Annotated in this window: 34 protein-coding genes; 14 read left to right on the plus strand and 20 right to left on the minus strand. The window is 73.4% G+C overall.

The window, feature by feature from the left end:
- Positions 1 to 85: 85 nt before the first annotated feature.
- The 5 genes from K7787_RS24580 to K7787_RS24600 are packed head-to-tail and all read right to left on the minus strand — an operon-like array spanning position 86 to position 5,795.
- On the minus strand, positions 86 to 1,396 hold the full coding sequence (locus K7787_RS24580; protein WP_223002977.1) for a DUF58 domain-containing protein: 1,311 nt from the start codon (positions 1,394 to 1,396) through the stop codon (positions 86 to 88).
- Positions 1,396 to 2,385, minus strand: coding sequence for an AAA family ATPase (locus K7787_RS24585; protein ID WP_223002978.1), 990 nt, complete (start codon positions 2,383 to 2,385; stop codon positions 1,396 to 1,398). The genes K7787_RS24580 and K7787_RS24585 overlap by 1 nt, the downstream gene beginning before the upstream one ends.
- Positions 2,385 to 3,596, minus strand: a complete 1,212-nt coding sequence (locus tag K7787_RS24590; RefSeq protein ID WP_223002979.1) for a DUF4350 domain-containing protein — start codon at positions 3,594 to 3,596, stop codon at positions 2,385 to 2,387. The genes K7787_RS24585 and K7787_RS24590 overlap by 1 nt, the downstream gene beginning before the upstream one ends.
- Positions 3,593 to 4,375 (minus strand): DUF4129 domain-containing protein, encoded by a 783-nt coding sequence (locus K7787_RS24595; RefSeq protein ID WP_223002980.1) that lies wholly within the window; start codon positions 4,373 to 4,375, stop codon positions 3,593 to 3,595. Before K7787_RS24595 ends, K7787_RS24590 begins: the two co-directional genes overlap by 4 nt.
- Positions 4,376 to 4,379: 4 nt before the next feature.
- Positions 4,380 to 5,795: a glycerophosphoryl diester phosphodiesterase membrane domain-containing protein gene (locus tag K7787_RS24600; RefSeq protein ID WP_223002981.1), complete on the minus strand. Its 1,416-nt coding sequence runs from the start codon at positions 5,793 to 5,795 to the stop codon at positions 4,380 to 4,382.
- A gap of 140 nt (positions 5,796 to 5,935) precedes the next feature.
- Here K7787_RS24600 and mtnA point away from each other — a divergent pair, with 140 nt between their 5' ends.
- The 7 genes from mtnA to K7787_RS24635 all read left to right on the plus strand — a co-directional run bounded on the left by mtnA (position 5,936) and on the right by K7787_RS24635 (position 15,035).
- Positions 5,936 to 7,078: an S-methyl-5-thioribose-1-phosphate isomerase gene (gene mtnA, locus K7787_RS24605; RefSeq protein ID WP_223002982.1), complete on the plus strand. Its 1,143-nt coding sequence runs from the start codon at positions 5,936 to 5,938 to the stop codon at positions 7,076 to 7,078.
- Between the two features lie 149 nt (positions 7,079 to 7,227).
- The gene (gene mtrA / locus K7787_RS24610; protein WP_009188938.1) at positions 7,228 to 7,917 is read left to right on the plus strand and encodes a two-component system response regulator MtrA; all 690 of its coding nucleotides are present in this window, start codon (positions 7,228 to 7,230) and stop codon (positions 7,915 to 7,917) included.
- Between the two features lies 1 nt (position 7,918).
- Positions 7,919 to 10,072: an MtrAB system histidine kinase MtrB gene (gene mtrB, locus K7787_RS24615; RefSeq protein ID WP_223002983.1), complete on the plus strand. Its 2,154-nt coding sequence runs from the start codon at positions 7,919 to 7,921 to the stop codon at positions 10,070 to 10,072.
- Positions 10,062 to 11,912, plus strand: coding sequence for an LpqB family beta-propeller domain-containing protein (locus tag K7787_RS24620; RefSeq protein ID WP_223002984.1), 1,851 nt, complete (start codon positions 10,062 to 10,064; stop codon positions 11,910 to 11,912). Before mtrB ends, K7787_RS24620 begins: the two co-directional genes overlap by 11 nt.
- Positions 11,913 to 12,199: 287 nt before the next feature.
- Positions 12,200 to 13,024 (plus strand): ComF family protein, encoded by an 825-nt coding sequence (locus K7787_RS24625; RefSeq protein WP_223002985.1) that lies wholly within the window; start codon positions 12,200 to 12,202, stop codon positions 13,022 to 13,024.
- Between the two features lie 325 nt (positions 13,025 to 13,349).
- Complete coding sequence (gene hpf / locus K7787_RS24630; protein WP_043260901.1) at positions 13,350 to 14,042, plus strand: ribosome hibernation-promoting factor, HPF/YfiA family; 693 nt, start codon at positions 13,350 to 13,352, stop codon at positions 14,040 to 14,042.
- A gap of 249 nt (positions 14,043 to 14,291) precedes the next feature.
- Complete coding sequence (locus K7787_RS24635) at positions 14,292 to 15,035, plus strand: response regulator (protein WP_019984333.1); 744 nt, start codon at positions 14,292 to 14,294, stop codon at positions 15,033 to 15,035.
- Between the two features lie 43 nt (positions 15,036 to 15,078).
- Here K7787_RS24635 and K7787_RS24640 read toward each other — a convergent pair whose 3' ends face one another.
- Both K7787_RS24640 and K7787_RS24645 read right to left on the minus strand, forming a co-directional pair.
- On the minus strand, positions 15,079 to 16,254 hold the full coding sequence (locus tag K7787_RS24640) for a winged helix-turn-helix domain-containing protein (RefSeq protein WP_164388104.1): 1,176 nt from the start codon (positions 16,252 to 16,254) through the stop codon (positions 15,079 to 15,081).
- A gap of 105 nt (positions 16,255 to 16,359) precedes the next feature.
- Positions 16,360 to 16,989, minus strand: coding sequence for a GNAT family N-acetyltransferase (locus K7787_RS24645; RefSeq protein WP_223002986.1), 630 nt, complete (start codon positions 16,987 to 16,989; stop codon positions 16,360 to 16,362).
- A gap of 321 nt (positions 16,990 to 17,310) precedes the next feature.
- Here K7787_RS24645 and secA point away from each other — a divergent pair, with 321 nt between their 5' ends.
- A complete protein-coding gene (secA, locus tag K7787_RS24650) occupies positions 17,311 to 20,127 on the plus strand; it encodes a preprotein translocase subunit SecA (RefSeq protein ID WP_009188930.1) in 2,817 nt (938 codons plus the stop codon).
- A gap of 578 nt (positions 20,128 to 20,705) precedes the next feature.
- Here the strand turns inward: secA and K7787_RS24655 are convergent.
- Positions 20,706 to 21,329, minus strand: a complete 624-nt coding sequence (locus tag K7787_RS24655) for an Rv3235 family protein (protein ID WP_223002987.1) — start codon at positions 21,327 to 21,329, stop codon at positions 20,706 to 20,708.
- A 422-nt stretch (positions 21,330 to 21,751) separates the two neighbouring features.
- On the opposite strand from K7787_RS24655, the gene K7787_RS24660 reads away from it, so the two are divergent.
- The 4 genes from K7787_RS24660 (at position 21,752) to K7787_RS24675 (ending at position 30,410) form a co-directional block, all read left to right on the plus strand.
- Positions 21,752 to 22,264, plus strand: a complete 513-nt coding sequence (locus K7787_RS24660) for a DUF6912 family protein (protein ID WP_009188928.1) — start codon at positions 21,752 to 21,754, stop codon at positions 22,262 to 22,264.
- Between the two features lie 36 nt (positions 22,265 to 22,300).
- A complete protein-coding gene (locus tag K7787_RS24665) occupies positions 22,301 to 22,987 on the plus strand; it encodes an HAD family hydrolase (RefSeq protein WP_009188927.1) in 687 nt (228 codons plus the stop codon).
- 583 nt (positions 22,988 to 23,570) lie between these two features.
- Complete coding sequence (locus K7787_RS24670; protein ID WP_223002988.1) at positions 23,571 to 28,505, plus strand: NAD-glutamate dehydrogenase; 4,935 nt, start codon at positions 23,571 to 23,573, stop codon at positions 28,503 to 28,505.
- Between the two features lie 387 nt (positions 28,506 to 28,892).
- Entirely contained in the window at positions 28,893 to 30,410 is a 1,518-nt protein-coding gene (locus tag K7787_RS24675; RefSeq protein WP_247721257.1) for a hypothetical protein, read from the plus strand.
- A 93-nt stretch (positions 30,411 to 30,503) separates the two neighbouring features.
- Here the strand turns inward: K7787_RS24675 and K7787_RS24680 are convergent, their stop codons facing one another.
- The gene (locus tag K7787_RS24680) at positions 30,504 to 31,289 is read right to left on the minus strand and encodes an ABC transporter ATP-binding protein (RefSeq protein ID WP_223002989.1); all 786 of its coding nucleotides are present in this window, start codon (positions 31,287 to 31,289) and stop codon (positions 30,504 to 30,506) included.
- Entirely contained in the window at positions 31,282 to 32,196 is a 915-nt protein-coding gene (locus K7787_RS24685; protein WP_009188922.1) for an ABC transporter permease, read from the minus strand. The genes K7787_RS24680 and K7787_RS24685 overlap by 8 nt, the downstream gene beginning before the upstream one ends.
- A 170-nt stretch (positions 32,197 to 32,366) precedes the next feature.
- Here K7787_RS24685 and K7787_RS24690 point away from each other — a divergent pair, with 170 nt between their 5' ends.
- Positions 32,367 to 33,002: a TetR/AcrR family transcriptional regulator gene (locus K7787_RS24690; RefSeq protein WP_009188921.1), complete on the plus strand. Its 636-nt coding sequence runs from the start codon at positions 32,367 to 32,369 to the stop codon at positions 33,000 to 33,002.
- Positions 33,003 to 33,274: 272 nt separating this feature from the next.
- Here K7787_RS24690 and K7787_RS24695 read toward each other — a convergent pair whose 3' ends face one another.
- The 3 genes from K7787_RS24695 to K7787_RS24705 form a co-directional block, all read right to left on the minus strand.
- A complete protein-coding gene (locus K7787_RS24695) occupies positions 33,275 to 34,876 on the minus strand; it encodes a glycosyltransferase family 2 protein (protein WP_223002996.1) in 1,602 nt (533 codons plus the stop codon).
- Positions 34,877 to 34,921: 45 nt separating this feature from the next.
- Complete coding sequence (locus tag K7787_RS24700) at positions 34,922 to 36,199, minus strand: glycosyltransferase 87 family protein (RefSeq protein ID WP_223002997.1); 1,278 nt, start codon at positions 36,197 to 36,199, stop codon at positions 34,922 to 34,924.
- A 264-nt stretch (positions 36,200 to 36,463) separates the two neighbouring features.
- Positions 36,464 to 36,958, minus strand: coding sequence for a MarR family winged helix-turn-helix transcriptional regulator (locus K7787_RS24705; protein WP_223002990.1), 495 nt, complete (start codon positions 36,956 to 36,958; stop codon positions 36,464 to 36,466).
- Between the two features lie 136 nt (positions 36,959 to 37,094).
- Between K7787_RS24705 and K7787_RS24710 the strand changes: the two genes are divergently transcribed.
- On the plus strand, positions 37,095 to 37,508 hold the full coding sequence (locus K7787_RS24710) for an organic hydroperoxide resistance protein (protein WP_009188917.1): 414 nt from the start codon (positions 37,095 to 37,097) through the stop codon (positions 37,506 to 37,508).
- A gap of 21 nt (positions 37,509 to 37,529) precedes the next feature.
- On the opposite strand, the gene K7787_RS24715 is transcribed toward K7787_RS24710, so the two are convergent.
- The 7 genes from K7787_RS24715 to K7787_RS24745 form a co-directional block, all read right to left on the minus strand.
- Positions 37,530 to 38,855, minus strand: coding sequence for a hypothetical protein (locus tag K7787_RS24715; RefSeq protein ID WP_223002998.1), 1,326 nt, complete (start codon positions 38,853 to 38,855; stop codon positions 37,530 to 37,532).
- A 134-nt stretch (positions 38,856 to 38,989) separates the two neighbouring features.
- The gene (locus tag K7787_RS24720; protein ID WP_223002991.1) at positions 38,990 to 41,254 is read right to left on the minus strand and encodes a bifunctional glycosyltransferase/CDP-glycerol:glycerophosphate glycerophosphotransferase; all 2,265 of its coding nucleotides are present in this window, start codon (positions 41,252 to 41,254) and stop codon (positions 38,990 to 38,992) included.
- Positions 41,255 to 41,262: 8 nt separating this feature from the next.
- On the minus strand, positions 41,263 to 43,614 hold the full coding sequence (locus K7787_RS24725) for a bifunctional glycosyltransferase/CDP-glycerol:glycerophosphate glycerophosphotransferase (protein WP_223002992.1): 2,352 nt from the start codon (positions 43,612 to 43,614) through the stop codon (positions 41,263 to 41,265).
- A gap of 224 nt (positions 43,615 to 43,838) precedes the next feature.
- Positions 43,839 to 46,133, minus strand: a complete 2,295-nt coding sequence (locus K7787_RS24730; protein ID WP_223002993.1) for a bifunctional glycosyltransferase/CDP-glycerol:glycerophosphate glycerophosphotransferase — start codon at positions 46,131 to 46,133, stop codon at positions 43,839 to 43,841.
- A 177-nt stretch (positions 46,134 to 46,310) separates the two neighbouring features.
- A complete protein-coding gene (locus K7787_RS24735) occupies positions 46,311 to 47,216 on the minus strand; it encodes a carbohydrate ABC transporter permease (RefSeq protein ID WP_009188912.1) in 906 nt (301 codons plus the stop codon).
- Positions 47,213 to 48,571 carry a carbohydrate ABC transporter permease gene (locus tag K7787_RS24740; protein ID WP_247721258.1) on the minus strand — a complete coding sequence of 453 codons (1,359 nt, stop codon included), beginning with the start codon at positions 48,569 to 48,571 and terminating at the stop codon, positions 47,213 to 47,215. Before K7787_RS24740 ends, K7787_RS24735 begins: the two co-directional genes overlap by 4 nt.
- Before the next feature lie 69 nt (positions 48,572 to 48,640).
- Positions 48,641 to 50,044 (minus strand): ABC transporter substrate-binding protein, encoded by a 1,404-nt coding sequence (locus K7787_RS24745; RefSeq protein WP_223002994.1) that lies wholly within the window; start codon positions 50,042 to 50,044, stop codon positions 48,641 to 48,643.
- Between the last annotated feature and the right edge of the window lie 238 nt (positions 50,045 to 50,282).

Genomic DNA, 50,282 nt, shown 5'->3' on the forward strand with positions numbered 1-50,282 from the left:
GGGAAAACCCCGCACCGTATGGTGCGGGGTTTTCTGCGTTTCAGGGGTCGAAGACCCCTTCTCAGAGGTGCACAGGCTCACGGATTCAGAGCCGGCCGGCTGCCTTGAGAGCGAGATAGGCGTCCGCCAGGGCGGGTGCCAGGTCGTCCGGCGTCGCGTCCACGACCGTCACCCCGTGCCGGCGAAGCTGCTCGGCGGTGCGCCGGCGTTCCGTCTGGGAGCGGGCCGCTGCCGCCGCTTCGTAGACCGCGTCCACGTCGCCCCGGGCCTTGGCCATCTCCGCGACGTGCGGGTCGGCTACCGAGGCGACCAGCACCGTATGGCGTTTGGTCAGTTGAGGGAGTACGGGCAGCAGGCCTTCTTCGACGGGCGCCGGGTCCAGGCTGGTGAGGAGGACGATCAGCGAGCGGCGTGGCGCCGTGCGCAGTGCGGTGGCCGTCAGGCCCCGGGCGTCCGTCTCGACGAGTTCCGGCTCCAGCGTCGCCAGTGTGTCGACCAGGGACGGCAGAAGGTTGTTCGCGGTGCGGCCCTGGACCAGGGCGCGTACCCGGCGGTCGTAGGCGAGCAGGTCGACGCGGTCGCCGGCGCGTGCGGCGAGGGCCGCGAGGAGCAGCGCGGCGTCCATGGCCGCGTCCAGGCGGGGCGCGTCGCCCACGCGGCCGGCGGAGGTGCGGCCGGTGTCGAGGACCAGCAGGATGTGCCGGTCGCGTTCGGGACGCCAGGTGCGCACGGCGACCGTGGTCTGGCGGGCGGTGGCGCGCCAGTCGATGGAACGGGTGTCGTCGCCGGGAACGTACTCGCGCAGGCTGTCGAACTCGGTGCCCTCGCCGCGGGTGAGGACGCTGGTGCGGCCGTCGAGTTCGCGCAGCCGGGCGAGTTTGGACGGCAGATGCTTGCGGCTGGTGAACGGCGGCAGGACCCGTACCGTCCAGGGGACTTCGTGGGCGCCCTGGCGGGAGACGAGGCCGAGGGGGCCGTAGGAGCGGATGGTGACGCGGTCGGCCTGGCGGTCGCCGCGGCGGGTGGGGCGCAGCCGGGTGGTGAGGCGGCGGCGTTCGCCCTGCGGCACCGTCAGGCGGTGGCGGGAGGCCGTCGTCTCGGTGCCGGGCTGCCAGCTGCTCGGCGGCCAGGCGTCGCGCAGTTCCGCCCGCAGCGGGCGGCGGGTGGTGTTGGTGACCGTGAGGGTGACGTCGGCGGTCTCGCCCAGACGGGCCGAGGTGTCGCCGGAGCGGGTCAGGCCGAGGCGGCGTACGGGGGCCGCGAGGGCGTAGTCGCAGGCGCAGGCGAGGGCCAGAGGTGCGTTGACGGCGAGGACGCCGGTCCAGCCGGCGTCCCAGATGCCGACGGGGAGGGCGCCGAGGGCCGCGAGGAGCGCGGTGCGTCCGGTGAGGGCCATCAGCGGGGGACCGGGACGTGGGCGAGGATCGCGTTGATCACCGAGTCGGCGGTCACGCCCTCCATCTCCGCCTCGGGGCGCAGCTGCACGCGGTGGCGCAGGGTGGGCAGGGCGAGGGCCTTGACGTCGTCGGGGATGACGTAGTCGCGGCCGGTCAGCCAGGCCCAGGCGCGGGAGGTGGACAGCAGGGCGGTGGCGCCGCGCGGGGAGACGCCGAGGGTGAGGGACGGCGATTCGCGGGTGGCGCGGCAGAGGTCGACGACGTAGGCGGCGATCTCGGGGGAGACGGTGGTCTTGGCGATCGCCGCGCGGGCCGCGTCGAGGTCGGCGGGTCCGGCCGCGGGGTGTACGCCGGCGGCGTGCAGGTCGCGCGGGTCGAAGCCGGCGGCGTGGCGGGTGAGGACGTCGATCTCGTCCTGCCGGGAGGGCAGGGGGATGGTCAGTTTGAGCAGGAAGCGGTCCAGCTGGGCTTCGGGCAGGGGGTAGGTGCCCTCGTACTCGACGGGGTTCTGGGTGGCGATGACGAGGAAGGGGTCGGGGAGGGCGCGCGGGGTGCCGTCGACGGTGACCTGGCGTTCCTCCATGGCCTCCAGCAGCGAGGACTGGGTCTTGGGCGGGGTGCGGTTGATCTCGTCGGCGAGCAGGAGGTTGGTGAAGACCGGGCCGGGCTGGAAGGAGAAGGCGGCGGTGCGGGCGTCGTAGACGAGGGAGCCGGTGACGTCGCTGGGCATCAGGTCGGGGGTGAACTGGACGCGCTTGGTGTCGAGTTCGAGGGCGGCGGCGAGGGTGCGGACGAGGAGCGTCTTGGCGACTCCGGGGACGCCTTCGAGCAGGACGTGGCCGCGGCACAGCAGGGCGACGACGAGGCCGGTCACGGCGGGGTCCTGGCCGACCACGGCCTTGGCGATCTCGGCGCGCAGGCCTTCGAGCGCGGACCGGGCGGCGGCCGCGTCCCCGGGGTGCCCGGCGTTGTCAGTGGTCGGGTCCATCATGGACGGCGTACCTCTCTTTCGAGGGCGTCGAGTCGGTCGGCGAGGGAGACGAGGGCCGCGTCGTCGCCGGGCGGCGGGCCGAAGAGGAGGTCGTGCAGGGGCTGTGCGTCGCCGTCGAGGTGGGCGGACAGCGCGGGCAGCAGGGTCTCGGGCGAGTGCGCCTGGGGGGCGGGGACGCCGACGAGGGGGGCGAGGCGGGTGCGGGTGGTGGTGCGCAGCGCGGTGGCGGCGCGGTCGCGGGCGTTCACCTTGCGGTAGAGGCGGGCGCGGCCTTCGACGGTCTCGGAGGCGCGGATCGCGACGGGGAGTTTTTCCAGGACGAGGGGGCCGAACCGGCGGGAGCGCCACAGGGCGGCCAGGGCGGCGGCGATGAACAGCTGGAGGGTGCCCCACAGCCAGCCGGAGGGGAGCAGGTCGAAGAAGCCGCGTTGGCCGGTGTCGGGGGCGGCCGAGTCGTCGGTGAGGGAGGGGAGGTACCAGACGAGATGGGGGCGCGAGCCGAGGAGCTGCAGGGCGAGCGAGGCGTTGCCCTGCTGGTCGAGGCGGTCGTTGTAGAGGATGTCGGGCGCGCCGAGGACGACGGTGTCGCCGCCCCGGGCCTGCGGGAGGCGCAGCAGGGTGGGCAGGTCGTCGTAGGGGTAGCAGGCGTCGGCGTCGGGCGCGGTGGTGGAGTAGCGGATGCCGCCGGTCTCCGCCCGGCCCGCGCGTCGGGCGGCGGGCAGAGCGCAGTCGGGGGCGAGCGCGGTGTCGAAGCTCGGTGCGGGGTCGGCGGTGACGCCGGGGGCGAGACGGCCGACGGAGGGGGTGTCGGGTGCGACGAGGACGGTGCGTCCGCCGGCGGGGGCGGTCGCCGTGTGCAGCCGGGTCTGCTGGGTGCGGGTGAGCAGGTCGGGGGCGGCGATCAGGAGGGTGGTGTCCGGGCCGGCGGCGGCGCGGGCCTCGTCGAGGGTGGTGACCACGCGGGTGCCCACGCCGTGGTCGGCGAGGACGGCGGCGACGGCGCGGCTGCCGTAGGGGTCGGCGGAGCGCGGGTCGAGGCGGCCGTGCTGGTCGTTCGAGCGCAGTACGGCCACGGCGAGGGCGCCCGCGACCAGCAGGACGAGGGCGAGGACGATGCCGCGCGCGCGGGTCCAGGTCTGGCGGGCGGTGGGGGCGACGGAGGTGGTCGCGGGGGTGGCGGGCGCCTCGGTGGTGGTGGGGGCGGTCATCCGGCGGCTCCCTGGTGGGCGTGGGGGGCCGGGGCGCGGTCGTCGCCGTCGAGCTGGGGGCGGGTGCGTTCGAGTTCCTGGTCGAGTGCGGCGATGCGCCGGTACGACTCCTCTGTGGCGGTGCGGCCGCCATATGTGACGTCGTCGAAGTCGCGGGCGGCGGCGTGCAGGCGGTCGGTGTGGCCGGGCAGGGTGCGGCCGGCTTCCGCGGCGGCCTCGTCGGCGGTGCGGCCGGGGCGGGTGTCGAGGAGGGCGCGTTCCTCCAGGGAGCGGACGACGGCGCGCATGCGTTCCTGGAGGGCCTGGCTCCAGTGGCCCTGGGCGGCGTGCGCCTCGGCGGCGGCGCGATGGTCGGCGGCGCTGCGGGGGCGGTCGTCGAACAGGGCGGCGGCGGAGACGGGCCCGCGGCGCGGGCTGCCGAGCCGCCACCACAGGGCGCCGAGCACGGCGAGGACGGCCACGATGACGACGACGAGGCCGGTGGCGCCGCCGGGTGTCGCGGCCGACGCCGAGCCGAACAGTTCGCCGATCCAGTCCCAGAGGTGGTCGAGGGCGCGTTGCAGCAGGCCGGGGTCGTTCTCGTGGTACATCCGCTTGGACAGCTCGCGCCGGGCCGCCTCCCGCGCGGGGTCGCGCGGGAGGGTGACGGGGGGTTCCCCGTCGGCGCGCGCCCGGCCGAGCAGGGTGTCGGCGCGGGCGGACAGCAGTGGTCGTACGGCTTGGCGTGCCGCGTGCCCGAGGGTGGGCAGCGCGGTGAGAACTCCCCCCGGCGAGTTCACGGCATCAGCTCCCCGAGGCGGGTGCGCCGGGGTTCTGGACGCCCGCCGCGCGGGCCAGTTCGAGGTCGAGGGCCTCGCGGCGGATGCGCTGGTCGATGTAGAGGAGCACGGTGACGCCGGCGCTGATCGGGAACTTGATCATGGAGCCGATCACCGCGCCGACCCCGCTGACCAGGAGGTAGGTCCAGCTGATGTTGCCGGTGCCGTTCAGGACGCCGGAGACGCCCTCGTCGGTCATCGCCGCGCCGACGAGGCCGAACGGGATGGCGATCACCGCGGAGACGATGCCGGCGATGAGGGCGGCCAGCAGCTGGATGCCGAAGACCCGCCACCAGGCGCCCTTGACCAGCTTGGCCGAGCGGCTCATCGCCTTCTTGACGCCCTGCTTCTCCAGCATCAGCGCGGGCGAGGCCAGGGAGAAGCGGACCGCCAGCCAGATCGCGACCACGCCGGAGCCCAGGACGCCCAGGACGGCGATGCCGGTGCCCGCGACGGGCGATCCGGACACGCTCACGAGGACGCCGGGCACCAGGCCGACGGCGAAGACGCCGACGGCGATGAGCAGCAGGAGGAGGATCAGCCCGAACAGCTTGAGGATCCGCGGGCGCGAGTCGCGCCAGGCCTCGGCGACGGTGATCTGCTTGCCGAGGACGGCGCGGCTGGTGACCGTGGTGAGCAGCGCGGTGGCCAGGACGGTGCCGACCAGGGTGACCAGGAAGACGACGCCGGAGCCGAGCGCCGCGCTGCGCATGGCGCGCAGCAGTTCGCCGGTGGAGGCGTTCGGGTCGTCGAGTGCGTCCGTGCCGGCGCTGCCGAGGACCAGGCGCTGTACCAGGATGAGGACGATCTGGGTGACGACCGCGACGGCGAGGGAGATGCCGAGGACGGTGCGCCAGTAGGTGCGCATGGTGGAGACGGCGCCGTCGAGTATCTCGCCCACGCCGAGCGGACGCAGCGGGATCACGCCGGGCTTGGCCGCGGGCGGCGGGCCGCCCCAGCCGCCTCCCCAGGCGCCGTAGCCGCCGTAGCCGGGGCCGCCCCAGCCTCCGGGGCCGCCGCCGTAGCCGCCCGGTGCGCCATAGCCGCCGTAGCCTCCGGGGCCGGGCGGGGGGCCGTAGCCTCCGGGGCCGCCCGCGGGGGGCGTGCCCCAGCCGGGGGGCGGGGGCGGCGGAGGCGGCGGGGTCTGGCCGGTGGCGCCGGGGGAGCGGTCGGCCGGGGCGCCGGTGGGCGCGGACCACTGGCCCGCGGGCGGCTGTTCCTTGGACCACTTCACGCCGGGGCCCGCCGGGGGCGTGCCCGGCCGGTCCGCGGGCTGCGCGGGAGCGGGGCGGTCGGCGGCGTCGCCAGGTCCGGGCGTGCCGGGACGCTGGTCGTCGGACGGGGCCGATCCGGGCGAGGACCAGCCCGGAGTGTCGTTCATCGTCGCTCCTTCACGGTGCCCGTCCGCGGTCGCGGCGGCAGGTTGGCTGCCATCGTGCCATGGGGTGGTCTTCGGGTGACCGGCAGCGGTAGGGGCTGTGGCGCTTCTATTGTCCGGGGGATACGGGGAAGACTGACGGCATGGCTGATCAGTACGCGCAGACTCGTGAGGACAATCGGCCGGCGGGTTCCCCGGCCATCCGCTGGGAGGAGCCGCCCGAGGGTCCGGTCGTGGTGCTCCTCGACCAGACCAGGCTGCCCGCCGAAGAGGTCGAGCTGGTGTGCACGGACGCGCCCGCGCTGGTCGAGGCGATCCGGACCCTGGCCGTGCGCGGGGCGCCGCTGCTCGGCATCGCCGGGGCCTACGGGGTCGCGCTCGCCGCCGCCCGGGGCTTCGACGTGGACGACGCCGCCGCCGCGCTGGCCGGGGCCCGGCCCACGGCGGTGAACCTGTCGGTCGGGGTGCGCCGGGCGCGGTCCGCCTACCGGGCCGCGCTCGAACGGACCGGCGATCCGCGGCAGGCCGCCCCGGCGGCGCTGGCCGCGGCACGGCAGCTGCACCAGGAGGACGCCCGGGCCAGCGCCCGGATGGCCGAGCACGGGCTGGCGCTGCTGGACGAGCTGCTGCCCGGCGGCGGGCACCGCGTCCTCACCCACTGCAACACCGGGTCGCTGGTGTCGGGCGGTGAGGGCACGGCGTTCGCGGTGGCGCTCGCCGCGCACCGCACCGGGCGGCTGCGCCGGCTGTGGGTGGACGAGACCCGGCCGCTGTTCCAGGGCGCCCGGCTGACCGCGTACGAGGCGGCCCGCAACGACCTGGCGTACACGCTGCTCACCGACAACGCGGCCGGGTCGCTGTTCGCGGCCGGCGAGGTGGACGCGGTGCTGGTGGGCGCGGACCGGATCGCGGCGGACGGCTCGGTGGCCAACAAGGTGGGCACGTACCCGCTGGCGGTGCTCGCCCGCTACCACCACGTGCCGTTCGTCGTGGTGGCCCCGGTGACGACGGTGGACCTGGACACCCCGGACGCGGGGTCCATCGAGGTGGAGCAGCGGCCCGGGTACGAGGTGACCGAGCTGATCGCGCCCCAGATGCCGGCGACGGGGGCGGGCAGCGGCATCCCGGTGGCGCCGCTGGGCACGCAGGCGTACAACCCGGCGTTCGACGTCACCCCGCCCGAACTGGTGACCGCGATCGTCACCGAGGAGGGCGCGCTGTCGCCGGTGACCGGAAAGGGACTCGCCGAACTGTGCGCACGGTCGCGGCAGGCGGGGGCCGAGTGAGGGGGCGGTGGCCGGTTCCGTGACGGTCCGCGGGGGCGGTCCGCGGGGGTGTTCTCCGGTCGAGGGCAGACAGTGACGGCTCCGTACGACTATCGTCACAGGCCAGTGAGCTGCCTCACCTGGATCTTCGCAGCCGTTATGAGAATGGGATGATGTCGTTCATGAAGGGACGAGTCCTTGTCGTCGACGACGACACCGCACTGGCCGAGATGCTCGGGATCGTGCTGCGTGGTGAAGGTTTCGAGCCGTCTTTCGTAGCCGACGGCGACAAGGCGCTGGCCGCTTTCCGGGAGGCGAAGCCCGATCTGGTGCTGCTGGACCTGATGCTGCCCGGCCGGGACGGCATCGAGGTGTGCCGCCTGATCCGGGCCGAGTCCGGCGTGCCGATCGTGATGCTGACGGCCAAGAGCGACACCGTCGACGTCGTCGTGGGCCTGGAGTCCGGCGCCGACGACTACATCGTGAAGCCGTTCAAGCCCAAGGAGCTGGTCGCCCGTATCCGGGCGCGGCTGCGCAGGTCCGAGGAGCCGGCACCGGAGCAGCTGGCCATCGGCGACCTCGTCATCGACGTGGCCGGGCACTCCGTGAAGCGGGACGGGCAGTCCATCGCGCTGACCCCGCTGGAGTTCGACCTGCTGGTGGCCCTCGCCCGCAAGCCGTGGCAGGTGTTCACCCGCGAGGTGCTCCTGGAGCAGGTGTGGGGCTACCGCCACGCGGCGGACACCCGCCTGGTCAACGTGCACGTCCAGCGGCTGCGCTCCAAGGTCGAGAAGGACCCGGAGAAGCCCGAGATCGTGGTGACCGTCCGTGGTGTCGGCTACAAGGCCGGGCCGAGCTGACATGCCCGGGGACAGTGCCGCTTCGGCGTCCGGACGGTCCGGAACCCGCACGGGGCGGCCTGTCGGCCGTACGGGTGCGGGCTCCCGCTGGGGACGCCTCCTGGAGGGCGGGCTGCTGCACGGAGGCGTGCAGGGCAGCCCGGTGCTGCGCCTGCTCATACGCTGGGTGCGCCGGCCGCTGCTGCCGGTCATGCGGCTGTGGCGGCGCAACATCCAGCTCAAGGTCGTCGCCACCACGCTGCTGATGTCGCTCGGCGTGGTCCTGCTGCTCGGCTTCGTCGTGATCGGCCAGGTGCGCAACGGACTGCTGGACGCCAAGGTGAAGGCGTCGCAGAGCCAGGCCACCGGAGGCTTCGCGGTCGCCAAGCAGAAGGCCGACGAGGCCGCGTCCGGCACCGCCGGCGACGACGCCCCGGGCGACGGCCGCGCCTCCCAGAACCTCATCTCCTGGATGAGCGAGCTGGTCTCCTCGCTCTCCAGCGGCGGCCAGGGCGCCTTCGACGTCGTCACGCTCCCCACCGACGACGGCACCGGCGGGCGCGGCCCGCGCGCCTCCGGCCGGGTGGACCCCACCGCGAGCGTCCCCGAGGACCTGCGGGCGCGGATCAACGGCAGCATGACCGCCGCGCAGAGCTACACCCGCATCGTCTACAAGGACACCGACAAGAAGCCGCAGCCCGCGCTGGTCATCGGCAAGCAGGTCAACGACCCCAACGGCGACCCGTACCAGCTGTACTACCTCTTCCCGCTCAGCCAGGAGGAGAAGTCGCTCAGCCTGGTCAAGGGCACCTTGGCGACGGCGGGCCTGTTCGTCGTCGTCCTGCTCGGCGCCATCGCCTGGCTCGTGGTGCGCCAGGTCGTCACCCCCGTGCGGATGGCCGCCGGGATCGCCGAGCGGCTGTCGGCCGGGCGGCTCCAGGAGCGGATGAAGGTCACCGGCGAGGACGACATCGCCCGGCTCGGCGAGGCCTTCAACAAGATGGCGCAGAACCTCCAGCTGAAGATCAACCAGCTGGAGGACCTGTCGCGGATGCAGCGCCGCTTCGTCTCCGACGTCTCGCACGAGCTGCGGACGCCGCTGACGACCGTGCGGATGGCCGCCGACGTCATCCACGAGGCGCGCGAGGACTTCGACCCGGTCACCGCCCGTTCGGCGGAACTCCTCCTCGACCAGGTGGACCGGTTCGAGTCGCTGCTCGCCGACCTGCTGGAGATCAGCCGCTTCGACGCGGGCGCGGCGGCGCTGGACGCCGAGCCGATCGATCTGCGCGAGGTCGTACGGCGGGTGGTCAGCGGCGCCGAACCGCTCGCCGAACGCAAGGGCACCGTGATCCGCGTCGTCGGCGACCAGCAGCCCGTGGTCGCCGAGGCCGACGCACGCCGCGTGGAGCGCGTCCTGCGCAACCTCGTCGTCAACGCCGTCGAGCACGGCGAGGGCCGGGACGTCGTCGTCAAGCTCGCCGCGGCGGGCGGCGCGGTCGCCGTCGCGGTTCGCGACTACGGCGTCGGACTCAAGCCGGGCGAGGCGACCCGCGTCTTCAGCCGCTTCTGGCGCGCCGACCCGGCACGCGCGCGTACCACCGGCGGTACGGGCCTCGGCCTGTCCATCGCCCTGGAGGACGCCCGGCTGCACGGCGGCTGGCTGCAGGCGTGGGGCGAGCCGGGCGGCGGCTCGCAGTTCCGGCTGACGCTGCCGAGGACGGCGGACGAACCGCTGCGCGGCTCGCCGATCCCGCTCGAACCCAAGGACTCGCGCCGCAACCGGGGCGTCGGCGACGGCGCCTCGCAGGGCGGCGGCAAGCCGGCCACCGTACCGGTGCAGCAGACCGGCGAGCGGACGGCGGCGGGCCGGGGCCCGATAGCGGCCCGCCCGGCCGGACCGGCGCCCACCGCCGACCCGACGGCGCTGCCCGGCAACGGCGCGCGCGTGGTGCCCCGGCCCGCCTCCGGCGGCCGGCGGCCCGAGACGGCGGCCGGCCCGGACAGGGCGGCAGGCGTGGACACGGCGACCGGCGTGGACACGGTGACCGGCGGCGTGGACACGGTGACCGGCCCGGGCACGGCGAAGGAGCACGGCGCGGGCGGCCCCGCGGACCCGGAGGGAGCCGGGGCGCGGGACGCGAGACAGCAAGGGGAGGCATTTCGTGGGCGCTGAGCGCGAGGGGGGCGCGCGGCGTCGGCCGATGCGCGCGGTGGCGTACGCCGCCTGTGGGACGGTCCTGCTGGCCGGGTGCGCCTCGATGCCCGACAGCGGGGACCTGCGCAATGTGGAGTCCACCCAGCGGCAGGACGCCGAGGTGCGCGTGTTCGCCATGCCGCCGCGCGAGGACGCCCCGCCCGCGGAGATCGTGCAGGGCTTTCTGGAGGCGCTGACCAGCGACGATCCCACCTACGCGACGGCGCGCCAGTATCTGACCACGGCCGCCTCGCGGCAGTGGGACCCGGAGGAGTCCACGACCGTGCTCGCCAACGGGCCGGACATCCGCACCGAACGCTCCACCGGGCGCGAGGACGCCGGCGACTACGCGGTCACGCTGACCGGCAGCAAGGTGGCCCGGGTGGACCGCCAGCAGTCGTACGCGCCGCTGGACGGGCACTACGCGCAGGCGGTGCACCTGACCCGGGACAAGAAGACCGACCAGTGGCGCATCGACGCGCCGCCGCAGGGCGTCGTCATGGGCCAGTCGGACTTCCAGCGCAACTACATGTCCGTCAACAAGTACTACTTCGCCTCCAACACCGCCTCCGGCGCCGAGGCCGCGGCGGGGACGCCGGTGGCGGCCGTCGCCGACCCCGTCTTCGTGCGCCGCCGGGTGGACGCGATGACGCAGACGGTGCGTTCGGTCCTGACCGGGCCCACGCACTGGCTGCGGCCGGTGGTCCGCTCGAGCTTCCCGTCCGGTACGGCGCTGCGCAAGGGCGTGACCGCCCTGTCGCCCGACGACCAGAACCGGCTGACAGTGCCGCTGAACGTGACGGCGGCCAAGGTCGGCGACGCGCGGTGCTCGGAGATGGCGACGCAGCTGCTGTTCACGCTGCAGAGCCTGACCCCGACCGTGGACGCGGTGACGCTGCAGGGCGCGGACGGGCAGACGCTGTGCGCGCTCGGCGAGGACCAGGCGCGGGCGGTCGCCGCGCGCGGCGCCGAGAAGCGGCCCGAGTACCTGTACTTCCTCGACGAGAAGCGCCGGCTGGTACGGATGCCGGGCGCCGGCTCCGGCACGGGCGCCGAGCCGGTGCCGGGCGCGCTGGGCGAGGGCGTGCAGAAGCTCAGCTCGGCGGCCGTGTCGTGGGACGAGCGCACCGCCGCCGGGGTCGGCTTCGACAGCAGGTCGCTGTTCGTCGGCTCGCTGGTGTCGGGCGGCCCGCTCGGCGACCCCGTGCTGCGGAGCCAGGGGAAGACCGAGGACGACCGGCTGACCGCACCGAGCTGGGACGCGCGCGGTGATCTGTGGATCGCCGACCGCGATCCGGCCCGGCCGCGCCTGCTGGTGCTGGAGCAGGGCGCGGGGTCTCCGCTGGAGGTGAAGGCGCCCGGCCTGGACGGGCGCATCGACGCCGTGCGGGTGGCCGCCGACGGGGTGCGCATAGCGCTGGTCGTCCAGCACGAGGACGGCAACAGTTCCCTGGTCGTCGGCCGGATCGAGCGCGACGAGAGCGGGGGCCGGCCGGTGGTGTCGGTGCTGGAGCTGCGGCCCGCCGCGCCCGAGCTGGAGGACGTGACCGCCATGTCGTGGGCGGGCGACAGCCGGCTCGTGGTGGCCGGACAGGAGCAGGGCGGCGTGCAGACGATGCGGTACGTCCAGGTCGACGGCTCGACGCCGGAGGGGCCGACGCCGGCCGCGCTCACGGGTGTGCAGAAGCTCGCCGCGTCCGAGGACGAGCGGCTGCCGCTGGTGGCGTACTCGTCGGCGGACGGCATCGTCCGGCTGCCGGCCGGGGCGCAGTGGCAGAAGGTGCTCAAGGAGGGGGCGGCGCCCGTCTATCCGGGGTGAGGGCTTGTATCCGGGGTCAGGGCTTGCGTGTCCGGGGTGAGGGCTTGCGTGTCCGGGGGCGTTTGCCGGGCGCCGGTTCTTGTGCCCGGGAGGCGTGCTCCCCGGGTTTTGTGCCTGGGGGCGTCTCGCGCCCGGGGTGACTTTTCTGCGCCGGTGAGGTCCTCCGCGGGGGCGCTTCACTCGTGTGAGTGAGGCACCGGTCGGCGTGGACGGAGTTTTCCACAGGTGCTCGGGGCGGGTTTTCCACAGGGGTGGCCGGGGCGGTGCGGCGTCGGCACAGTGGATCCGTGCGCGGGTGGTGGCAGGACTTCACCGACCTGGTGCTGCCGGCCGAGTGCGCGGGGTGCGGCAGGCCGCGCACGGTGCTGTGTCCCCGGTGCCGTGCCGTCCTCGGCGGGTCCGCGCCGCGTCGGGTGCGGCCGGCGCCGGAGCCGGCCGGGCTGCCCGTTGTGCACGCGGCCGCTCCGTACGCGGACGAGGTGCGCGCCGTGCTCCTCGCCCACAAGGAGCGCGGCGCGCTGGCCCTCGCGGCCCCGCTGGGCGCGGCCCTGGCGGGCGCGGTGCGAACAGGGCTGCGGCGGGCCGGGCTCGAACGGGGCGGGCGGCCCGTGCTGCTGGTGCCCGTGCCGTCGGCGCGGCGCGCCGTGCGGGCGCGGGGGCACGATCCGGCGCGGCGGATCGCGCTCGCCGCGGCGGCCGGGCTGCGCCGGACGGGGACGCCGGCCAGGGTCCCGGCGGTGCTGCGGCAGCGGCGTGCCGTGGCCGACCAGTCGGGACTGGACTCCCGGCAGCGGCTGGCCAACCTCGCCGGCGCGCTGGAGGTGGCCCCGGGCGGTGTCCGGCTGCTGCGGGCGGGACCGGTCGTCCTGGTGGACGACCTGATGACGACGGGCGCCTCGCTGACGGAGGCGGCGCGGGCGGTGAGGTCGGCCGTGTACTTGGCGCGAGCCCGGGAAGGGATGGGGCTACGGAACTCGGGAACACGGCGAGAGGAGGAGGGCAACAGGATGTATGACGCATCGGAAATGACGGGTACGAACGGCGCAGATGAAGTGATCTGCGCGGCCGTCGTCGCGTCCTCGCCGGATTCCTTCGAAATAGGCCGGAACTAACTGCGATCTTGCGTCGTTGCAGGTAATGACAGGGGTAATTCACCTGAACGGAGGTACGCCGCAGTAGAGGGTGACGCCATCCGTCCGAGCGAGATATGTTCGGTTGTGAGGGAATGGCGCAGGCCGCTCCCGTCATATCGGAATGCCGTGGTGCGTGTTCGCGGGTTCGTTTTCCGCAATCGCCCGCCGGCAGGGTGGAGATCTCGCCCGCGGGGGAGGAGGAGGTGGACGTCACCGAGTCCGAGGTTCCGGGCCTGACCGGAACCGGGTGCGAAAGGGAGATGCTCCGCCGTCGAAGCGGAGCGATCCGGGAACGGAGTTCTGCGTGGACATCGTCGTCAAGGGCCGCAAGACCGAGGTGCCCGAGCGGTTCCGCAAGCACGTGGCCGAGAAGCTGAACCTGGAGAAGATCCAGAAGCTCGATGGCAAGGTGATCAGCCTCGACGTCGAGGTGTCCAAGGAGCCCAACCCCCGACAGGCCGACCGGTCCGACCGAGTGGAGATCACGCTCCGCTCCCGCGGTCCGGTGATCCGGGCGGAGGCAGCGGCCAGTGATCCGTACGCGGCGCTCGACATGGCCGCGGAGAAGCTGGGCGCCCGGCTGCGCAAGCAGCACGACAAGCGGTTCTCGCGCCGCGGCGCGCGCCGGATCCCGGCGGCCGAGGTGGCCGACCACGTCCCGGGCGCGGCGACGCTGACCGGCGACGGTCTGGTCGTCGGCCCGGACGAGACGGGCCAGGTGCCCACCAAGAAGGTCGGCTCGCTGGAGGTGCAGGGGGACGGCCCCCTCGTCGTCCGCGAGAAGACCCACGTCGCTTCTCCGATGACCCTCGACCAGGCTCTCTACGAGATGGAGCTGGTCGGGCACGACTTCTATCTGTTCGTCGACTCCGAGACCAAGGAACCCAGCGTCGTCTACCGGCGGCACGCCTACGACTACGGCGTGATCCACCTCAGGACGGACACGATGGTCGCCGAGGAGCCCTCGCCCGAGGCGGGCGGGACGCTGGGCGGCTGACCCCGGCCGATCGCGGCTGATCCCGGCCGGACCCACCCGGCCGACAGCCGAGCGGTGCCCCTGGAGCGCGCGTGCGCCCCCAGGGGCACCGGTGTGCGACCCCTACGCGCCCCGTTCGCGCCCCGGCTTGGTCACCGCCGCGCCGACCGGACATGGAATCATGGCCGCAACGGCCCAACCGCTGGGCCGTTGCCTTGGGTTGGCCACGGCACCGCACACCCGGCCACTGCCTCAGGGGGAGGAACAACGATGACGGACAGCTTCGGACCGCCGGCGGACGAGGACGCCGACGGCGTCGCCGGAACGGGCCCGGACCCGGACGCGTCCCGCGCCGAACCGATCAGGGTCCTCGTCGTGGACGACCACGCCCTCTTCCGCCGCGGCCTGGAGATCGTGCTCGCCGCCGAGGAGGACATCCAGGTCGTCGGCGAGGCGGGCGACGGCGCCGAGGCCGTCGACAAGGCCGCCGACCTGCTGCCCGACATCGTGCTGATGGACGTGCGGATGCCCAAGCGCGGCGGGATCGAGGCGTGCACCTCGATCAAGGAGGTCGCCCCCAGCGCGAAGATCATCATGCTGACGATCAGCGACGAGGAGGCCGACCTCTACGACGCCATCAAGGCGGGCGCCACCGGCTATCTCCTCAAGGAGATCTCCACCGACGAGGTGGCCACCGCCATCCGCGCGGTGGCCGACGGCCAGTCGCAGATCAGCCCCTCCATGGCGTCCAAGCTGCTCACCGAGTTCAAGTCGATGATCCAGCGCACCGACGAGCGCCGTCTGGTGCCCGCGCCGCGGCTGACCGACCGCGAGCTGGAGGTCCTCAAGCTCGTCGCCACCGGGATGAACAACCGGGACATCGCCAAGGAGCTGTTCATCTCGGAGAACACCGTGAAGAACCACGTCCGCAACATCCTGGAGAAGCTGCAACTGCACTCCAGGATGGAAGCGGTCGTCTACGCGATGCGCGAGAAGATCCTCGAGATCCGCTGACCCGGGGAAACCCCCGGCCCCGTCCCTCTCGGGCTCGGGCCGCTCAGGCCAGGGCGCGGGTGAGTTCCCGCACGAGGGGCTCGCGCAGTTCGGGGGCGTCCACGCGTTCGACGCGTACGTCCGTGCAGTCCACCCAGCTCGCCGCCTCGATCAGCGCCTGCGCGACGGACGGCACGGCGCGGGCGCCGTCCAGGGTGACCTGGCGGGCCACCAGCGTGCGGCCCTCGCGGGCGGGGTCCACCCGGCCGACGAGCCGGCCACCGGCCAGCACCGGCATCGCGAAGTAGCCGTAGACCCGCTTCGGCTTGGGGACGTAGGCCTCCAGGCGGTGGGTGAAGCCGAAGATCCGCTCGGTGCGCGCCCGCTCCCACACCAGGGAGTCGAACGGTGACAGCAGCGTGGTGCGGTGCCGGCCGCGCGGAGGCGTCGCCAGGGCCGCCGGGTCCGCCCAGGCCGGCTTGGACCACCCCTCGACCGTCACCGGGACCAGGCCCGAGTCCGCGATCACCGCGTCGACCTGCTCGCCCTTGAGACGGTGGTAGTCGGCGATGTCCGCGCGCGTGCCCACGCCGAGGGACTGGCCGGCCAGCCGCACCAGCCGGCGCAGGCACTCGGCGTCGTCCAGCTCGTCGTGCAGCAGCTCGGCCGGGACGGCGCGCTCGGCGAGGTCGTAGACCCGCTTCCAGCCGCGCCGCTCGACGCAGACCACCTCGCCGTACATCAGGGCGCGCTCGACGGCGACCTTGGCGCCGGACCAGTCCCACCAGTCGCTGGTCTTCTTGGCCCCGCCCAGCTCGGTGGCGGTCAGCGGGCCCTCGGCGCGCAGCTGCTTGATCACCTGGTCGTAGGCGCCCTCGGGCAGTTCGTGGTTCCAGTGCGGGCGGCTGCGGTAGGCGCGGCGGCGGAAGGCGAAGTGCGGCCACTCCTCGATGGGCAGGATGCACGCGGCGTGCGACCAGTACTCGAACGCGTGGGTGTCGGTCCAGTAGGCGCGGTCGACGGCCTTGCGGCCCACCGCGCCGAGCCGGGCGTAGGGGATCAGCTCGTGGGAGCGGGCGAGGACCGAGATGGTGTCGAGCTGGACCGCGCCGAGGTGGCGCAGCACGCCCCGGACACCCGAGCGCCGGTCGGGAGCGCCGAGGAAACCCTGGGCGCGCAGAGCGATCCGGCGGGCTTCGTCCGCCGAGAGGTCGGTGGTGGGGCGCGGGAGCGAGGTCATGCCTCCGCACGATAGGCGTCGGCACTGACAGCGGGGGCCTACCTGCGGAAACCGCCGCCCCGGCCGCGCATGCGCACGCGCGCGGGAGACCGCCGCCCCGTCCGCTCACCCGCGCGCGGGGAGGTACGGCGCCGTCGAGGCGAGGCTCAGGTCGGAGGGGAGCAGGGAGCCCACCCAGCAGTCCCGCAGCACCCCCTTGTTGTTGAGCGCGGCGCGCAGCGTGCCCTCCACGGTGAAGCCGGCCCGTTCGGCCACCGCGCGCGAGGCCCGGTTGCCGACCTCGGCGCGCCACTCCAGGCGGTCGACGCCGAGGCGGGTGAAGGTCCAGCGGGCGACGGCGCCGGCGGCCTCGGCGACGTAGCCGTTGCCCCGGTGCTCCTTGACCGCCCAGAAGCCGATCTCGGCCGTCCCCAGGGAGCGCATCGTGACGCCGAGCATGCCGGTCAGCTCCCCGTGCGGCAGGTCCTCGTGCGGCGGCTCCCCGTGCGGCAGTTCCCCGTGGCGCAGTTCCCCGTGGCGCAGGAACAGGCCGAAGGTGCACATCGAGCCGTCGGCCCAGCCGTCGGGGACCTGCCGCTCGACGAATCCGCGCGCGTGCTCGTACAGATAAGGGGAGGGGACGGTGGTCCAGCGCTGGATGTCCGGGTCCTGCGCGGCGGCGTACACGGCGTCGGTGTCGGCGGGGCCGACGGTGCGCAGCAGGAGGCGGTCGGTGGTGAGCACGACGGGTTCCATCGGCCGATTGTGCGCGGGCGGCGCGCGCCGGCGCTATTCCTTTGGTGGGACTCGCGGGACTCGCGGGACTCACGGGGCGTGCGCGGGTTCTTTCACGGAGCGTGCGCGGACGGTCACCGATCGCGCGATTCGTGGCGGCGGGGCGGCACCATCGGCGGCCCTGGTCCGTTGTCCTCTGTGAAGGCGATGCACAGCAGTGGACGCGTGCCGTCGCGGCAGGCCCTCCCGGCGTGGCGGGGTCCTCGCATACCATGGCCGTTGCTCAGTCAGTCAAATGGAAACCGACCGTCCCAGGCCCGACCGGCAAGGAGACCAACCCCCGTGTCCGTCCTCTCGAAGATCATGCGTGCAGGCGAAGGCAAGATCCTGCGCAAGCTGCACCGCATCGCGGGCCAGGTGAACTCCATCGAAGAGGACTTCGTCGGCCTCTCCGACGCCGAGCTGCGCGCCCTCACCGACGAGTACAAGCAGCGCTACGCCGACGGAGAGAGCCTGGACGACCTGCTGCCCGAGGCGTTCGCCACCGTCCGCGAGGCCGCAAAGCGCGTCCTCGGCCAGCGCCACTACGACGTGCAGCTGATGGGCGGCGCCGCCCTGCACCTCGGCTATGTCGCCGAGATGAAGACCGGTGAGGGCAAGACGCTCGTCGGCACGCTGCCCGCGTACCTCAACGCGCTCTCCGGCGACGGCGTCCACATCGTCACGGTCAACGACTACCTGGCCGAGCGCGACTCCGAGATGATGGGCCGCGTCCACCGGTTCCTGGGCCTGAGCGTCGGCTGCATCCTCGCCAACATGACCCCGGCCCAGCGCCGCGAGCAGTACGCCTGCGACATCACCTACGGCACGAACAACGAGTTCGGCTTCGACTACCTGCGCGACAACATGGCCTGGTCGAAGGACGAGCTGGTGCAGCGCGGGCACAACTTCGCCATCGTGGACGAGGTCGACTCCATCCTGGTCGACGAGGCCCGTACGCCGCTGATCATCTCCGGCCCGGCCGACCAGGCCACCAAGTGGTACGGCGACTTCGCCAAGCTGGTCACCCGGCTGAAGAAGGGCGAGGCGGGCAACCCGCTCAAGGGCGTCGAGGAGACCGGCGACTACGACGTCGACGAGAAGAAGCGCACCGTCGCCATCCACGAGTCCGGCGTCGCCAAGGTCGAGGACTGGCTGGGCATCGACAACCTCTACGAGTCGGTGAACACCCCGCTCGTGGGCTACCTGAACAACGCCATCAAGGCCAAGGAACTGTTCAAGAAGGACAAGGACTACGTCGTCATCGACGGCGAGGTCATGATCGTCGACGAGCACACCGGCCGTATCCTCGCCGGCCGCCGCTACAACGAGGGCATGCACCAGGCGATCGAGGCGAAGGAAGGGGTGGACATCAAGGACGAGAACCAGACGCTCGCGACGATCACCCTGCAGAACTTCTTCCGCCTGTACAACAAGCTCTCCGGCATGACCGGTACGGCGATGACCGAGGCCGCCGAGTTCCACCAGATCTACAAGCTCGGCGTGGTCCCGATCCCGACGAACAAGCCGATGATCCGCAAGGACCAGTCGGACCTGATCTACCGCACCGAGATCGCCAAGTTCGAGGCGGTCGTGGACGACATCGCCGAGAAGCACGAGAAGGGGCAGCCGATCCTGGTCGGCACCACCTCGGTCGAGAAGTCCGAGTACCTCTCGCAGCAGCTCAGCAAGCGCGGCATCCAGCACGAGGTGCTCAACGCCAAGCACCACGAGCGCGAGGCGCAGATCGTCGCGCAGGCCGGCCGCAAGGGCGCCGTGACGGTCGCGACCAACATGGCCGGCCGCGGCACCGACATCAAGCTCGGCGGCAACCCCGAGGACCTCGCCGAGGCGGAGCTGCGCCAGCGCGGCCTCGACCCCGAGGAGCACATCGAGGAGTGGGCCGCGGCCCTGCCCGCCGCGCTGGAGAAGGCCGAGGCGGCCGTCAAGGCGGAGAAGGAGGAGGTCGAGAAGCTCGGCGGCCTCTACGTCCTGGGCACCGAGCGGCACGAGTCGCGCCGGATCGACAACCAGCTGCGCGGCCGCTCCGGCCGTCAGGGCGACCCGGGCGAGTCCCGCTTCTACCTCTCCCTCGGCGACGACCTCATGCGGCTGTTCAAGGCGCAGATGGTCGAGCGCGTGATGTCGATGGCGAACGTCCCTGACGACGTGCCGATCGAGAACAAGATGGTCACGCGCGCGATCGCCTCCGCGCAGTCGCAGGTCGAGACGCAGAACTTCGAGACCCGTAAGAACGTCCTGAAGTACGACGAGGTCCTCAACCGCCAGCGCGAGGTCATCTACGGCGAGCGGCGCCGCGTCCTGGAGGGCGAGGACCTGCACGAGCAGGTGCAGCACTTCATGGACGACACCATCGACGCCTACGTCGCCGCCGAGACCGCCGAGGGCTTCCCGGAGGACTGGGACCTGGACCGGCTGTGGGGCGCCTTCAAGCAGCTGTACCCGGTGAAGGTCACCGTGGAGGAGCTGGAGGAGGCGGCCGGCGACCGCGCGGGCCTGACGGCCGAGTTCATCGCCGAGTCCATCAAGGACGACATCCGCGAGCAGTACGAGGCGCGTGAGGCGCAGCTCGGCTCGGAGATCATGCGGGAGCTGGAGCGGCGGGTCGTGCTGTCGGTCCTGGACCGCAAGTGGCGCGAGCACCTCTACGAGATGGACTACCTCCAGGAGGGCATCGGGCTGCGCGCGATGGCCCAGAAGGACCCGCTGGTCGAGTACCAGCGCGAGGGCTTCGACATGTTCTCCGCGATGATGGACGGCATCAAGGAGGAGTCCGTCGGCTACCTGTTCAACCTGGAGGTCCAGGTCGAGCAGCAGGTCGAGGAGGTGCCGGTGGAGGACGCCGCGCCGTCCCTGGACAAGGCGCCGCAGGACGCGGTGCCGGCGCAGGCCGGTGCGCGGCCGGAGATCCGGGCGAAGGGGCTGGATGCTCCGCAGCGGCGGGAGCTGCACTTCTCCGCTCCCACGGTGGACGGTGAGGGCGGTGTCGTCGAGGGCGAGTTCGCCAGTGACGACGAGCCTGTGCGGTCGGAGTCGGACGGGCTGACTCGGGCCGAGCGGCGCAAGCAGGCGAAGGCCGGGCGGCGTCGGAAGAAGTGAGGGCGCGCTCCGCTGGGGGCGCGGCCTGAATGGGCCGGGTGTCTTGTGGACGCCCGGCCCTTTCGTTGTGCGTGCGTGGTGCCGGCGGCGGCTTCCTGGGGGTGCGGAGGTCGCTTCCGGCGCCGGCGGTGGTCACTTCCGGTGCCCGTCGGTGGTCCGGCGGCCGGAGGTGGTCCGGTGGCCGGAGGCGGGTGCGGCGGGGTGGGGGCGCTGGCCCCGCGCGGGGGTGCCGCTGCGCCCACCCGTGCCGCCCTAGCGGCACGACTGCCCGCAGCTACGGAGAGCGGGCTGCTGTGCCCGCCCGTGCTGCCTCAGCGGCACGACTGCCCGCGGCTACGGAGAGCGGGCTGCTGCGCCCGCCTGTGCCGCCCCAGGGGCACGACTGCCCGCAGCTACGGGGAGCGGGCCGCTGTGCCCGCCTGTGCCGCCCCAGGGGCACGACTGCCCGCGGCTACGGAGAGCGGGCTGCTGTGCCCGCCCGTGCCGCCTCAGCGGCACGTATGCCCGCAGCTACGAGGGGATGGGGCCGCTGCGTCCGTCCGTGGCGTTTCTGGGGGTGCGGGCGGACGTGGGCAGGGTCAGGGGCGGGGGGTGCCCAGTTCGATCGCTGTGCAGCGCCAGCGGTGGTCCTTGCCCTGTTCCAGGCGGAAGGCCAGGGCGCGGAGCTGGTCGCCCGCGCCGATGCGGGCGAAGACCTCCAGGGCGTCCGGGCGGGCCTCGTAGTAGCCGATGTCGCGGACCACGGGGCGGGCGCCCCGGGTGCGCAGGAGGCCGTGTTCGGCGAGCCGGGCGAGTTCGTCGTAGGCGCGGCCCGCGGTGTGCCGGAGCATCCAGTGGACCGGTCGCTGGCCGCTCAGCACGGCCAGCAGGCGGTCCGCGAAGAGGTCGCTGGTGACCGGGTGCGGGGCCGATCGCACCCCGGTGGTGGGCCGGGCCGGACCCGGCTGTCGGCTGTCGGCCGGCGTGCGCGGCGGACCCGGCGGACGGCTGCTGCCTGATGCGTGGGCCGGACCCGGCGGGCGGCTGCTGCCCGATGCGCTCGGCGGGCCCGGCGGGCGGCTGCCGAGCGATGCGCGCGGCGGGCCCGGGGGGCGGGTGGTGCCCGGGGTGCGGGGTGGGGCGCCGCCGGGGCGGCGGGCGTCGTGGCGGCCCGGCGGGCGGGCGCCCGGCCGGCGCTGGGCTCTGGTCATGACCTTGTGCACGAGTGGGGGTCCCCGTTCTGCGACGGCGGGGCTGCGACGCCCTGCCGTACCGGTCGGTAACTTCCTGCAGGGGATCTTGTACGGGACCCGGTTCCGGCCCGGCAAGGAAGCGGAGGCCCTCCCCGGGCGCCCGGCGACTTCACTCATCCGAGTGATCGCGTGCGGAACGGCCCCCGTGCCGAAAGGGCGGGAAGGGTGTGTAACGGGTGAATCGGGAGGTGTCGGGTGGACGTCTCGCGGAGCGCGGCCGGGGACACGAACGGGGACGCCCGCACGTATCCTGAAGGCCGTCCGGGTGGCCCCCGCGCGCCGCGGCCCGTCGAGGCCGCCGTACGCGGGCTTCGGGCCCGCCCGCGCAGCCCCCGGGCACCGCAAGAGCCCCCGGGCGCCCCGGAGCCCTCCGACCACGAAAGCGGCCCGTCATGCGCGTCTACGTCCCCCTGACCCTCCCCGGTCTCGCCGAGGCGCACCGGACCGGGCGGCTGGGCGCGGAGCCGTTCGCCGCCTACGCCGTCACCCCCGCGCTGCGCGCCTGGTACGGCTCCGACGACACCGAGGAACTGGAGTACGCCGCCCTCACCCAGGCCGCCCTGGCCTCGCTGCGGCAGCTCGCGGCGGCGCCCGACGCGCCGCGCCGCCGGGTCGTGGTGGCCGTCGACGTCGCGGACGGCGCGGTGAGCGCCGCTCAGGGCGCGGACGCCGAGCCCGGCGAGGTGCGGCTGGCCGGGAGCGTGCCGCTGGCCAAGGCGGCCGCCGTGCACGTCGACTCCGGCGACGCCGGGACCGAGGTGGCCGCCGCCGCGGCGGCCCTCGCGGCGGCGGACGGCGGGGACGAGAAGGCGCAGGCCGCCGTGGACGCGGCCGAGGAGCACGACCTGCTCTGGTTCGCCACCCAGGAGATCGCCGGCCTCGTCGCCGCGCGCGAGGACTCCTGACTGTCAGTGGCTGCGAGTACGTTGGACGGCATGGGGATGCACTCGGTTTCGGGAACGGGGACGCCGTCGGGGGCGCACATCGTCTGGGACTGGAACGGCACGCTGTTCCACGACAACGACGCGGTGATCGGCGCGACGAACGCCGCCTTCGCCGAGATCGGCCTCGCGCCGATCACGCTGGAGCGGTACCGCACGCTGTACTGCGTGCCGATCCCGAAGTTCTACGAGCGGCTGATGGGCAGACTGCCCACCGACGCCGAGTGGGAACTGATGGACGAGGCCTTCCACCGGCACTACACCGAGCACCGCACCCGCTGCACGCTCGCCGAGGGCGCGGTGGACCTGCTCACGGGCTGGACGTCGGCCGGCCACAGCCAGTCGATCCTGAGCATGTACGGCCATGAGGACCTGGTCCCGCTGGTGCGGGGCTTCGGCATCGAGACGCACTTCATACGCGTGGACGGGCGCACCGGACCGTCCGGCGGCAGCAAGGCCGAGCACATGGTGCGCCACCTCGGCGCCCTGGCCGAGCGGGTGAGCCCGGCGCGCACGGTGGTGATCGGCGACGCCGCCGACGACGCCGTGGCCGCCCGGCACGCGGGGGCGCTGGCGGTGCTGTACACCGGCGGCTCGCACAGCCGGGCCAGCCTGGAGCGGGCCGGCGTGCCGGTGGTGGACACCCTCCGGGAAGCGGTCGCCGAGGCGCAGCGCCTGGCCGCCTGAGCCCGCCCGCGCGACGGACCCGCCCGCGGGCACCCGTACACGGCCGCACACCCGCGGGCACCCGTACACGGACCCGCCCGTGGGTACCCGTACACGGGCGCACCCCGTGGGCACCCGCACCACCCGTACCCCTAGGACACCCCGCGCCCCGTGCTCCCTGTGCAGAACGTCAAAGTTTCACCCCCGGTTTTGTACACATACGGCTCATGACGGGTCACCCCGCAGGAGCGATAGCCTTGTGGCGTGATCAGCGCGATAGTTCGCGGGGGCGCCGTCGCCTCCGCTCTGCGCCCGGTGTGCACGGACGACATCCGTGACCGGGCGGCGGTCGCTGGTCCTCGCGGGCGGTACGGGGCCGATGTGGCCCCCGGGACGCCGCGTCACCCCCGGGAAGCGGCGCCGCAGAGAGCAGCGTCACACCCTTCGGGCGTGTCGAAGATGGCCGATATCCCCCCGCTCATCTCACCCGGCGGCATAGCGTCGGCAGGGGCCGGAAACCCCGGACCCGGACGTTACGCCGAAGGGGAAGAGACCGTACTTCCTTCAACGTCACGCAACGGCGCGCGACAGGAGCCAGAGGACAATGCAGACCAAGCTGGACGAAGCCAAGGCCGATCTGCTCGAAAGGGCCGTTCGGGTAGCTGAGAACAGTCCGGCCGGGGGGCACCTCCCGACCGGGACGACAGTCGAGGGCGCCCCGGACCGGGACTCCGTGCTCTCGTTCCTCCAGCGTTACTACCTGCACACCGCCCCCGAGGACCTCGCCGACCGCGACCCGGTCGACGTCTTCGGAGCCGCCATCTCGCACTACCGGCTGGCCGCCACCCGCCCGCAGGGCACGGCCAACGTGCGCGTGCACACCCCGACCGTCGAGGAGAACGGCTGGACCTGCAGCCACTCCGTGGTCGAGGTCGTCACCGACGACATGCCCTTCCTCGTCGACTCGGTCACCAACGAGCTGACCCGCCAGGGCCGCGGCATCCACGTCGTGATCCACCCGCAGTTCGTGGTCCGCCGCGATCTGACCGGCAAGCTCCTGGAGGTGCTGCCCGCCGCGCAGCCCGGCGAGCAGCTGCCGCACGACGCGCACATCGAGTCCTGGATCCACGTCGAGATCGACCGCGAGACCGACCGCGCCGACCTCAAGCAGATCACCGCCGAGCTGCTGCGCGTGCTCTCCGACGTCCGCGAGGCCGTCGAGGACTGGGAGAAGATGCGCGACGCGGCCGTCCGCATCGCCGACGGCCTGCCCGACGAGCCGGTCCCCGCCGACCTGCCCGGACCGCAGGTGGAGGAGGCCCGCGAGCTGCTGCGCTGGCTGGCCGCCGACCACTTCACCTTCCTCGGCTTCCGCGAGTACCAGCTGCGCGACGACGACTCGCTGGCCGCCGTCCCCGGCACCGGGCTCGGCATACTGCGCTCGGACCCCCAGCACGGCGGCGAGGACAGCCACCCGGTCAGCCCGTCCTTCGAGCGGCTGCCCGCCGACGCCCGCGCCAAGGCCCGCGAGCACAAGCTGCTCGTGCTGACCAAGGCCAACAGCCGCGCCACCGTGCACCGGCCGTCGTACCTGGACTACATCGGCGTCAAGAAGTTCAACGACAAGGGCGAGGTCGTCGGCGAGCGCCGCTTCCTCGGCCTGTTCTCCTCGGCCGCCTACACCGAGTCGGTGCGCCGGGTCCCGGTGATCCGCCGCAAGGTCGAGGAGGTCCTGGACCGCGCCGGGTTCTCGCCCAACAGCCACGACGGCCGCGACCTGCTCCAGATCATGGAGACCTACCCGCGCGACGAGCTGTTCCAGACCCCGGCCGCCGAGCTCCAGTCGATCGTCACCTCCGTCCTGTACCTCCAGGAGCGCCGCCGGCTGCGGCTCTACCTGCGCCAGGACGAGTACGGCCGCTACTACTCGGCCCTCGTCTACCTGCCGCGCGACCGCTACACCACCGGCGTGCGCCTGCGGATCATCGACATCCTCAAGGAGGAGCTGGGCGGCACCAGCGTCGACTTCACCGCCTGGAACACCGAGTCGATCCTGTCCCGGCTGCACTTCGTCGTCCGCGTCCCGCAGGGCACCGAGCTGCCCGAGCTGTCCGACGCCGACAAGGAGCGCATCGAGGGCCGTCTGGTGGAGGCCGCCCGTTCCTGGGCGGACGCCTTCTCCGAGGCGCTGACGGCCGAACTGGGCGAGGAGCGCGCCGCGGAGCTGCTGCGCCGCTACTCCGCCGCCTTCCCCGAGGGCTACAAGGCCGACCACACCCCGCGCGCCGCCGTCGCCGACCTGGTCAACCTGGAGCAGCTGGACGAGACGAAGACGTTCGCGCTCAGCCTGTACGAGCCGGTGGGCGCCGCCCCCGAGGAGCGCCGCTTCAAGATCTACCAGAAGGGCGGCACGGTTTCCCTCTCGCACGTGCTGCCGGTGCTCAGCCGCCTCGGCGTCGAGGTCACCGACGAGCGGCCGTACGAGCTGCGCTGCGCGGACCGCACCACGGCGTGGATCTACGACTTCGGCCTCCGGATGCCCAAGGACGCCGCCGGCATCGGCGACCACCTCGGCGACGACGCCCGCGAGCGGTTCCAGGACGCGTTCGCCGCCGCCTGGACCGGCAAGGCGGAGAACGACGGGTTCAACGCGCTGGTGCTGAGCGCCGGGCTGAGCTGGCGCGAGGCGATGGTGCTGCGCGCCTACGCCAAGTACCTGCGCCAGGCGGGCTCCACGTTCAGCCAGGACTACATGGAGGACACCCTCCGCAACAACGTCCACACCACCCGGCTGCTCGTCTCCCTGTTCGAGGCGCGGATGGCGCCGGAGCGCCAGCGCGCCGGGCACGAGCTGGTGGACGCCCTGCTCGAAGAGGTCGACGCGGCACTCGACCAGGTGGCCTCGCTGGACGAGGACCGCATCCTGCGCTCCTTCCTGACGGTGGTCAAGGCGACCCTGCGCACCAACTTCTTCCAGACCGACACGGCCGGCCGGCCGCACGAGTACATCTCGATGAAGTTCGACCCGCAGGCCATCCCGGACCTGCCGGCGCCGCGCCCGGCGTACGAGATCTGGGTGTACTCGCCGCGGGTGGAGGGCGTGCACCTGCGCTTCGGCAAGGTCGCCCGCGGCGGTCTGCGCTGGTCCGACCGGCGCGAGGACTTCCGCACCGAGATCCTCGGCCTGGTCAAGGCGCAGATGGTGAAGAACACCGTCATCGTGCCGGTGGGCGCCAAGGGCGGCTTCGTCGCCAAGCAGCTGCCCGACCCGGCCGTGGACCGCGACGCCTGGCTGGCGGAGGGCATCGCCAGCTACAAGACGTTCATCTCGGCGCTGCTGGACATCACCGACAACATGGTGGCCGGCGAGGTCGTGCCGCCGCGTGACGTGGTCCGCCACGACGGCGACGACACCTACCTGGTGGTCGCCGCCGACAAGGGCACGGCGACGTTCTCCGACATCGCCAACGAGGTCGCCGAGTCCTACGACTTCTGGCTCGGCGACGCCTTCGCCTCCGGCGGCTCGGCCGGCTACGACCACAAGGGCATGGGCATCACCGCCCGCGGCGCCTGGGAGTCGGTCAAGCGGCACTTCCGCGAGCTGGGCGTGGACACCCAGTCCGAGGACTTCACGGTGGTCGGCATCGGCGACATGTCCGGCGACGTGTTCGGCAACGGCATGCTGCTGTCCGAGCACATCCGCCTGGTCGCCGCCTTCGACCACCGGCACATCTTCATCGACCCGAACCCGGACGCGGCCACCGGTTACGCCGAGCGCCGCCGCCTGTTCGAGCTGCCGCGCTCCAGCTGGGCCGACTACGACACCTCCCTGCTGTCGGCGGGCGGCGGGATCTTCCCGCGCAGCGCCAAGTCCATCCCGGTCAACGCGCACATCCGCGAGGCCCTCGGCATCGACTCGAAGGTCACCAAGACGACCCCGGCCGATCTGATGCGCGCGATCCTCACGGCCCCGGTGGACCTGCTGTGGAACGGCGGCATCGGCACCTACGTCAAGGCGTCCACCGAGTCCAACGCCGACGTCGGCGACAAGGCCAACGACGCCATCCGCGTCGACGGCCGGGACCTGAGGGTCAAGGTGGTCGGCGAGGGCGGCAACCTCGGCTGCACCCAGCTCGGCCGGATCGAGTTCGCGCAGATCGGCGGCAAGGTCAACACCGACGCCATCGACAACAGCGCGGGCGTGGACACCTCCGACCACGAGGTGAACATCAAGATCCTGCTCAACGGCCTGGTCACCGACGGCGACATGACCGTCAAGCAGCGAAACAAGCTGCTGGCCGAGATGACCGACGAGGTCGGCGCGCTGGTGCTGCGCAACAACTACGCGCAGAACACGGCGATCGCCAACGCGCTCGCCCAGTCCAAGGACATGCTCCACGCGCAGCAGCGCTTCATGAAGCACCTGGTGCGCGAGGGCCATCTCGACCGGGCGCTGGAGTTCCTGCCCACCGACCGGCAGATCCGCGAGCGGCTGGCCGCCGGGCACGGTCTGACCGGTCCCGAGACGGCGGTCCTGCTGGCGTACACGAAGATCACGGTCGCCGAGGAGCTGCTGCACACCTCGCTGCCGGACGACCCGTATCTGCGCACGCTGCTGCACGCCTACTTCCCGACCCAGCTGCGCGAGCGGTTCGGCGAGCAGATCGACGGCCACCCGCTGCACCGCGAGATCACCACGACCGTCCTGGTCAACGACACGGTCAACACCGGCGGCACCACCTATCTGCACCGGCTGCGGGAGGAGACCGGCGCGTCGCTGGAGGAGATCGTCCGGGCGCAGACCGTGGCCCGCGCGATCTTCCGCTCGGCGCCGGTGTGGGACGCGGTGGAGGCCCTGGACAACCAGGTCGAGGCCGATGTCCAGACCCGTATCCGGCTGCACTCGCGCCGGCTGGTCGAGCGCGGCACGCGCTGGCTGCTGAACAACCGGCCGCAGCCGCTGCAGCTCGGCGAGACGGTGGAGTTCTTCGCCGACCGGGTCGAGCAGGTGTGGGCGCAGCTGCCCAAGCTGCTCAAGGGCGCGGACCTGGACTGGTACCAGCAGGTCTACGACGAGCTGTCCGCCGCGGGCGTCCCGGACGAGCTGGCGACGCGGGTGGCCGGGTTCTCCTCGGCCTTCCCGGCGCTGGACATCGTCTCGGTGGCCGACCGCATGGGCAAGGATTCGCTGGACGTCGCCGAGGTGTACTACGACCTCGCCGACCGGCTCTCCATCACCCAGCTGATGGACCGCATCATCGAGCTGCCGCGCAACGACCGCTGGCAGTCCATGGCCCGCGCGGCGATCCGCGAGGACCTGTACGCGGCGCACGCGGCGCTGACGGCGGACGTGCTGGCGGCCGGCAACGGCACCTCGACGCCGGAGCAGCGGTTCGAGGTGTGGGAGCAGAAGAACGCGGCGATCCTGGGCCGGGCCCGCACCACGCTGGAGGAGATCCGCAGCTCGGACTCGTTCGACCTGGCCAACCTGTCGGTGGCGATGCGGACGATGCGGACCATGCTGCGCACGCACTCCTGAGCCGCGTGCGGCCGGCCCCGCCGGTCGTCTGACGAAGGACGCGCGAAGAGCGTACGAGGAGCGAACGAGGAGCGCCCCCGGGCTTCGGCCCGGGGGCGCTCTTGTTCTGGGCGCTCTTGTCGTTTTCTTTCCATTGTTTGGCGCGCGCCGCGCGGAAATTTACCCTTTCCTGTTATTCGCGATCATTCGAGTAATGTTGCCGGGTGACTGTGAAACTCGCCGAGAGCCGTCCGGCCGCACGCGCTTCCGTCCCCGCTCCCGTACGCGTCGCAGCACGTCCCGGGCCCCCTCCGCCCCATTGTGGAATCATCAACTTTTCTCTGGGGAATTTCCCGCGGCCGGACGGATTCCGCTTTCCCGTCCACCGCGCCCGGCTTTCCCTCCGCCATGCGCTCCGCACCGCCTGAGGCCCGGCTCGCGCGCCGGACGGCGGTGCGGCCGCCGGTGTCCGCGTCCCGTTCCGCCGCGCCCTGGGCCGCCGTCGCCCTCCTCGCCGTCCTGCTGCTCCTGGTGATCGTGCGGCTGCCGTGGGCCGGCGACCTCGGCATGCACGCGGCCACTATCGAGCGGCTGCGCCACAGCCTCGTCCGGCCGCGCGACCCGCTCGTGGACGCCGACGCCCCGAGCCCGTACTACTCGCCGTGGATGCTGGTCCTCGGCTGCCTCGCCCGGGCGACCGGGCTGTCGGTCTTCGTGGTGCTGCGGCTCGCCGCCCTCGCCGGGCTGGTACTGCTGGCGACCGGCGTGCGCCGGTACGTGCGGACGCTGAGCACGCACCCGGCCGCGCCCGCTCTGGCCGTGCTGAGCCTGGTCCTGCTGTGGGGCACCGTCCTGATCAACTGGAGCGGCTTCCTCTCGCTGAACTCCCTCGCGCTGACGGTGTCGTACCCGAGCGTCGTCGCGCTCGGCCTCGCCTTCCACCACTGGGCCTGGCTCACCCGCTCCCTGCGCGCCCCGGCCGGCTGGGACGTGTGGCTCGGGCTCGGGGCGCTGTGGGCGGTGATCCTGCTGTGCCACCAGTTCACCGGCGTCGTCGCCACCCTCGGCGCGCTCGCCGCGGTGCTCGCCGCCCGGCCCCCGCGCGCGCAGTGGCCGCGCCTGGCCGCCTCGGCGGCCCTCGGACTGCTGGTGCTGTGGCTGTGGCCGTACTACGACTTCTTCGCGCTGTTCACCGCCGGCGGCGACCTGGAGGAGGTGCACCGCGCCCTCTACGACCACTTCCCCGGCCGGTACTGGCTGGTGCTGCTCGGGGTGGCCGCGCTGGCCGCGCGGTGGCGGCGCGACCGCCGGGACCCGCTCGTGCTCTTCTTCGCGCTCGGGGCGCTGGTGTGCGCGGCCGGGTTCGCCTGTGGGCACTACTCCTGGGGCCGGGCGCTGCCCGCCGCGCTGATCCCGGCGCAGCTGGCCGCCGCGCTCGCCGTCGTCCAGGGCGGCCCCCGCGCGGTGCGCCTGCGGTGGGCGTGGGCGCTGGCCGCGGCGCTGGCGGTGGGCGCGTGGACCCAGTCCGGGGTGCTCGGCTACGTCGTCGGCCGCGCCCGGCTGCCCGCCGTCCTCGCCGTGCACTACGTCCGGCCGTGGGCCGGCTACCACTGGATCACCCCGTACGTGCGCTACGGCGACGTCGTGATGGCCCGCGACCTGCCCTCCCGGCTGATCCCGGCCTACGGCGCCTACACCGTCACCCCCGGCTACCCGGACCTCTTCCTGCCGGACGAGGACCGGCGCGAGCACGCCGCCCAGCGCTACTACCGCCCCGGCACGCCCCCCGGCGTGCGCCGGGACATCCTGCGCGCCTACGCCGTCCGCTGGGTCCTCGACGACTCCACCCCGCACCCGGTCCCCGGCCTGCGCCCGGTCGCCCGCGACGCGGCCGGCGACGAGGTCCTGTACGCGGTGGCCCCCTGACGCCCGCGACGCCCCCTCGAACGCCTGTGCCCGCCCGGACGGACCGGGCGGGCACAGGCGGTTACGGGCTTCCGGCGGAACCGGATGGGGCCGTCAGGACTTGGTGAACTCCTCGTAGGCCTTCAGCACCTCTTCCGTGGGGCCGTCCATGCGGAGTTCGCCGCGCTCCAGCCACAGCACGCGCTCGCAGGTGTCGCGGATGGACTTGTTGTTGTGGCTGACCAGGAACACCGTGCCGGCCTGCTTGCGCAGCTCGCGGATGCGGGCCTCGGACCGGGTCTGGAACTTGCGGTCGCCGGTGGCCAGCGCCTCGTCGATCAGGAGGACGTCGTGGTCCTTGGCGGCGGCGATGGAGAACCGGAGCCGGGCCGCCATGCCGGAGGAGTACGTGCGCATCGGCAGGGTGATGAAGTCGCCCTTCTCGTTGATCCCCGAGAAGTCGACGATGTCCTGGTAGCGCTCCTTGATCTGCTCCCGGGACATGCCCATGGCCAGGCCGCCGAGGTAGACGTTGCGCTCGCCGGTCAGGTCGTTCATCAGCGCGGCGTTCACGCCGAGCAGCGAGGGCTGGCCGTCGGTGTAGATCTTGCCGCTCTCCACGGGCAGCAGCCCCGCCACCGCCTTGAGCAGCGTGGACTTGCCGGAGCCGTTGGTGCCGATCAGGCCGATGGCCTCGCCCTTGTAGGCGACGAAGGACACCTTCTTCACCGCGTGCACGCGCCGCACGCCCGCCGCCTTCTCGGCCCGGCCCGGGCGCAGGATGCGGTTGAGCGCGGCCGTGGCGCTGCCCTTGCCGGCGCCGGTGCCGTGCACCCGGTAGACGATGTCCACCTGGTCGGCGATGACGGTGGGGACCTTCTCGGTGTTCCGCTCAGCCACGTCCGTACCTCTCCTCGGCCTTCCAGAAGTAGACGAAGCCGCCGACACCGGCCAGCAGCGCCCAGCCCAGCGCGTACGCCCACACGTGGTGCGGGAGCTGATGGGCCTTGAAACTGTCGATCAGCGCGAAGCGCATCAGATCGATGTAGACGGCGGCCGGATTGGCCTCCAGCAGCGTCTTGACGAAGTTCGGCACGTCGCTGTGCTTGAGCGTGGCGTCGATGCTCCACATCACGCCGGAGACGTACATCCAGGTGCGCAGCAGGAACGGCATCAGCTGCGCGATGTCCGGGGTCTTCGCCCCCATCCGGGCCATGACCATCGAGACGCCCGCGTTGAACACGAACTGCAGCACCAGCGTCGGGACGGCCAGCAGCCACGCCACGCCCGGCGTCACGCCGAAGCAGAGCAGGATGATCACCAGCGCGGCCATCGAGAACAGCAACTGCTGGAGCTGCTGGAGCGCGAAGGAGATCGGCAGCGCGGCCCGCGGGAAGTGCAGGGCGCGCACCAGGCCGAGGTTGCCGGAGATGGCGCGGGTGCCCGCCATGATCGAGTTCTGCGTGAACGTCCAGATGAACACGCCCGTCACCAGGAACGGGATGTAGTCCGCCACACCGCGGCTGGTCCCCAGCAGGACGCCGAAGATGAAGTAGTACACCGCCGCGTTCAGCAGCGGGGTGGCCACCTGCCAGACCTGCCCGAGCTTCGCCTGGCTGTACTGGGCGGTGAGCTTGGCGGTGGCGAACGCGGTGATGAAGTGCCGCCGTGCCCACAGGTCGCGCACGTACTGCGGCAGGGACGGGCGGGCGCCGCTGACGGACAGGCCGTGCCGGGCGGCGAGCGCCGCGAGGGGTTCCTCGGCCGGAGCCGGGGTCGGAGGCGGTGGGTGGAGGACCTGACTCACATCCGCTGCTTTCGCTCGGGGGAGGGGTGGGGGTGTGCGGCTCCCGGTCCGCCGTCCGTCTTCTTCACGGTTCTCTTTACGTTCTCTTACGTCGGTACGGAGCCGTATCGTCGCACTGCGAGAGTAGGGCCAACCGGCGTCGGAACGCAACCGTATCGTCGTCACGCCCTATGCTGGTCGGCATGACGACGAACGGGGAACCCGAGACACGTTCACGCCGCCGTGCCCCCGCCGGTGCGGCCGTGCTGCGCGAGGACGTGACCGAGGCGATCCGGGCCGCCGTCTTCACGGAGCTGGCGGAGGTCGGCTACGCGCGCACGTCCATCGAGGGGATCGCGCGCCGCGCCGGGGTCGGCAAGACGGCCGTCTACCGCCGCTGGCGCTCCAAGCTGCACCTCGTGCTCGACGTCGTCTCCGCGCTGGCCGTCCAGGGCCTGCCCGCGCCCGACACCGGCGCCCTGGAGAGCGACCTCAGGCTGCTGTACGAGGTCACCTCCCGGGCCCTGCGCCACCCTGTGGCCTCGCAGATCCTGCCCGACCTCCAGGCCGAGGCGGCCCGCAACCCGGACCTCGCCGACGCCGTGCAGAAGGCCGTGCGCCACGGCCAGGAGAGCGTCGCCAGCAGCATCCTCGCGGCGGCCGAGGAGCGCGGCGAGATCCGGCGCGGCCTCGACCGCGACCTGGCGCTGGACCTGATCTCCGGCCCCCTGTACTGGCGCTCGGTCGTCATCCGCGCCCCGAAGCTCCCCAAGGGCTACCTGCCCGCCCTCGCCCGCGGCACGGCGGAAGCGATCAAGGCGCTGTAGCGCGCGAACCGACGGCGGCCGGCCCCGTCGGTCCTGGGCGGGGCGCCGGGACGGCGGCGGGGCGGCATGGGCGGCCGGGCGGTTGCGCGCCGGGGCGGTTGCACGGCGGGCGCCCGGTCCGCCGTGAGCCGTACGGCCCGGAGGCCGCCGGCCGTACGTTCCGGCGACGCGGTCGGCGGCGGGTGTGCCGGGGAGGCGGCCCGGTCGGCGGGAGCGGCCCCCGGACGACGGGCGCGGGCGGGCGGTGGGCCGGTGCCCGGGAGCGGGCTCGGTCAGTGCAGCAGACGGTGGAGGCGGCCGCGCAGGACCGAGGCCACTCCGCTCAGGCCGGTGGCGACGCGTACCGCGAGCGCGCCGGAGTGCGTGGCGTAGGGCTGGGCCAGCAGCACGCCGAACCGGAGGCTCGGCACGACGCTGCGGCGCAGCAGCCCGGCGCCCGCGCGGGCGTGCGCCGTCACGTCCGCGCCGCTGCCGTCGGCGAAGGTCACGCGCAGCCGCAGGTCCCAGGTGCCCGCGCCCAGCGCCGCCAGGTCCACGGCGGCCCGCGCCGACCAGGTGCCGTCGGCGGCCCGTACCAGCGGGACGGTGGCGCGCCCGGCCGTGTGCCCGCTCTCCCGGTGCCGCCACTCCACCTTCAGCGTCCGCGGGCCGGCCGCCGCCACCTGGCCGTACATCTCGTGCAGGCGCAGCCACAGCAGGGTGACCCCGGGGCGGGGGCGCAGCGCCGCGTCCACCGCCAGCGGCAGCCGGTGCGCCGGCCGGGCCGGGTACGGCTCCAGGGTGACCTGGGGCAGGTCGTCCGACCAGACCGGCGTGCCGTCCGCGGCGCGCGCGTAGGGCGGGCACAGCCGGGCCGGGCGGGCCGCCAGCTCCCTGAGGCGGGGCAGATCGCGCGGCTCGGGCGAGGCCGCGATCACCCGGGCGAGCAGCCGGCCGGGGGCGACCGGGTCGGCGGACCAGTCGGCCGCGTCGTACTCGGCGAGGTGGCTGCGGGTGTGCGACCACCAGGCGCGCCGGTACTGCGCGTCGCGCAGGGCCAGCTCGCGGACGTACATGCGCAGCTCGTGGTCGAGGAACTTGGCGCGGACCGCCCGTGCGAGCTTCTTCTGCCCGGCGCCCAGCAGGATCTCGTACGCCTGCCGGTTCGCCTCGGTGCGCGCCCGCCAGTTCGCCACGTCCGCGCGGTCCAGCGAGATCGACAGCCGCTCGGCGGACCGGCGCACGTGCCACTGGTACACGCGGTCCGGGATCAGCGCCATGCGGGGAGCGGCGGCCAGCACGCGGGCGGTGAACACGATGTCTTCGTAGGGGATGCGCCCCTCGGGGAAGCGGATGTCGTGCTCGCGCAGGAAGTCGGTGCGGTACAGCTTGTTGACGCACAGCGTGTCGTACACCAGGCGCGGCTGCTGCTCGGGGCGGTCCAGGACGGCGCCGGCCGAGTACAGCGCCTCCTGCCAGCGCACCTCCCGCCCGGAGGGCAGCTCACGGCGCACGCACAGGCCGCTCACCACCTCCGCGCGCTCCTCGCGCGCGGCGGCGAGCAGCGCGTCCACCGCGCCGGGCGGCAGCACGTCGTCGCTGTCGAGGAACATCACGTACGGGCAGGTGGCCGCGTCGATGCCGTCGTTGCGGGGACTGCCGCAGCCGCCGCTGTTTCTCTCGCGCCGGATCACCCGCAGTCTCGGCTCGTCCGCGGCGAGCCGGGCGAGCACCTCGTGGCTGCCGTCCGTCGAGCAGTCGTCGACGGCGACGACCTCGCGGACGGCCGCACCCTGCGCGAGCGCGGAGCGCACCGCGTGGGCGACATGGGCGGCGTCGTTGTATCCGATGACGACGACGCTGACGTGAGGGGGCTGGGGGGTGTGCGGGTGCATGGAGTCCACAGGCCTGAATCGTAGGCGGGTCGGTGTATTTCCCGTTCAAGAGGGACTCAGGGTCCCGTTTCGAAGACGGTAAGCGTCCGGTGCGGGTTGACTGGGCGATGCCGGTGACCGCGTGGCACGCCACAGTCGGGCGAACGAGAGTACCGCGGCAGTGCCCAGCAGGCCGTTTCGTACGAACATCACCACACAACCCGTCCATGTGCACGATGCCACGAGGTGGTAGAGCGTGGGATACGCCACGACGCTGACCACGGCGGCCGCCGCGATCAGCACGGCCACGGGGCGCTGCGTGGTCTGCCGTGAGGTGAGGCACACCGCGGCAAGTCCCAGCAGCCAGATCAGGTACTGCGGGCTGATCACCCGGCTGGTGACGGTGAACAGCAGCACGGCGCTGAGCGCGGCGTCGTACGGCGTCGCCGGCGTCCACCGGCGGGCCCGCACCCGCCACAGCACCAGCAGCGCGAACGCCGCCGCCGACAGGACGAGTGAGAGATGTGCCACGGTGGCCACGTGCGGGCCGGTGAACTCCAGCGAGCCGTACTGGTAGCGCACCGTGCCCGGCCAGCCCGCGTGGGTGGCGAAGGACAGCGCGGTGCCGCCGAACGACTCGATCTGCACGCCCCGCCCGCCCTGCTGGCGCACGAACGCCAGCGGATTGCGGAACGCCGCCGCCAGCGCCAGCCCGGCCACGGCGGCCGCGGCCGCCGCCCACGTCCACGCCGAGCGCGTCGTACGGCCCCGCGGCGCGCCCAGCAGCACCAGGGCCGGCCACACCTTCACCAGCGCGCCCAGCGCGGCGAGGGCGCCGCCGGCGCGCGGGGAGCGGCGCAGCGCCAGCAGGGACAGCACGGCGAAGGCGGTGGCCTGGACGTCGTAGCGGGCCAGCGGGACGTGCAGCAGCAGCGGCAGGCCGAGCGTCCAGTAGGCCGCGCCGTGCAGACTGCGGCCGGGCCGGGAGCCCGCGCGGGCCAGGGTGAGCGCGATCAGCGCGTCGACGGCGAGGGTGAGCGCCACGAAGCCCTGGAAATACGTCAGGCCCGGCAGCAGCGCGGGCGACAGCAGGACCGGGCCGGCGCCCGGCGGGTACTGCCAGAGGGTGTCGTGGGCGGGGAAGGCGCCGTGCGCCAGGGTCGTGTACCAGTGGTGGTACAGCTTCCACACCTCGCGGGCCACCGCGCCGCGGCCCAGCAGGGGGTGGGTGTTGTGGGCGAGGAGCCACAGCATCAGGGCGCGGGTGAGGAGCCAGGCCGCCGCCAGGGGGAGGAGGGTCCCTGTGGTGGTGCGGGGGTGGGCGCGGGTGCGGGGGGACTGCATGACCCTGAGTACGTGGAAGGCACGGAAGGCGCTCATCACGGCGGATCGTAGACCTGGGGCGGGGTGGGGGCGTGTCGGCTGCGCCGACCTTCTTCGAGAGTTGGCCGGATGGCCGAACTGTGGTCATCTTCGGGGCGGTGGGAGTGCCCCTGGGGTGGGTCGCCCCCGCCGCCCCTTCCCGTCCCGAACCTGGGGGCTTTGCCCCCAGACCCCCTTGGGTTCGTTGTTCGGTGCGGGTTCGTGGGGCTGGGCGAGCCCATTCGGTCAGTCGCAGGCCGGCGTGGTTTCCAGGGCCGCCTTGTCCAATGCCGTCGTCAGGCGGTTGAGGGTGGTGCGCAGGGCGGCGATCTCTTCCAGGGTGAAGCCGGTGGCCGCCATGATGCGGCGCGGGACCTGGAGCGCGCGTGCGCGCAGGGCCGTGCCCTCGTCGGTGAGACGGACCTCGACCGAGCGTTCGTCGTGCGCGCTGCGCTCCCGGTGCACCAGGCCCGCCGCCTCCAGCCGCTTCAGCAGCGGCGACAGCGTGCCCGAGTCGAGGCGCAGGCGTGCGCCGAGGCGCTTGACGGGCTGCTCGCCGTGCTCCCACAGCACCAGCATCACCAGGTACTGCGGATAGGTCAGCCCCAGTTCCTTGAGGAGCACCCGGTAGACGCCGTTGAAGGCGCGCGAGGCGGCGTGCAGCGAGAAGCAGACCTGGCCGTCCAGCCGCAGCCAGTCCTCCTCGTCCGGCGCTGCGGCCGGGGGTACCTCGGTAGTCATGCCCCCAGGGTAGCGCCGGACATGATTCAGTTGTGCGCAATTGAATTGTGTGGTTGAGTTTTAGGCGTCCGGGGGCGTGGCCGCCGGGCCCGACGCCCACCGGCGTATCACCGATGTACCGAGAGGGATGGTCTCCATGGACGCGCTCTACACCGCCGTCGCCACCGCCACCCACGGCCGTGACGGCCGCGCCTACGCCTCCGACGGCAAGCTGGACGTGCAGCTGGCCCCGCCGGTGGAGCTGGGCGGCGACGGCCAGGGCACCAACCCCGAGCAGCTCTTCGCCGCCGGCTACGCCGCCTGCTTCGCCAGCGCCCTAGCCCTCGTCGGCCGCCAGGCCAAGGTGGACGTGAGCGACGCCGCCGTCACCGGCGAGGTCGGCATCGGCAAGCAGGGCGAGGGCTTCGGGCTCGCCGTCACCCTGCGCGTGGAACTGCCCGAGACCGTGGACGGGGAGACCGGCCGCAAGCTGGTCGAGCAGGCCCACCAGGTCTGCCCGTACTCCAACGCCACCCGCGGCAACATCCCGGTCGACCTCGTCATCGAGTAGTCCCGGGCGCCCGGCGGCGCCTCACCGTACGGCCGCGCTCCGCTCCGTCGCCGAGCGCGGCCCCGGCAGGCCCACCGGCCGCAGCGCCGCCAGCCGCTCCAGCAGCAGCGGCACCCCCACCACCGGCAGCAGCCAGGCCAGCACGATCAGCCGCTCGCCCCACACGGTGATGTCGGGATGCGCCGCCTGGGTCAGGAACCCGGTGGCCGCGGCCGCCAGCACGAAGGCCCCGAACGCCCGGCCGCCGCGCCGCAGCACGCCCCAGGCGCCCGCCGCGAGCAGTGCCGCGAACAGCGGCTGCCACAGCTGCCGCCGCAGCCACTCCCGCCAGAAGTGCCCCTCCAGCCGCAGCAGCTCGGGCCACGGATGCGCCCGGTCGGGCAGCGCGTAGTGATCGGTGAGCAGGTCCTGCACGCTGTCCGCCTCGGTCGGATAGCGCAGCGCCCGGGCCAGCAGCAGCGTGCCGAGGACGGCGCAGCAGCCCACCGCCGCGAGCCCCAGGACCGCGCCGCCGGGCGACCGGCCCCGCGCCCACCGCCGTACGGCGATCAGCGCGCCCGCCGCGGCCAGGCCCACCCCGAGGAACAGCGCCTGCGAGTGCTTGACCGCGAACAGCGCGGCCAGCGCGCCGCCGGTCAGGGCGATCCCGGCCCCGCGGCGGCCGTCCAGGGCCAGCGCGCAGCCCCACAGCGCGGCGAGCGTCAGCGCCAGCATCAGCCCCTCGGCCATAGGCCGCATGGCGGTGGTGCCGCACGGCAGGACGTAGTAGAGCGCCTGCCCGGTCAGCGCCAGATGGACCGGGACGCGCCGGGTGCGCAGCAGCAGATGGACGAGGACGCCGCCGGCCGCCGTGACGGTGACCCCCGCCGCCCACAGGCCCCAGGTCGCGCCGAGCACCGTGACGAACGGGACCAGGAAGACCGGGTAGCCCGGCCGCACCTCGAAGATCCGCATGAAGCGCGCCGACAGGAACGGCAGGGTGTGCCCGCCGGTCTGCCCGGCCCGCAGCCGTGAGTCCACCTCGCGCCACAGCTCCGCCCGGCACTTCTTCGCCACCCGGGCGGCCGGGCTCGGCGCGTCGAACTTCAGGACGTCCACGCTCTGCTCGCGGCGGGCCCGGGCCGCCCGCCCGGCGCAGGCGTGGTCGATCACCACGGCCGCCGTCTCCCGCTTGTCCTCGCCGCGCAGGCTCAGGGCGTAGGCCAGGTAATTCTTGGTGTCGGGCGTGTCCCGTCCGGTGACCGTGCCGAGCTGCGCCAGCGCGAAGACGGCGACCAGCAGCAGCACCCAGCCGAGCGGGCCGCGCGGGCCCCGCAGCACCCCGCGGACCGCGGCGAGCCGCCGCACACCGCTCACGCCACCGCCTGTGCCGCCGCTCACGCCACCGCCTGTGCCGCCGCTCCCGCCGCCGCTTCCGCCGCCTGTCCCACCGCTCACGTCGCGGCCCGCGCCACCGCCCGCGTCGCCACTCACGCCGCCGCTCATGACGTCGTGAGCCGGTCGTGGCCCGCGGCCTGCGCGGGAACCTGCGCGCCCGCCCCCGCGGCTCCGGTCGCGAGGCGCGCCGTCGTCTGCGGCGGCGTCCAGTCCCGCTCGCCGAGGATCAGCGTCCGCACCACCCGCTCGGCCGCCCAGCCGTCGTCGTACTCGCAGAACCGGGCCCGGAAGGCCGACCGCAGCCGCGCCGACTCCGCGTCCCGCCAACGGCCGGACGTCAGCAGCCGCACCAGCTCCTCGGGGGAGCGCGAGACATGGCCCGGCGGCTCGGCGGTGACGTCGAAGTAGACGCCCCGGCTCGCCGCGTAGGCGCCCCAGTCGTCGGCGTGCAGCACGATCGGCCGGTCCAGATTGGCGTAATCGAACATCAGGGCGGAGTAGTCGGTGACCAGGACGTCGGAGGCGAGCATCACCTCTTCGACGTACGGCTCGTCGGTCGCGTCGACGAGCACCCCGCGCCGGTGCAGCTCGGCCAGCCCCATGCCGCGCGCCGGACCGCCCGCCAGCGACGGGTGCAGCCGGACCACCAGCGTGTGGCCCGGCCCCAGGTCCGCGGCGAGCCGGGCCGGGTCGATCCGCTCGACGTAACCGCCGCGCCGGTACTCGCGCCGGGTCGGCGCGTACAGCACCACCGTGTGGTCCGCCGGGATCCCGAGCCGGTCGCGGAGGGCCGCGCCGTCCCCGGGCCGCGCGTCGACCAGCGCGTCGTTGCGCGGGCTGCCGGTGCGCGCGGAGGCGAAACGGCACGGGTAGGCGCGCTCCCAGACCAGCTCGGAGTGGCGGTTGGCGACCAGGCTGTGGTCCCAGCGGTCCGCGCGGTCCAGCATCCGCGGCACGTCCACCCCGTGCCGCGCGCCCGGCTTGTCCAGCAGATCGGCGCCCATGTACTTCAGCGGCGTCCCCAGATGCGTGTGGATGTGGACGCTGCCGGGGCGTTTGGCCTGCGCGTCGGGCCAGTTGACGTTGTTGACGAGGAAGCCGGCCCGCGCGGCGAGCCGCCGGTGGCGCGGGGTGCCGGGCAGCACGTACTCCACATCGGGCGGCAACAGCCCGGACTCACGCGCCAGTTCGGGGTTCTTCACCACCCACACCCCGCGCAGGTGCGGGGCGATCTCGCGCGCCGCCCGGTACACCGCCGCCGGATCGCCGAGCACCCCGCGGCTGTGGAACGCCGAGTACAGGACGAGGTCGGGCTCCAGCGGCCGGCGCGCGTGCAGCGCGGCCCAGCCGTCCTTGGCCCGGCGGCCCGCCGCCCGGCGCGCCTTCGCCGCCCGCCGCGCCAGCTCCCGTTCCGCCCGCCCGGTCTGCCGGCGCAGCAGATAGGCGGCGTAGCTGCCCTCCAGGACGCGCAGTTCGCCCTCGACGCCCGTCCCGGCAGGCCGGTGGGCGCGGAACATGCGGGCCGTGGCGCGGAAGAACTCGGCCTTGTCCGACGGGGGCAGCCGGTCCGGCTTGGCGAGGATGTCCAGGCAGTGCTCGCCCATCTTGCGGTGCAGATACGGCCGCCAACGCGCCAGCTCCGGGCGGGAGTTCACGAACGCGAACACCCGCTCGTACTGGTCGTGGATGTCGAAGTGCTTGCGGCTGGTGGTGGAAAGGATGTTGCCCTGCCGGCGCTGGCGGTAGTGCAGGCAGATCCGGTCCAGCGTGGCGATCCGGCCCGCGCTGAGCAGCACCGGGAACGTCCACGGCGTGTCCTCGTAGTAGCCCGGCGGGAACGTGAAGCCGTGCTCCTCGACGAAGCCGCGCCGGTACGCCTTGTTCCACACCACCATCAACAGGTCGAGGATCTCGGGGCGTTCGGCCGCCGTGAAGGTGCCCTCGGCGCAGTCGGCGAGCACCCTCGCCAGCACGTTGCGCCGGGTGCCGCCCCACCAGTAGGTGCGGGCGTAGTCGAAGACCAGCACATCCGGGTCGGCGGTCTGCTCCAGCCGGTCGGCCAGGGCGCGCAGCGCGCCCGGGGTGAGGGTGTCGTCGCTGTCGAGGAAGAGGAGGAAGTCGCCGGTGGCGAGCGGGAGTCCGGCGTTGCGGGCCCGGCCGAGGCCGACGTTCTCCGCCAGGTGCACGACCCGCACCCGGGGGTCGCGGGCGGCGTACTCGTCCAGGATCGCGCCCGAACCGTCCGGGGAGCAGTCGTCCACGGCGATCACCTCGACGTCCCGGAAGGACTGCCCGAGGACCGAGTCCAGGCACTCGCGCAGGAACCCCTGCACCTTGAAACAGGGGACGATGACGCTGAAACGGGGCACTGCTGTCGTCAGCTCCTTACGAGGGTGGCCGCGGGGGCCGGGACACGCCGGGCGAGGGGGACCACCGGCGGCAGGGCCTCGGGCGGCTCGCCGAGGAAGACCCGGCGGACGACGCGCTCGGCGGCCCGCCCGTCGTCGTACTGGCAGAACCGCTCCCGGAACACCGCCCGCAGCGCCGCCGACCGGGCGCCCGCGTACGAGCCGTCGCGGAACAGGCGGGCCAGCTCCTCGGGAGTGCGCGCCACCGGGCCCGGCGGGCACTCCATCAGGTCGAAGCAGACGCCGCGCGTCTCCCGGTACACCTCCCAGTCGTCGGCGTAGACCACCATCGGCCGGTCGAGGTTGGCGTAGTCGAACATGATCGAGGAGTAGTCGGTGACCAGCGCGTCGGCGGCCAGGCACACCTCCTCGGTGGAGCGGTGTCCGGTCACGTCGATGACCCGGCCGCTGCTGTGCCGCCCGCCGTGGTCGTAGAAGTAGTGGGCGCGCAGCAGGACGACGACGTCCTCGCCGGCCGCCGCGCAGAACGCCTCCAGGTCGAGGGCGGTCTCGAAGCCGGTCCGGTAGTCGCGGTGGGTGGGGGCGTACAGGACGGCTCTCGCGCCCTGCGGGACGCCGAGCGCGCGGCGGGCGCGGGCCACGGCCCCGGCGTCCGCCGTGCAGTAGAGGTCGTTGCGCGGATAGCCGTACTCCAGCGCCTCGTAGGTGCCGGGGAAGGCCCGCTCCCACATCTCGGTGGAGTGGCGGTTGGCGGAGAGGTTGTAGTCCCAGCGGTCCACGCGGCGCAGCAGCTTGGTGAAGCTGCCGCTCCGCGCGGCGACCACCGGGTACGTCGACTGGTCGCAGCCCATCGTCTTCAGCGGCGTGCCGTGCTGGGTCTGCAGGTGCACGCTGCCGGGGCGCTTGACGACGGCGTCGGCGAAGTTGGCGTTGTTCACCAGGTACGTGGCACGGGCCAGCAGCTTCCAGTACCGCGGCGAGCCGATCACCGCGCTCTCGACGTCCTCGGGCACGGCGTGCTCCCGGCCGGGCTCGACCAGGAACACCGCGCGCAGGTGCGGGGCGAGTTCACGGGCGGCGGCGTGCAGGGCGGCCGGGTTGCAGGCGTAACCGCGGCCCCAGTACGCGCAGTAGACGACGAGGTTCTCGTCGAGCGGGCGGTGCAGGTGCCAGCGGTAGACGAGGCGGGTGCCGAGGGCCTGGGCGCGCGTGGCGACGGCGGTCCGCGCCCGCCCGGCCCGCGTCCCGGCCCGTCCGGCGGCGCACAGGGCGCGGAAGAGGGGGTGCGCGAGGGCGAGGGGGAGCAGGCGGGTGAGCGCGACGCGCCGGGCCGGGCGGAGGACGGGGGTGGTGCTGGGGCCCGTACCGGTGCTGGTGTCCGGACCCGTACCTGGACCGGTGCCGGCACCGGTCCCGGCATCAGTGCGGTCGTCCGGTGGCCGGGGGGCTGCGGGGCGGCGGCGGCCGTCCGGACGGGCCGCGCGGGCCGGGCGGTGGCGGCGGTGCAGGGCGCGGGTGCGGCGGAGGAAGGCGCGGCGGCGGCGCGGGGGCACCCGGTCCGGGTGCGCGGCCGTCTCCAGTACGGCGGCCAGGACCTGGTCGAACAGCGGCGCGTACCGTCGCGCGTCGAGGGCCTGTTCCGCGGCCCGGACGAGCACCCGCTCGGACTGGTCGAGGAGGTCGAACTGGTGCTCGCCCGGGAGTGCGAGCCGGCTGCCCTGCCGGCGTTCCCGGTGCCGTACGACGGCCCGGCGCAGGACGGCGATCCGCTCGGCGGCCACCGTGACCAGGCCGCCCCAGCCCAGGTCGGTGTGGTGCCCGGCGGGGAAGGCGAGGCCGTGGCCGGTGACGAAGGCGCGCCGATAGGCGGCGCTCCAGGCCGGCCGGCGCACCCCGGTCAGCCACGGGACCTCGCCGGGCGCGACGGCGTGCGCGGGCGCCTCGGCGGGCAGCCGCCCGGCCGGACCCGCCGGCACCCCCTCCCACCAGGGCGACCGCTCGTGCTCGAAGTACAGCGCGTCCACCTCGCCGGTCTCCGCCAGCCGCTCGGCCAGCGCGGTCAGCGCGCCCGGCAGCAGGAGGTCGTCGCCGTCGAGGAACAGCAGATACGCGCCAGTCGCCGCCCGCAGCCCCGCGTTGCGCGCCCCGGCGAGCCCCTCCGGCGGCGGCGAGTGCACCACGCTCACCCGCGCGTCTCGCCCGGCGTACCCGGCGGCCACGTCGGCGGCGGGGGCGTCGGGCGCGTCGCACACCGCGATCAGCTCGAAGTCGCCGAAGGACTGGACGAGGACCGAGTCCAGCGCCTGGGACAGCCGGCCGGCCACCCCGTGGGACGGGACGATGATGCTGAAGCGGGGCATGCTGCTCTCTCTGTCGTTGCCGTGGCCCGGCCCACCCGCCGGTGCGCCGGCCCGCCGTTCCCGCGCGGCGGCCTGCCGCCCCGGCGCGGCGGCCGGCGGGCCGGGTGCGCCGTCGCGTGCGGGCGTCCGCCCGGACGGCCCGACGGCCGCCAGGTGGAGGGCCGGGTGGGCGTGGGCCGCGTCGTGCTGGGTCGCATACGGACTCCCGGAAGGACCAACGGCGTTCAGCGGCTCTCGGTGACGGTCTGGGGACCGGCGGGTTGCGGCACGGTGGCGAGCCGGGAACGCCCGTGCGCCGTGGCCGCCCGCGACGGCGCCGGACGCCTGCGCCCGGGCGGGACGACGGGCGGCAGCCCGGACGCCTCGTCCCGCTGCCCCAGCACCACGTGCCGCACCACCCGCTCGGCCGCGCGGCCGTCGTCCCAGGGGCAGAACCGCTCCCGGAACGCGGCCCGCAGCCGCGCGGAGTCCGCGCCGCGCCAGTGCTCGCCCGAGAGCAGGTCGGCCAGCTCGTCCGCGGAGTGCGCGACCGCGCCCGGCGGGCACTCCCGCACGTCGAAGTAGACGCCCCGGACCGCCTCGTACGCCGCCCAGTCGTCGGTGAGGAGCACGATCGGGCGGTCCAGGTTGGCGTAGTCGAACATCAGCGAGGAGTAATCGGTGATCAGCGCGTCGGAGGCCAGGCACAGCTCCTCGACGCTCGGGTGGCCGCTGACGTCGATGACCCGGCCCCCGCCCTCACCCGTGAGCGGGGCGGCGGAGTCCAGCGGGCCGTCGTGGAAGCAGTGGGCGCGGGCCAGGACGACGAAGCGCGGACCGAGGCGGCACAGCAGGCGCTCCAGGTCCAGCGGCGGCTGCTGGGTGCGGCGGTGGTCGCGGTGGGTCGGCGCGTACAGCAGCGCGACCGCGCCCTCCGGGACGCCGAGCGCGGCGCGCAGCCGGGCCACGTCCGCCGGGGTCGCCCGCTGGAACACGTCGTTGCGCGGGAGGCCGTACTCCAGCGTGGTGTAGCGGCCGGGATAGACCCGCTCCCAGGTGAGCGTGGTGTGCCGGTTGCCGGACAGGACGTAGTCCCACTTGGCGGTGTTGCGCAGCAGCTCGGCGAAGTCCATGCCGCGGGCCGCCGCCGGGTGCTCCTGGAGGTCGAGGCCCATGTGCTTGAGCGGGGTGCCGTGCTGGGTCTGGACGAACACCTGCGCGGGGCGCTTGACCAGGCGGCGGTCGAAGTTGACGTTGTTGACGAGGTACTTGGAGCGGGCCAGCGCCGTCCAGTACGCGGCGGTGCCCGGCGTCAGCCGGCGTACGCCCGCCGGGACCGTGTCCTGGTGCTCGGGCCGGGCGATCCAGGCCGTGCGGATGTGCGGCGCGACCTCGCGGAACGCCGCCTCCAGCGCGCCCGGGCTGCAGCCGTATCCGCGCCCCCAGTACGCGGCGAACACGGCGCGGTCGGCGCGCACGGGCAGGCACAGCTGGACGCGGTAGTGCGCCTGGAGCAGGACGGCGCGCAGCGCCCGCAGTACGCCTGTGGCCGCACCCGCGGCACGGCGGCGCAGGGCGGCGGCGCGCAGCAGGGCGCGGAAGGTGCGGTGCAGACCGAGCCGGACCAGGGCGTGCCGCAGCCGGGTGCGCGCGGCGGGCCGGGGGCCGGGGGCGCGGTGGCGGCGGCAGTGCGCGCGGGCCCGGCGCCAGAACTCCCGGCGGCAGCCGCGGGGCACCCGGCCGGGACGCGTGCCCACCGTGCCGAGGTGGTCCACCATCCGCCGGTACAACGCCGGTCGCCAGCAGTCGAGTTCGGGGCGCCGGTCGAGGAACGCGAACAGCCGGTCGTACTGGTCGAAGACGTCGAGGTGCCGGCGGTCGGCGGTGCCCAGGATGCTGCCGGGGCGCTGCCGGTAGTGCACGCACACCCGGTCCAGGGTCGCGATGGACCGCGCCGTCAGCAGCACCGGGTACGTCCACGGGGTGTCCTCGTAGTAGCCGGCCGGGAAGGACAGGCCCTCGCGGGCCACGAAGTCCCGTCGGCAGGCCTTGTTCCAGGCCACCATCAGCACCCGCAGCAGCTCCGGCCGGTCGGCGAGCCGGAACGGGGCCGGGCCGTCGTGCGCGAGCGGCGCGCGGACCTCGTCGGGGACGGCCCGGCCCGTCCAGTCGGTGCGGGCGAAGCCGTAGACCAGGACCTCGGGGTCGCCGGTCGCGGTCAGCCGGTCGGCGATCGAGCGCAGCGCGCCCGGGGCGAGGATGTCGTCGCCGTCCAGAAAGATCAGGTAGTCGCCCGTGGCCTCGGCCGTCCCGGCGTTGCGCGCCGGACCGAGCCCGCCGTTGACGGGCAGATGGACGACGCGGACGCGCGGATCACGGGCGGCGAACTCGTCGAGGACGGCCCCGCAGGCGTCCGGCGAGCGGTCGTCGACGGCGATCAGTTCCAGGTCCGTGAACGACTGGGTGAGCACCGATTCCAGGCACTGGTGCAGATACGCCTGGACCCGGTGGACGGGCACGATGACACTGAACCGGGGCAAGGGTCCATCCAAGGGTCGGCACGGGCGGTCGGCCCCGTCGTCACGACGGGGCTGTGCCCGGCAACGGCCGATGGAGTGAATCGGTTACGGTTCACTGCTGCATGTGGGGGACAGCGGGTGAACGGAAAGGGACGGCCCTGTGACGGACCGCCCCTCTCGATTCGCCTTCCTGTACGACTACTTGACCGCGCCCGCCATGACCCCGGAGACGAACTGCCGCTGGAACGCGAAGAACACGGCCAGCGGGATCACCATGGAGATGAACGCCCCGGGCGCCAGCACGTCGACGTTGTTGCCGAACTGGCGCACCTGCGTCTGGAGGGCGACCGTGATGGGCTGGGTGCCGGACTTGGTGAACACCAGCGCGACCAGCATGTCGTTCCACACCCACAGGAACTGGAAGATGCCCAGGCTCGCGATCGCCGGCCCGCCCAGCGGCATCACCACCCGCGCGAACAGGCGCAGTTCGCCCGCGCCGTCCAGCCGGGCGGCCTCCAGCAGCTCGCGCGGGATCTCCGCGAAGAAGTTCCGCAGCAGGAACACCGCGAACGGCAGCCCGTAGCCGGTGTGGAACAGCACCACCCCGAGGATCGAGCCGAACAGGCCGATCTTCCCGAAGAGTTCGGCGATCGGGATGAGCGCCACCTGCACCGGCACCACCAGCAGCCCGACCACCGCCAGGAACCACCAGTCGCGGCCGGGGAACTCCATCCACGCGAACGCGTAGCCCGCCAGCGATCCGACCACCACGACCAGGATCGTCGCCGGGACGGTGATCAGGGCGGTGTTCAGCAGGGAGTTGGTGATGTCGCTGTTCTCCAGCAGCTTCTGGTAGCTGTCGAAGGTGAGCTGCGAGGGCTTGGTGAACACGGTCCACCAGCCGTTCGCGGCCATGTCCTGCGGCGAGCGCAGCGACGACAGCAGCAGACCGATCGTGGGGACCAGCCAGAACAGCCCCACCACGATCAGGAACACCCGGACCATGCCGCCGCTGACGATCTCCGCCAGCCGGGCGGCCGGCGACCGCCGGGCCTCGGCGGGCCGGGGCGGGGGAACCTTCGTGACGGCCTCGGTCGTGGTCATCGCCGCACCTCCCGCCTCAAGCGCCTCATGTTGAACAGCATCACCGGGATCACCAGCAGCAGCAGGAACCCCGCGATGGCGCTGGCGACGCCGGGCCGCCCTTCGGAGAAGCCCTTGCGGTACAGCTCCAGCGCCAGCACGTTGGCGTCGTCCTGTGAGGAGCCGGGCGCGATGATGAAGACCAGGTCGAAGATCTTCAGCACATTGATCATCAGCGTGACCGCGACGACCGCGAGGACCGGCGCCAGCAGCGGCACGGTGATCCGCCGGAACACCTGCCACTCGTTCGCGCCGTCCACCCGCGCCGCCTCCAGCAGCTCGCGCGGCACCCCGGCCAGCCCGGCCGCGATCAGCACCATCGCGAACCCGGCCCACATCCACACGTACGCCCCGATGATGGCCGGCGTGACCAGCGACGGGCCGAGCCAGTCCACCCCGTTGTACGGGGCCTTGAAGTTCTCCGCCGGCAGCCGCAGCCGGGCGCCGTCGGCCTCGGCGGGCAGCGTGAACGTGCCGTCGGCGGCGGCCTTCGCGCTCGCCACCACCTTGCCGTCCTTCACCGCCTCGACGCGCATCCCGTCGTAGCCCAGCTCGGAGGCGTCCACCCCGCCGAGCGTGCCGACGCCCTTGCCGCGGGTGAAGTCCTGCCAGGCCGTGCCGGTGATCTTCCCCGGCTCCGGGCTGGCCCGGACGGCCCGCTTCGCGCCGTCCGGCATCTGGTCGGGGGCCACGCCCACCAGCGGCAGCGCCACCCACTGCCCGGTGTGCACCGGCGCGGTGGTGAGGAAACCGCCGTGGTCGGGCGCCAGCGGCGAGTTACGGCCCGGGTGCGCCTTCGGGAACGCGGAGGACTGCGCGAAGGTGTCGTGCACCCCGACCCACACCGCGTTCGCGACGCCCTTGTCCGGGTCCTGGTCGTAGACCAGCCGGAAGATGATCCCGGCCGCCAGCATCGAGATCGCCATCGGCATGAAGACGACCAGCTTGAACGCCGTCCCCCAGCGCACCCGTTCGGTCAGCACCGCGAAGACGAGGCCGAGCGCGGTGGCGACCGTCGGCGCGAACACCACCCAGATGACGTTGTTCTTCAGCGCGGTGCGGATGCCGTCGTCGGTGAAGAGGGCACGGTAGTTGTCGAACCCGGCGAAATGGTCGCCGGAGGAGTCGTAGAAGCTGCGGACGATCGAGTACCCGATCGGGTAGACCACGAGCGCGCCGAGCAGCACCAGGGCGGGCAGCAGGAACAGGGCCGCCACGACCTTGCGGGTGCCGGTCACGCTCTTGCGGCCGCGGGGCGCGGCGGGCGCCGGCGAGACGGGGGCGGGCGAGGCCCCCGCCGCCGTGGCCGACGTCATCGCCCGGCCCGCCGTCCCACCCGGCCGGCGCGCCGCGCCGGACGTCCGTCGTGTGCGCGTCCCATGGGATCAGCTCCCGCCGCCGTAGGCCGCCGCCGCGTCCTTCTCCAGCTTCGCCTGGGCGCCCGCCACGTCCGACGGGTTCTTCAGGAAGTCCTGGAGGTCCTTCCACTCGCCCTTGCCCGGCGTGCCGCCGAACGCCTGCGGCGCCTGGTCGGACATGTCGAAGCGGAAGTCGTCGCCGGAGGCGATCAGCGCCTTGGCGATCGTGCGCTGCACCTCGTTCGGGTACGCCGACTCCGGCACGTTCTTGTTCGGCGACAGATAGCCGCCGAGCTTCGCCTGGATCGTCGCCGCGTCCGGCGACGCGAGGAAGGTCACCAGCGCCTGCGCCGCCTTGGAGTCCTTGAGGATCACCGCCGCGTCGCCGCCGGACACCACCGGCGCGCTCGCGCCCACCGCCGGGAACGGGAACACCTTGGCGTCCGTGCCCACCTTCGCCTTGGTCTCACCGATGTTGACCTGCGCGAAGTCGCCCTCGTAGACCATGGCGGCCTTCGGCTGGTCGCCGCCGGTGAAGGTCTGGGTGACCGACGCCGGGAACTCCGTCTGCAGCGCGCCGTCCGGGCCGCCCGCCAGATAGTCCTTCTTGGACCAGATCTGCGCGAGGGTGGTCAGCGCCTGCTTGACCGACGGGTCCGTCCACTTGATCTTGTGCTGGGCGAGCTGGTCGTACTTCTCCGGACCCGCCTGGGAGAGATAGACGTTCTCGAACCAGTCGGTCAGCGTCCAGCCGTCGGCGCCGCCCACCGAGAACGGGGTCACCCCGGAGTCGTACACCTGCTGCGCCGTGGACAGCAGGTCCTTCCACGTCTTCGGCTCGCTCGCCCCCGCGTTCTCCAGGGCCTTGGCGTTGTACCAGATCAGCGACTTGTTGGCGGCCTTGTAGTAGACGCCGTACTGCTTGCCGTCGACCTTGCCGATGTCCTGCCAGCCCTGCGAGTAGTTCTTCGAGAGCTGCGCCTGCGCCTCGGCGCCGACCGGCTTGGCCCACTTCTTCTCGACGGCCTGCTTGATGGCGCCCGGCTGCGGGAGCAGCGCCACGTCCGGCGGCTGACCGCCCGCGATCTTCGAACCGAGGAAGTTGATGATCGGGTCCTGGGCGGGGACGAAGGTGACCTTGGCGCCGGTGCGCCGGGAGAACTCCGCCAGCACCTTCTTGAAGTTGGCCTGTTCGGCGCCGGTCCAGACGGCGGCGACCTCCAGGGTCGTGCCGTCCAGCTTCGGCAGGGTGACGGTCGAGCCGGTCTCCGCGCCCCCGCCGCTCGCCTTGCTGCTCTCGTCGCTGCCGCTCTTCTTGTCGTCGTCGCCTCCGCCGCACGCGGTGAGGGAGAGCGCGAGGGCCCCCGCGGCGAGAACCGCCGCGGCCCTGACCGCCCTGCGGGTGCGGGTGGTGCTGTTCGTGCTGCGCATCAATGCCCCGTTCTTCGTTCCTCGTCGAACGCCGAGCGCTGTTTCGTGCGCTCTGGTCTACGCCGGGGCATGGACGTCGGCAAGAGCATTCCCGGTGTCCGGCGGACGATCGTTAACACGTCGTGACTCTGCGTCAGAGGCGGTCGTCACAAGGGCCGTTGAGGTGCGTGTGACGCGCGTCAAGTGGGGTGGAGGGGGGTAGCAGGGGGGGGTGGGGGGCGGGGGGGGCGGCGGGGGG

Origin of the sequence: Streptomyces sennicomposti (genome assembly GCF_019890635.1) — a bacterium.
GTDB classification, from domain to species: Bacteria; Actinomycetota; Actinomycetes; order Streptomycetales; family Streptomycetaceae; genus Streptomyces; species Streptomyces sennicomposti.

Bases quoted from the DNA above. Each gene is read 5' to 3' on its own strand.
- K7787_RS24635 (WP_019984333.1), top strand. From the start codon at position 14,292: ATGACGGACAGCTTCGGACCGCCGGCGGACGAGGACGCCGACGGCGTC.
- mtrA (WP_009188938.1), top strand. From the start codon at position 7,228: ATGATGTCGTTCATGAAGGGACGAGTCCTTGTCGTCGACGACGACACC.
- K7787_RS24710 (WP_009188917.1), top strand. From the start codon at position 37,095: ATGGACGCGCTCTACACCGCCGTCGCCACCGCCACCCACGGCCGTGAC.
- K7787_RS24600 (WP_223002981.1), bottom strand. From the start codon at position 5,795: ATGAACGACACTCCGGGCTGGTCCTCGCCCGGATCGGCCCCGTCCGAC.
- K7787_RS24700 (WP_223002997.1), bottom strand. From the start codon at position 36,199: ATGCAGTCCCCCCGCACCCGCGCCCACCCCCGCACCACCACAGGGACC.
- K7787_RS24660 (WP_009188928.1), top strand. From the start codon at position 21,752: ATGCGCGTCTACGTCCCCCTGACCCTCCCCGGTCTCGCCGAGGCGCAC.
- mtrB (WP_223002983.1), top strand. From the start codon at position 7,919: ATGCCCGGGGACAGTGCCGCTTCGGCGTCCGGACGGTCCGGAACCCGC.
- K7787_RS24580 (WP_223002977.1), bottom strand. From the start codon at position 1,396: ATGGCCCTCACCGGACGCACCGCGCTCCTCGCGGCCCTCGGCGCCCTC.
- K7787_RS24585 (WP_223002978.1), bottom strand. From the start codon at position 2,385: ATGGACCCGACCACTGACAACGCCGGGCACCCCGGGGACGCGGCCGCC.
- K7787_RS24695 (WP_223002996.1), bottom strand. From the start codon at position 34,876: ATGCACCCGCACACCCCCCAGCCCCCTCACGTCAGCGTCGTCGTCATC.
- K7787_RS24670 (WP_223002988.1), top strand. From the start codon at position 23,571: ATGCAGACCAAGCTGGACGAAGCCAAGGCCGATCTGCTCGAAAGGGCC.
- K7787_RS24725 (WP_223002992.1), bottom strand. From the start codon at position 43,614: ATGCCCCGCTTCAGCATCATCGTCCCGTCCCACGGGGTGGCCGGCCGG.
- K7787_RS24745 (WP_223002994.1), bottom strand. From the start codon at position 50,044: ATGCGCAGCACGAACAGCACCACCCGCACCCGCAGGGCGGTCAGGGCC.
- K7787_RS24690 (WP_009188921.1), top strand. From the start codon at position 32,367: ATGCTGGTCGGCATGACGACGAACGGGGAACCCGAGACACGTTCACGC.
- K7787_RS24645 (WP_223002986.1), bottom strand. From the start codon at position 16,989: ATGGAACCCGTCGTGCTCACCACCGACCGCCTCCTGCTGCGCACCGTC.
- K7787_RS24735 (WP_009188912.1), bottom strand. From the start codon at position 47,216: ATGACCACGACCGAGGCCGTCACGAAGGTTCCCCCGCCCCGGCCCGCC.
- K7787_RS24740 (WP_247721258.1), bottom strand. From the start codon at position 48,571: ATGACGTCGGCCACGGCGGCGGGGGCCTCGCCCGCCCCCGTCTCGCCG.
- K7787_RS24590 (WP_223002979.1), bottom strand. From the start codon at position 3,596: ATGACCGCCCCCACCACCACCGAGGCGCCCGCCACCCCCGCGACCACC.
- K7787_RS24705 (WP_223002990.1), bottom strand. From the start codon at position 36,958: ATGACTACCGAGGTACCCCCGGCCGCAGCGCCGGACGAGGAGGACTGG.
- K7787_RS24640 (WP_164388104.1), bottom strand. From the start codon at position 16,254: ATGACCTCGCTCCCGCGCCCCACCACCGACCTCTCGGCGGACGAAGCC.
- K7787_RS24675 (WP_247721257.1), top strand. From the start codon at position 28,893: ATGCGCTCCGCACCGCCTGAGGCCCGGCTCGCGCGCCGGACGGCGGTG.
- mtnA (WP_223002982.1), top strand. From the start codon at position 5,936: ATGGCTGATCAGTACGCGCAGACTCGTGAGGACAATCGGCCGGCGGGT.
- K7787_RS24665 (WP_009188927.1), top strand. From the start codon at position 22,301: ATGCACTCGGTTTCGGGAACGGGGACGCCGTCGGGGGCGCACATCGTC.